The organism is Oceanibaculum nanhaiense, assembly GCF_002148795.1.
Classification (GTDB): domain Bacteria; phylum Pseudomonadota; class Alphaproteobacteria; order Oceanibaculales; family Oceanibaculaceae; genus Oceanibaculum; species Oceanibaculum nanhaiense.
Window position 1 is genome coordinate 1 of sequence record NZ_MPOB01000013.1, and the last position, 57220, is coordinate 57220.

At 63.6% G+C, this 57220-nt stretch carries 50 protein-coding genes; 30 read left to right on the plus strand and 20 right to left on the minus strand.

Annotated elements, in window-relative coordinates:
- From BKM74_RS18890 to BKM74_RS16745, 7 genes are all read left to right on the plus strand, one after another.
- Window positions 1-209: hypothetical protein (locus BKM74_RS18890; RefSeq protein WP_217895519.1), on the plus strand; the 209-nt coding region annotated here is incomplete at its 5' end.
- A gap of 202 nt (window positions 210-411) precedes the next feature.
- Window positions 412-1302 carry an ABC transporter permease gene (locus tag BKM74_RS16720; RefSeq protein ID WP_086466854.1) on the plus strand — a complete coding sequence of 297 codons (891 nt, stop codon included), beginning with the start codon at window positions 412-414 and terminating at the stop codon, window positions 1300-1302.
- Window positions 1299-2300, plus strand: coding sequence for an ABC transporter ATP-binding protein (locus tag BKM74_RS16725; protein WP_086466855.1), 1002 nt, complete (start codon window positions 1299-1301; stop codon window positions 2298-2300). The genes BKM74_RS16720 and BKM74_RS16725 overlap by 4 nt, the downstream gene beginning before the upstream one ends.
- Window positions 2297-3310 carry an ABC transporter ATP-binding protein gene (locus BKM74_RS16730; RefSeq protein WP_086466856.1) on the plus strand — a complete coding sequence of 338 codons (1014 nt, stop codon included), beginning with the start codon at window positions 2297-2299 and terminating at the stop codon, window positions 3308-3310. The genes BKM74_RS16725 and BKM74_RS16730 overlap by 4 nt, the downstream gene beginning before the upstream one ends.
- Before the next feature lie 23 nt (window positions 3311-3333).
- Window positions 3334-4824 (plus strand): amidase, encoded by a 1491-nt coding sequence (locus BKM74_RS16735; protein ID WP_086466857.1) that lies wholly within the window; start codon window positions 3334-3336, stop codon window positions 4822-4824.
- Window positions 4825-4935: 111 nt separating this feature from the next.
- A complete protein-coding gene (locus BKM74_RS16740) occupies window positions 4936-6021 on the plus strand; it encodes a D-TA family PLP-dependent enzyme (protein ID WP_086466858.1) in 1086 nt (361 codons plus the stop codon).
- A gap of 16 nt (window positions 6022-6037) precedes the next feature.
- Window positions 6038-7156, plus strand: a complete 1119-nt coding sequence (locus tag BKM74_RS16745; protein ID WP_086466859.1) for an amidohydrolase/deacetylase family metallohydrolase — start codon at window positions 6038-6040, stop codon at window positions 7154-7156.
- Between the two features lie 18 nt (window positions 7157-7174).
- Here the strand turns inward: BKM74_RS16745 and BKM74_RS16750 are convergent, their stop codons facing one another.
- On the minus strand, window positions 7175-8116 hold the full coding sequence (locus BKM74_RS16750) for an AEC family transporter (protein WP_086466860.1): 942 nt from the start codon (window positions 8114-8116) through the stop codon (window positions 7175-7177).
- Between the two features lie 92 nt (window positions 8117-8208).
- Here BKM74_RS16750 and BKM74_RS16755 point away from each other — a divergent pair, with 92 nt between their 5' ends.
- Together BKM74_RS16755 and hpxZ are read left to right on the plus strand one after the other, a co-directional pair.
- On the plus strand, window positions 8209-9384 hold the full coding sequence (locus BKM74_RS16755; RefSeq protein ID WP_086466861.1) for an amidase: 1176 nt from the start codon (window positions 8209-8211) through the stop codon (window positions 9382-9384).
- Window positions 9381-9785, plus strand: a complete 405-nt coding sequence (gene hpxZ / locus BKM74_RS16760) for an oxalurate catabolism protein HpxZ (protein ID WP_086466862.1) — start codon at window positions 9381-9383, stop codon at window positions 9783-9785. Before BKM74_RS16755 ends, hpxZ begins: the two co-directional genes overlap by 4 nt.
- Window positions 9786-9804: 19 nt before the next feature.
- On the opposite strand, the gene BKM74_RS16765 is transcribed toward hpxZ, so the two are convergent.
- The 4 genes from BKM74_RS16765 to BKM74_RS16780 all read right to left on the minus strand — a co-directional run bounded on the left by BKM74_RS16765 (window position 9805) and on the right by BKM74_RS16780 (window position 15237).
- On the minus strand, window positions 9805-11499 hold the full coding sequence (locus BKM74_RS16765) for a M48 family metallopeptidase (RefSeq protein WP_086466863.1): 1695 nt from the start codon (window positions 11497-11499) through the stop codon (window positions 9805-9807).
- 9 nt (window positions 11500-11508) lie between these two features.
- A complete protein-coding gene (locus BKM74_RS16770; protein WP_140056116.1) occupies window positions 11509-11880 on the minus strand; it encodes a hypothetical protein in 372 nt (123 codons plus the stop codon).
- Between the two features lie 9 nt (window positions 11881-11889).
- Window positions 11890-13509, minus strand: a complete 1620-nt coding sequence (locus BKM74_RS16775) for a CHASE2 domain-containing protein (protein ID WP_176342590.1) — start codon at window positions 13507-13509, stop codon at window positions 11890-11892.
- Between the two features lie 114 nt (window positions 13510-13623).
- Entirely contained in the window at window positions 13624-15237 is a 1614-nt protein-coding gene (locus BKM74_RS16780) for an alpha-glucosidase (RefSeq protein ID WP_086466866.1), read from the minus strand.
- Window positions 15238-15555: 318 nt separating this feature from the next.
- Between BKM74_RS16780 and BKM74_RS16785 the strand changes: the two genes are divergently transcribed.
- From BKM74_RS16785 to BKM74_RS16815, 7 genes are all read left to right on the plus strand, one after another.
- On the plus strand, window positions 15556-16659 hold the full coding sequence (locus BKM74_RS16785) for an NAD(P)H-dependent glycerol-3-phosphate dehydrogenase (protein ID WP_086466867.1): 1104 nt from the start codon (window positions 15556-15558) through the stop codon (window positions 16657-16659).
- Entirely contained in the window at window positions 16659-17411 is a 753-nt protein-coding gene (locus tag BKM74_RS16790) for an HAD-IIB family hydrolase (RefSeq protein WP_086466868.1), read from the plus strand. Before BKM74_RS16785 ends, BKM74_RS16790 begins: the two co-directional genes overlap by 1 nt.
- On the plus strand, window positions 17408-18925 hold the full coding sequence (gene ggpS / locus BKM74_RS16795; protein WP_086466869.1) for a glucosylglycerol-phosphate synthase: 1518 nt from the start codon (window positions 17408-17410) through the stop codon (window positions 18923-18925). The genes BKM74_RS16790 and ggpS overlap by 4 nt, the downstream gene beginning before the upstream one ends.
- 90 nt (window positions 18926-19015) lie before the next feature.
- The gene (locus tag BKM74_RS16800) at window positions 19016-20266 is read left to right on the plus strand and encodes an ABC transporter substrate-binding protein (RefSeq protein WP_086466870.1); all 1251 of its coding nucleotides are present in this window, start codon (window positions 19016-19018) and stop codon (window positions 20264-20266) included.
- Window positions 20267-20278: 12 nt separating this feature from the next.
- Complete coding sequence (locus BKM74_RS16805) at window positions 20279-21196, plus strand: carbohydrate ABC transporter permease (protein WP_086466871.1); 918 nt, start codon at window positions 20279-20281, stop codon at window positions 21194-21196.
- Window positions 21193-22020: a carbohydrate ABC transporter permease gene (locus BKM74_RS16810; protein WP_086466872.1), complete on the plus strand. Its 828-nt coding sequence runs from the start codon at window positions 21193-21195 to the stop codon at window positions 22018-22020. The genes BKM74_RS16805 and BKM74_RS16810 overlap by 4 nt, the downstream gene beginning before the upstream one ends.
- 6 nt (window positions 22021-22026) lie before the next feature.
- Entirely contained in the window at window positions 22027-23043 is a 1017-nt protein-coding gene (locus tag BKM74_RS16815; protein ID WP_086466873.1) for an ABC transporter ATP-binding protein, read from the plus strand.
- Here the strand turns inward: BKM74_RS16815 and BKM74_RS16820 are convergent.
- Entirely contained in the window at window positions 23040-23681 is a 642-nt protein-coding gene (locus tag BKM74_RS16820; protein ID WP_086466874.1) for a uracil-DNA glycosylase, read from the minus strand. The two genes, BKM74_RS16815 and BKM74_RS16820, sit on opposite strands and share 4 nt — an antisense overlap.
- Window positions 23678-24334, minus strand: coding sequence for a LabA-like NYN domain-containing protein (locus BKM74_RS16825; RefSeq protein ID WP_086466875.1), 657 nt, complete (start codon window positions 24332-24334; stop codon window positions 23678-23680). The genes BKM74_RS16820 and BKM74_RS16825 overlap by 4 nt, the downstream gene beginning before the upstream one ends.
- Before the next feature lie 188 nt (window positions 24335-24522).
- Between BKM74_RS16825 and folK the strand changes: the two genes are divergently transcribed.
- The 12 genes from folK to BKM74_RS16885 all read left to right on the plus strand — a co-directional run bounded on the left by folK (window position 24523) and on the right by BKM74_RS16885 (window position 37160).
- Entirely contained in the window at window positions 24523-25023 is a 501-nt protein-coding gene (gene folK / locus BKM74_RS16830; RefSeq protein WP_086466876.1) for a 2-amino-4-hydroxy-6-hydroxymethyldihydropteridine diphosphokinase, read from the plus strand.
- Between the two features lie 91 nt (window positions 25024-25114).
- Window positions 25115-25528 (plus strand): DNA-directed RNA polymerase subunit omega, encoded by a 414-nt coding sequence (rpoZ, locus tag BKM74_RS16835; protein ID WP_086466877.1) that lies wholly within the window; start codon window positions 25115-25117, stop codon window positions 25526-25528.
- Between the two features lie 104 nt (window positions 25529-25632).
- A complete protein-coding gene (locus tag BKM74_RS16840) occupies window positions 25633-27804 on the plus strand; it encodes a RelA/SpoT family protein (RefSeq protein WP_086466878.1) in 2172 nt (723 codons plus the stop codon).
- 138 nt (window positions 27805-27942) lie between these two features.
- Window positions 27943-28713, plus strand: a complete 771-nt coding sequence (locus tag BKM74_RS16845; protein WP_086466879.1) for a pyridoxine 5'-phosphate synthase — start codon at window positions 27943-27945, stop codon at window positions 28711-28713.
- Between the two features lie 102 nt (window positions 28714-28815).
- The gene (gene lepB / locus BKM74_RS16850; RefSeq protein ID WP_176342591.1) at window positions 28816-29577 is read left to right on the plus strand and encodes a signal peptidase I; all 762 of its coding nucleotides are present in this window, start codon (window positions 28816-28818) and stop codon (window positions 29575-29577) included.
- A gap of 15 nt (window positions 29578-29592) precedes the next feature.
- Window positions 29593-30294: a ribonuclease III gene (gene rnc / locus BKM74_RS16855; protein WP_086466880.1), complete on the plus strand. Its 702-nt coding sequence runs from the start codon at window positions 29593-29595 to the stop codon at window positions 30292-30294.
- Window positions 30291-31211 (plus strand): GTPase Era, encoded by a 921-nt coding sequence (gene era, locus BKM74_RS16860; protein WP_086466881.1) that lies wholly within the window; start codon window positions 30291-30293, stop codon window positions 31209-31211. The genes rnc and era overlap by 4 nt, the downstream gene beginning before the upstream one ends.
- A gap of 25 nt (window positions 31212-31236) precedes the next feature.
- Window positions 31237-31983, plus strand: coding sequence for a DNA repair protein RecO (gene recO, locus BKM74_RS16865; RefSeq protein ID WP_086466882.1), 747 nt, complete (start codon window positions 31237-31239; stop codon window positions 31981-31983).
- The gene (gene parC / locus BKM74_RS16870; protein ID WP_086466883.1) at window positions 31980-34223 is read left to right on the plus strand and encodes a DNA topoisomerase IV subunit A; all 2244 of its coding nucleotides are present in this window, start codon (window positions 31980-31982) and stop codon (window positions 34221-34223) included. The genes recO and parC overlap by 4 nt, the downstream gene beginning before the upstream one ends.
- A 71-nt stretch (window positions 34224-34294) precedes the next feature.
- Entirely contained in the window at window positions 34295-34888 is a 594-nt protein-coding gene (locus BKM74_RS16875) for a biotin transporter BioY (protein WP_086466884.1), read from the plus strand.
- Window positions 34889-35042: 154 nt separating this feature from the next.
- The gene (locus BKM74_RS16880; RefSeq protein WP_245825980.1) at window positions 35043-35588 is read left to right on the plus strand and encodes a TRAP transporter small permease subunit; all 546 of its coding nucleotides are present in this window, start codon (window positions 35043-35045) and stop codon (window positions 35586-35588) included.
- A 9-nt stretch (window positions 35589-35597) separates the two neighbouring features.
- Window positions 35598-37160, plus strand: coding sequence for a TRAP transporter large permease (locus tag BKM74_RS16885; protein ID WP_245825981.1), 1563 nt, complete (start codon window positions 35598-35600; stop codon window positions 37158-37160).
- A gap of 81 nt (window positions 37161-37241) precedes the next feature.
- Here the strand turns inward: BKM74_RS16885 and BKM74_RS16890 are convergent, their stop codons facing one another.
- From BKM74_RS16890 to BKM74_RS16940, 11 genes are all read right to left on the minus strand, one after another.
- The gene (locus tag BKM74_RS16890) at window positions 37242-38348 is read right to left on the minus strand and encodes a TRAP transporter substrate-binding protein (protein ID WP_086466886.1); all 1107 of its coding nucleotides are present in this window, start codon (window positions 38346-38348) and stop codon (window positions 37242-37244) included.
- A 188-nt stretch (window positions 38349-38536) separates the two neighbouring features.
- The gene (locus BKM74_RS16895) at window positions 38537-39343 is read right to left on the minus strand and encodes an arginyltransferase (RefSeq protein WP_086466887.1); all 807 of its coding nucleotides are present in this window, start codon (window positions 39341-39343) and stop codon (window positions 38537-38539) included.
- 9 nt (window positions 39344-39352) lie between these two features.
- Window positions 39353-40297, minus strand: a complete 945-nt coding sequence (locus BKM74_RS16900; RefSeq protein ID WP_086466888.1) for an alpha-E domain-containing protein — start codon at window positions 40295-40297, stop codon at window positions 39353-39355.
- A complete protein-coding gene (locus BKM74_RS16905) occupies window positions 40294-41748 on the minus strand; it encodes a circularly permuted type 2 ATP-grasp protein (RefSeq protein ID WP_086466911.1) in 1455 nt (484 codons plus the stop codon). Before BKM74_RS16905 ends, BKM74_RS16900 begins: the two co-directional genes overlap by 4 nt.
- 310 nt (window positions 41749-42058) lie before the next feature.
- Window positions 42059-43222, minus strand: a complete 1164-nt coding sequence (locus tag BKM74_RS16910; protein ID WP_086466889.1) for a flagellar motor protein MotB — start codon at window positions 43220-43222, stop codon at window positions 42059-42061.
- 44 nt (window positions 43223-43266) lie between these two features.
- Window positions 43267-44127: a flagellar motor stator protein MotA gene (motA, locus tag BKM74_RS16915; protein ID WP_086466890.1), complete on the minus strand. Its 861-nt coding sequence runs from the start codon at window positions 44125-44127 to the stop codon at window positions 43267-43269.
- 208 nt (window positions 44128-44335) lie between these two features.
- Window positions 44336-45559 (minus strand): threonine ammonia-lyase, encoded by a 1224-nt coding sequence (locus tag BKM74_RS16920; protein ID WP_086466891.1) that lies wholly within the window; start codon window positions 45557-45559, stop codon window positions 44336-44338.
- Between the two features lie 47 nt (window positions 45560-45606).
- Window positions 45607-47982 carry a penicillin acylase family protein gene (locus BKM74_RS16925; RefSeq protein ID WP_086466892.1) on the minus strand — a complete coding sequence of 792 codons (2376 nt, stop codon included), beginning with the start codon at window positions 47980-47982 and terminating at the stop codon, window positions 45607-45609.
- 70 nt (window positions 47983-48052) lie between these two features.
- The gene (locus tag BKM74_RS16930; protein ID WP_176342592.1) at window positions 48053-49573 is read right to left on the minus strand and encodes a malonate--CoA ligase; all 1521 of its coding nucleotides are present in this window, start codon (window positions 49571-49573) and stop codon (window positions 48053-48055) included.
- A 139-nt stretch (window positions 49574-49712) separates the two neighbouring features.
- Window positions 49713-51860: a TRAP transporter permease gene (locus BKM74_RS16935; protein WP_086466894.1), complete on the minus strand. Its 2148-nt coding sequence runs from the start codon at window positions 51858-51860 to the stop codon at window positions 49713-49715.
- A 159-nt stretch (window positions 51861-52019) separates the two neighbouring features.
- Window positions 52020-53018: a TAXI family TRAP transporter solute-binding subunit gene (locus tag BKM74_RS16940; RefSeq protein WP_086466895.1), complete on the minus strand. Its 999-nt coding sequence runs from the start codon at window positions 53016-53018 to the stop codon at window positions 52020-52022.
- Between the two features lie 298 nt (window positions 53019-53316).
- Between BKM74_RS16940 and BKM74_RS16945 the strand changes: the two genes are divergently transcribed.
- A complete protein-coding gene (locus tag BKM74_RS16945; protein ID WP_086466896.1) occupies window positions 53317-54255 on the plus strand; it encodes an alpha/beta fold hydrolase in 939 nt (312 codons plus the stop codon).
- Between the two features lie 31 nt (window positions 54256-54286).
- On the plus strand, window positions 54287-55279 hold the full coding sequence (locus BKM74_RS16950) for a YheT family hydrolase (protein WP_245825982.1): 993 nt from the start codon (window positions 54287-54289) through the stop codon (window positions 55277-55279).
- Here the strand turns inward: BKM74_RS16950 and hemB are convergent.
- Both hemB and BKM74_RS16960 read right to left on the minus strand, forming a co-directional pair.
- Window positions 55269-56234, minus strand: coding sequence for a porphobilinogen synthase (gene hemB / locus BKM74_RS16955; RefSeq protein WP_086466897.1), 966 nt, complete (start codon window positions 56232-56234; stop codon window positions 55269-55271). The two genes, BKM74_RS16950 and hemB, sit on opposite strands and share 11 nt — an antisense overlap.
- A gap of 251 nt (window positions 56235-56485) precedes the next feature.
- Window positions 56486-56995 carry a PAS domain-containing protein gene (locus BKM74_RS16960; protein WP_086466898.1) on the minus strand — a complete coding sequence of 170 codons (510 nt, stop codon included), beginning with the start codon at window positions 56993-56995 and terminating at the stop codon, window positions 56486-56488.
- Window positions 56996-57220: the final 225 nt, after the last annotated feature.

Below are 57220 nucleotides of genomic sequence, written 5' to 3' on the forward strand. Positions count from 1 at the left end.
ATAAAATAAAATGGCTCAACCATACGCAGGGAGAGAGAAATTATGAGAGTGTATCATTCATAATTAGAGATGATGCATTGCCAAGTCCTTTATCTGATGTGCTAAAATTTAAAAAAGGAAGTGCATATACTGACAATAAAGAAGATGTGTACGGAAAGTTCAAGTTTGTATATTCGTCTGATATTATTTTTTGTTCAAAAAACCGCTAAGCATTATTTTTGGCCGTTAGGCCGAAGTGACGACGTTCTCTCGTTGACCCCACCGAATTTTTGTCATCATACTTTACAACATAAAGCTGCCCTAAGGCGGTGCTGATGAACAGAGGCGGGGCGAAGTGGATGCAGCAACACATTGAATTCACGACGGAACCGCCTGTTTCGTGTCGCCACTCTCTCTTGAGAGGCTGAGGGCATGGCGGCGGTCACCGAGGGCGGCAATGTTACTGGCAATGCCGCCGAGGCACCCGGCCTGCTCTCGCGTGCCGGCACGGCGATCCGGCGCAACCCGACGATCTTCATCGGCGGGGCCATCCTGCTGATCCTGATCGTGCTGGCGGCCATCGCGCCGTGGATCACCGGCGACCCGCTGAAGCTCACCCCGTCGCAGCGCCTGCGCCCGCCGTCGGAGCGCTGGTGGTTCGGCACCGACCAGTATGGCCGCGACGTCTATTCGCGCACCATCTATGGCGCCCGTGTCTCGCTTGTGGTGGGGCTGGCGGTCGCCGCCTTCGCCAGTGTCATCGGGCTGACGCTGGGGCTGCTCTGCGGTTATTTCCGCAAGGTGGACGCCATCGTCATGCGGGTGATGGACGGTATCATGTCGATCCCCTCGATCCTGCTGGCGATTGCGCTGATCACGCTGACCCGGCCCGGCCTCGGCATCGTGCTGGTCGCCATCGTCATCCCGGAGGTGCCGCGCATCGTGCGGCTGACCCGTTCGGTCGTGCTGTCGATCCGCAGCCAGCCCTATATCGAGAGCGCCATATCGGGCGGCACGCGCGGGCCGAAGCTGCTGGTGAAGCACATCCTGCCCAACACCATGGCGCCGCTGATCGTGCAGGCGACCTATGTCTGCGCCTCGGCGATGCTGGTGGAGGCGGGGCTGTCCTTCCTGGGCGCCGGCGTGCCGCCGGAAATCCCGAGCTGGGGCAACATCATCTCGCAGGGCCGCACCTTCTTCCAGATCGCGCCTTGGAGCATCCTGATCCCCGGCGCCTTCCTCACCCTCACCGTGCTGGCGGTGAACATGCTGGGCGACGGCTTGCGCGACCGGCTGGACCCGAGATTGTCGAGGCGCATGTGAGCATCCTGAAGGTTCGCGACCTGAAGACCCATTTCTTCACGCAGGACGGCGTGGTGCGCGCCGTCGATGGGGTGTCCTTCGAGGTCAGCCAGGGCGAGACGCTGGCCATTGTCGGTGAATCGGGCTGCGGCAAGTCGGTCACCTCGCTGTCGATCCTGCGGCTGATCCAGGCGGAAACCGGCCGTATCGTCGAAGGCTCCATCGAGTTCGAGGGGCGCGATCTCGTGAAACTCTCCGAGGATGAGATGCGGGCGATCCGCGGCCACGAGATCTCGATGATCTTCCAGGAACCGATGACCAGCTTGAATCCGGTGCTGACCATCGGCACGCAGATCGCCGAGAATGTGGTGCGGCATATGCATGTGTCATGGAAGCAGGGGCTGGACCGCGCGCAGGAAATGCTGGAGCTGGTCGGCATCGCGGACGCCAGGCGCCGGCTGTCGGAATATCCGCATCAGCTGTCCGGCGGCATGCGCCAGCGTGTGATGATCGCCATCGCACTCTCCTGCAATCCCAAGGTACTGATTGCCGACGAGCCGACCACCGCGCTGGATGTCACCATTCAGGCGCAGATCCTCGACCTGATGATCGAGCTGAAGCAGAAGATCGACGCCGCCATCATCCTCATCACCCATGATCTCGGCGTGGTGGCGGAAACCGCGCAGCGCGTCGTCGTCATGTATGCCGGCCGCAAGGTCGAGGAGGCGACGGTCGAGGAACTGTTCGAGAATCCGCTGCATCCCTACACGCGCGGTCTGATGCGTGCGGTGCCGCGCCTCGACATCGATGCCGAGGCAGAAGGGCGTCGCGCCCGCCTGCAGGAAATTCCGGGCCTGGTGCCGGTTCTGACCCAGCCGATCCCCGGCTGCGCCTTCGCGCCGCGCTGTACCTTCGCCACCGACCGCTGCCACGCCGAACGGCCGCCATTGGTCGAGAGCCGGCCGGGCCATGTCGCCGCCTGCTGGGAAACCGCCCGCGTGCTGGAGAGTGCCGCATGAGCGCCGAACATCCGAGCCTCGAAGTCCGCAAGCTGGTGAAGCATTTCCCGATTCTGGGTGGCTTTCTGCAGCGCCAGGTCGGTGCGGTGCGCGCGGTGGATGGCGTGTCGTTCAGCCTGAAGCGCGGCGAGACACTGGGCGTAGTCGGCGAATCCGGCTGCGGCAAATCCACCGTCGGCAAGACGGTACTGAAGCTGCTGGAACCGACATCGGGCGAAATCCTGCTGGGCGGGGTGGATGTCACGCATCTCAGCCAGGGCCAGATGTGGGAACATAGGCGGCGCATCCAGACCGTGTTCCAGGACCCGTATTCCTCGATGAATCCCCGGCTGCGGGCGGGCACCATCGTTGGCGAGCCGCTGGAGAATTACAGCCTCGCGCACGGCAAGGAGAAGGACGAGCGGGTCGCGGCCCTGTTCCAGCGCGTCGGCCTGCGGCCGGAGAACATGCGCAAATACACGCATGAATTCTCCGGCGGCCAGCGCCAGCGTCTCGGCATCGCCAAGGCGCTGTCGGTCAATCCCGACGTGATCGTGGCCGACGAGCCGGTATCCGCGCTCGACGTGTCGGTGCAGGCGCAGGTGCTGAACCTGATGATCGATCTGCAGGAGGAATACCGGCTCGCCTACCTGTTCATCAGCCATGATCTGGCGGTGATGCGCCATATCAGCCACCGCATCGCAGTGATGTATCTGGGCCGGGTGGTCGAACTGACCGACAAGCGCACGCTGTTCACGCGGCCGCTGCATCCCTATACCGAGGCGCTGCTGTCGGCGGCGCCGATCCCCGACCCGAAGAAGAAGCGCGCCGACCGGCTGATTCTGCAGGGCGATGTGCCGAGCCCCGCCAAGCCGCCGAGCGGCTGCCATTTCCACACCCGCTGCCCCTATGTGCTTCCCGAATGCCGGCAGATCGATCCGGCGCTGCTGGAGGTCGCCCCCGGCCAGCAGGTTGCCTGCCTCCGTCGACCGGTCGGCGGCGATGCCGCGCCGCTTACCCCCAGCATCTAACCCCCGTAACGAAAGCCTGTCGCATGTCTGCCGAATCGCTGCTGTCCCTGTCCGCCGTCGAATTGCGCCGCCGCATCGGCACGAAGGAGGTTTCCCCGGTCGAGCTGCTGGAAGCCTGCATTGGGCGTATCGAGGCGGTGAACCCGGCGGTGAACGCGATTGCCGCCAAGGGCTACAAACGCGCACGGGAAGAAGCGAAGGCTGCCGAGGCGGCGGTGCTGAAGGGCGGCGACCTGGGGCCGCTGCACGGTCTGCCGCTCGGCGTGAAGGATCTGCAGGATACCGAGGGGTTGCTGACCACGCACGGTTCGCCGCTCTACCGCGACAATGTGCCGAAGAAGGATTCGGCGCAGATCGCGCTGGCCCGGAAGGGCGGGGCCATCGTGACCGCCAAGACCAACGTGCCGGAATTCGGCGCCGGGGCCAACTCGCGCAACCCGGTCTGGGGCGCCACCGGCAACCCGTTTAACCCCACGCTGAATGCCGGTGGCTCGTCCGGCGGTTCGGCGGCGGCGCTGGCCTGCGACATGCTGCCGATCTGCACCGGCTCCGACACTGGCGGCTCCTTGCGCATCCCCGCCGCGATCTGCGGCATCGTCGGCTTCCGCCCCTCGCCGGGGCTGGTGCCGATGGACGGGCGCGGCCTCGGCTGGACGCCGATCTCCGTGCTCGGGCCGATGGGGCGGACTGTGGCGGATACCCGCCTGCTGTTCGCCAGCCAGGTCGGGGTGGATGACCGCGATCCGCTGTCGCAGCCGGTCGATCCGCAGGAAATCGCCGCCTATCGACCGGTCGATCTGGGGACGTTGCGCGTCGCCTGGAGTGCCGATTTCGGCCTGTGCCCGGTCTCGTCCGAGATCAAGCAGCTGATGCGCGGCCGCATGAAAGCGATGGGCCATCTGTTCAGGAGCTGCGACGAACTGGATTTCGATTTCGGCGAGGCGGACCGCATGTTCGACGTGGTGCGCGGGCAGAGCTACCTCGCGCGCTATCACCATTCCTACAATAACGAGCGCGAGAAGCTGGGGCCGAACATCATCGCCAATTACGAGCTGGCGGCCTCCATGTCGCTGGCCGACGCGGCCTGGGCGCATACCGAGCAGACCAGCCTGTTCCGCCGGTTCCAGGCGCTCTACAAGGACTATGACCTGATCCTGGCGCCGACCACGCCGGTCTCGCCCTTCCCCTGGGCACAGCTCTATCTGCAGGAACTCGAAGGCCAGAAGCTGCGCAACTACTATCACTGGCTGGCGCTGACCTACTTCATCACGCTGACCACCAACCCGTCGATCTCGCTGCCCTGCGGCGTCGATGCGCAGGGCATGCCGTTCGGGCTGCAGGCCATCGGCCGCTTCCGCGGCGATCTGGAGTTGCTGAACATCGCACAGGGCATGGAGCAGGCCTTTGCCGGCATTGCGGGCCTCGGCCGCCCGAAGCCGGATCTGGCGACGCTGGCGACGCCGCGTCCGGATCTGAAATCCATCGTCACGGCCCCGCCGGCGGAGAGTGTCTGAGAGTTTACAGAATCGTCATCCTCGGGCTTGACCCGAGGATCCATAGAAGCGGCGCTGTGCGCTGGATGGTCGGATCAAGTCCGACCATGACGACAGAATAGAGAGCAGAAAATGAACATCGAAAAGCTGAAGCGGGAGATCGCCCTCAATTATTCCACCCCGGCGGTGGTCATCGACCTCGACGTGGTGGAGCGCAACATCGCCCGCGTGCAGGCGCTGTGCGACAAGGCGGGCGTGGCCAACCGGCCGCACATCAAGACCCACAAGAGCCCGGTACTGGCCGCGCTGCAGCGTAAGGCCGGCGCGTCCGGCATCACCTGCCAGAAGCTGGGCGAGGCCGAGGTGATGGCCGATGGCGGGCAGGACGACATCTTCATCAGCTACAATCTGCTGGGCGACGAGAAGATGGGGCGCCTCGCGAAGCTGATGCAGCGCGTGACCATGCGCGTCGCCGCCGACAATCCCATCGTGGTTGGCGATCTGGCCAAGGCCGCAGCTATGGCCGGAAAGTCGCTCGACGTGGTGGTGGAATGCGATACCGGGCGCAAGCGCTCCGGCGTCGAGAGCCCGGCGGGCGCGATTGCCGTCGCCCGCGCCATCAAGGAGGCCGACGGGCTGAATTTCGCCGGCTTCATGCTCTACCCGCCCGAGGATGCGATGGCGGAGACGCAGGTCTTTCTCGACACCGCAACGGCGGGCGTGCGCGACATGGGGCTGGAGGTCATGGTGGTGTCCTCCGGCGGCACGCCGAATCTCGTCAATCTCGGCAAGATCAAGGGGGCGACCGAGCATCGCGCCGGCACCTGCATCTTCAACGACCGGATGATGCTGGCCTGTGGTGCGGCCACGCTGGAGGATTGCGCGCTGACCGTCTATTCGACGGTGGTGAGCCGCGCCGCGCCGGAACGCGGCATCCTCGACGCCGGCTCCAAGACGCTGACCGTCGAGACCATGCCGGGGCTGGACGGGCACGGGCTGATCCTCGACCACCCGCAGGCGCGCATCCCGAAATTCTCGGAGGAACACGGCTTCCTCGACCTGTCGGCCTGCAATGAGCGGCCGGGCGTGGGCGAGGTGGTGCGCATCGTGCCGAACCATGTCTGCGTCGTCTGCAACATGGTGGACCGCTATGTCACCGTGCGCGGCGACGAGATAATCGGCGAACTGCCGGTGGCCGCGCGCGGCCGGCTGAGCTGAGAAGAGGGAGCGGGCAATGCACGATCTGGTGCTGAAGGGCGGCCGGGTGATCGATCCGGCGCAGGGGCTGGACAAGGTCACCGATGTCGGGTTCGCGGGCGGCAAGGTGGCCGCCCTCGGCGACGGGCTGGAAGGCAAGGAAGTCCGCGACGTTTCCGGCAAGATCGTCACGCCGGGCCTGATCGATCTGCACACCCATGTCTATTACGGCGGCACCTCGCTGGGTGTCGATCCCGATTCCTATGCGCGGCAGGCCGGCTGCACCACGCTGATCGACGCCGGATCGGCCGGGCCGGGCAACATTCTGGGCTTCCGCAAGCATGTGATCGAGCGCTCGGAAACCCGCATCGTGCCGCTGATCAATATCTCCTATCCCGGCATCTTCGCCTTCTCACTGAATGTGATGTTCGGCGAGAACGAGAATCTGCGCCTCATCTCCTCGCCGGAATGCCTGAAGGCGGCGCGCGAGCATGCCGATCTGGTGCGCGGCATCAAGGTTCGTGTTGGCCGCACCACCAGCGGCCCGATGGCGATTGCCCCGCTCGACATGGCGCTGGAGGTGGCGGACCATGCCGGGCTGCCGGTCATGGTGCATCTGGATTCGCCACCGCCCTACCGCAGCGAGGTCATGCCGCGCCTGCGCAAGGGCGATATCCTGACGCACTGCTTCCGGCCGTTCCCGAACAGCCCGGTGGCCGGCGACATGAATATCCATGACGATGTGCTGGAGGCGCGCGAACGCGGCGTGATCTTCGATATCGGCCATGGCAAGGGCAGCTTCGGCTTCGAGACCGCGCTGACGATGCTGAAACACGGCTTCCTGCCGGACGTGATCTCCAGCGACGTGCATGTGCTGTCGATCCAGGGGCCTGCCTTCGACCAGCTGTCCACCATGTCGAAATTCATGGCCATCGGCGTGCCGCTGGTGGAGGTGATCCGCGCCAGCACGATCAATGCGGCGAAGGCGGTGAACCTTGATGACCGCGGCACGCTGAAGCCCGGCCTGCTGGGCGATGCGACAGTGCTGGAGGTGGAGGAGGGCAGCTTCGATTTCCGGGATTCGACCGGAGAGACGCACAAGGGCACGCAGCATCTGCGCTGCGGCGGGATCGTGCTGAACGGCCGTTGGTGGTAGCGGGCGCTGGTGGTGAGGTCAGCGCACGCCGAGGAACGAGAGCAACAGGGTCATCGTCGCCACCGACAGGGTGGTGGACAGGATGATCGCGGTTGCCGCCTGCGCATCGCCGGCATTGTAGCGCGCGCCGAACAGATAGACGTTCACGCCGACTGGCACCGAGGACACGATCACCGCGACATGCAGCCACAGCGGCTCCAGCGCGAAGACGTAATGGCCGATCAGGAACACCATCAGCGGGTGCAGCCCGAGCTTCAGCGCCGTCATCAGCGTCGCCTCGCCCAGCACCGCACCGCCGATGCGGTAGCCGGCCAGCGACGCCCCCATGGCAAAGATGGCGCAGGGCAGGGCGGCCCGGCCCAGCGTCGCGGTCAGCTGGTCCACCACCTTCGGCAGGTCGAAGCCGCTAAAATGCCAGGTCAGCCCCAGCAGAACGGCGACGATGATCGGGTTGCGCACCAGCCCTTTGGCGATGTTGCGCGGAATCTGCCACATCTCCTGCCGGTTGCCGCGCGATCCCTCGATCAGGATGGTGATGACCGACATCAGCTGCCAGGAATGGAAGGCGATGATGAGGAACACCGGCAGCGCGCCTTCATCGCCATAGATTGTCAGGATCAGCGGAATACCCAGCAGCACCGTGTTGCCGAAGGCCCCGCCCATGCCAACGATGGAGGCGGTCGCGAAATCGCGTTTGAAGACGTATTTGCTGACCAGAAGGCCGGTCGCCCAGGCGATGTAGCCGCCGCCGAAATAGGCGATCAGGAAGCCCCACTCGACATCCTCTGGGAAATCCTGCGTCGCCATGGCGCGGAACATCAGCGCCGGGATCGCGAAATTGAACACAAAGGTGCTGAGGCCCTTGGTGGCGCCCTCCGAGAACAGGCCGAAGCGGGCGACGCCATAACCCAGGAACACGATCCCGAAGACCGGGACGATGATGTCCAGCAATATCTGCATGTCGGAACACGATCCGCTTGCGGTGAGTACGGCGCATCCTTTCGAGGACAGCCGGCTTTGTCGAGCACCAATCGCGCAAGGGAGATCAGCCTATGAAACAGGAGGTGAATGCCTTCGTTCCCGGCACATCCGTGAGGATCGCGGGGAAACCGGGCGGGCCGCTGTCGGACCTCAGCTTCGCGGCGAAGGATCTGTTCGATGTGGCGGGCCATCCGACCGGCGGCGGCAATCATGACTGGGCGAAGTATTATCGTATCCCCACGTCGCATGCCTGGACCGTTCAGGCGCTGCTCGATGCCGGTGCCACGCTGATCGGCAAGACCATCACCGACGAAATCTCGCTCGGTATCTTCGGCGAAAGCGCCTATGACGGCACGCCGCTGAACAGTGCCGCCCCGGACCGGGTGCCGGGCGGTTCCTCCTCCGGTTCCGCCGCCGCCGTGGCGGCCGGGCTGTGCGACACCGCGCTGGGCACCGATACCGGCGGCTCGGTGCGCGTGCCCTCCAGCTTCTGCGGGCTATACGGCATCCGTCCGACGCATGGCCGCGTCAGTGTCGAAGGTCTGATGCCGCAGGCACCGAGTTCCGACACGGCCGGCTGGTTCGCCCGCGATGCCGCGGTTTTCGCGCGGGTGTCGGCGGTCATGCTGCAGGAGGCGATACCAGAGGCGTTGCCTACGAAACTGCTGATCGCGACCGACGCCTTCGGTTTCGCCGATGCCGGAGTTGCAGAGGCGCTGCACCCGATGGTGGAACGGCTGGCCGCACTGCTCGGCAATTCCGATGAGGTGCTGATGGCGCCACCGGGCCTGTCGGTCTGGGGCCGGGCGCAGCGCGTGCTGCAGCCCTATGAGGCGTGGCAGACCTTCCAACCCTGGCTGGACGCCGTGAATCCGCGCCTCGCCTTTACCGTGGCGCGCGGGCTGATCGCCGGATCGCAGGTGACGCAGGAGGAGCGCAGCTGGGCCAGTCTGATGCGGCAGGAGGTGCGCGGCAGGCTGCGCCATCTGCTGCCGGCGGGCACCATCCTGTGCCTGCCGACGACGCCGTTCCCGGCACCCTTGCGCGGGCGGAGCGTCTCGGAACAGCAGGCCGACCGCGACCGCATCCTGTGCCTGTGCGGGCATGGCGGGCTGGCCGGCATGCCGCAGGTGAATTTGCCGGGATCGACGGTGGGCGGGCTGCCCATTGGCCTCTCGATCCTGGGTGGCACCGGCACCGACGCGACCCTGGTTGCAGTGGCAAAAGCGATGGAGAACAATCAATGACTGACATGACCCCGAATATCCCCGAGGTGCTGGCCGAGGTAACGGCCCTGTTCGAACGCTACGAGAAGGCGCTGGCGGAGAAGGATGTCGATGTGCTGGACGACACGTTCTGGAACAGCCCGCTGACCATCCGCTATGCCATGCACGAGAATGGCTACGGTTTCGACGAAATCCACAGTCACCGGGTGCGCCGGCCGAAGGGGCCGGGCATCAAGGAGAAGCGGCTGCGCCTGGAGATCATGACGCTGGGCCGCGACTTCGCCACCACCAACCTGGAATTCAAGATCCGCGACAAGGATCTGATCGGTCGCCAGAGTCAGACCTGGGTGCGCTTTCCCGATGTCGGCTGGAAGGTCGTCGCCGCCCATGTCTCCACCATGGACAAGGCGCCGCTCTGGTAGCCGCCTGGCCAGTCTGGGGTTAGCGCAGCGCCTGAAGCCAGTTCTGCGTCCTTGCCATGTCCGGATCGCGGCCCTCCGCCGCGGTCCGGCAGATCTTCGCCACCTCGCGGTTCTTGAAGGCGCACTCGATGGCCAGCTCCTGCGCGCGTGCCTTCTCACCCTTGCGAAGGTGGTGATGGATCAGCGGCGGGTAGAGTGCGGCCGGGCGCTGGAATTCCTCCCAGGCGTTGGCCAGAACCCGTGCGGCGCTATCCATTGAGCCGGCCTTGCGGTTCAGCTGTTCCAGATCCTTATAGACCGACAGCGGGACGTACGGATCGTTCAGCGCCAGTTCCAGATTCTGCATGGCGCGGTCCCGGTGTCCCTGTTCCAACCGCACCTTGTAGAAGGCATAGCGGGTCCATGCGTGGTTGTTGTACGGGCCGCTGACGGCGCTTCGTGCGGCTTTTTCGGCGGCGGACAGATCGCCCTTTTCGGCCAGGTCCAGCGCCGTGCTGGCATCCCTGTAAGCCTCGGCGAATTCCATGAATTCCTTCGACTTGCGGACCTGTTCGAGCGGTAGGGAGGTCATCGCCGGCGGAATCTCGTCGGCATATTCCCTGTCGAAATAATCCCTGATGGATTCGAGCCTGTCCGTGGCGCTGCGATGGTCGGCGGAGGCGCGGTCGAGCGCGGTGCTGAACTCCAGCGTCGCCGCCTGCAGCACATTGCCCAGCGCGCCGCCGATATTGCCCTGGCTGGTTTGCAGCTGGATTTCCTCCTCCAGCGCCTTCCTGACTTCCTGATAAGGGTCGGGCTTGCTGGCTTCGACGAGTTCCGCTTCCTCCATCTTCTGCATCAGCGCGAACATGCCGTCATAATTGTAGCCAGCGGCGATCAGCAGATCGAGCCCCAGCAGGTCGGCCTCATCCTCATGTTCGCGTGTCCAGCTGGGGAACAGCCCCTTCGAGGTTGCCGTCATGGCAGCCTCCGCCACGATGAGGATGCGCGCGGCCTTCGCCGCCATCTCGTTACCCTTGCCGATCTGCTGTGCCAGGCCGGAGGCGAGGCCCAGCATCAGTTCGGCTCCCGATACGAGATTGCCCTGGCGCTGCTCGAACCAGTCGAGATCGTGATGGCCGCGCAGCACATGGCTGATTTCATGCGCCAGCAGGGCTGCCAGTTCGTCTTCGCTGTCGGCCTGCAGGATGGAGGCCATCGGGATGGCGATGGTGCCGTCCGGCAGTGCCTTGGCCTCGCCATAGCGCTCGCTGGCCGTGACATAGATCATGATCGGCGCGCCGCGAATCGGTGAATGCTCCAGCAGCCGCCGCGCAATCCCGGCGAGATAGGCGTCCAGCACGGGCAGGGCGACGATGCCGCGTTCGTCCATCCGCAGCATGGTCATGCCGGAAATCTGCTCGAATTCCGGCTGGCTCACATCCTTCGCTTCGACCTTCTGTTCGGTACTGCCGGAAGCGTCACCGCCGCCACCGAAACTGAATGTGGCGGAGGAGGTCGAGGATTTTTCGGCGGCTTCCTGCATGGCCGCTTCCAGCGGCGGCTTCCACGCGCCCGGCGTCAGCGTATCGATGAATCGCCCGTCAAACTCGTCCTTGGTGTCCGTGCCGGGCAAGATGCGGTCGAGGAAAGCGTGCGCGGGGGCGGCTGGCCAGACAATGCTGGCCAGGAGAAGCGCGACAAGAGCAAGTCTGGCGGGGCGGGGGAATATCATCGCTGGCTCCTAGGGCTTGCACTTTTCCAGATTGCCACGCGTCGAGGCGTAGCTCGTCACCTGATCGCGGCAACGCACCTCGACGGTGATCTTCTCGTCGGTCTCTACCTGGTGTGGCGCCAGCCAGTAGTGCTTGCCGCCAATCTCCACCTTCAGCCGGTTGTTCGGCGCGACTTCCAGAATGGCGATCGGTGTCTCTACCGTTTCGCCAGGCAGGGAGTCCACCCGTGGCCCGTCGGCGGCGCTATAGAGGTTCAGCTTCTTCGATTTTATGGCCATGACCTGACCCGGTTCTGCCAGCGTCGGCGTGGCGAAATGCAGGGCAAGGGACAAGGCGACGAAAGCGGCCACAGCCAAGAGGGGGCGGGGTGAGAATTTCATCTTTTCCTCCTATGCAGGAAGCCGGGAGCTGCCCCTGCGCGCCAGATAGCGCAACAGGACGAGACCGCCCATGGCGGCAAGGCTTTTCGGCAGGTGAATGATGGTACGAGCCGCCGAGGCGGTGAAAATACCCCACAAATTGATGGGGGCGAGCTTCAGCTGCTCGAAGGCGAACAGCGCGATGCCGATCTTCGCCGCCCAGATCGCGGTCAGCCCGGCAAGGATCGCCAGGACGACAAAGATCAGCCATCCGCCGGTGCGAACCAGAATGTGCCAGGCCCCCGCACCGGCCGGAAAGGAGAGGTGCGTTGCGTCCAGTGTCCGGAGGAAGATCGATGTCAGGATCTGGACGATGATCAGTGCGGCGATGTTCGTCGCGAGGCTGGATGTCACCGGCCCGAACAGGGTGCCGCTGTCGTGGCGGACATAGCGGCTGCCGCCATTGCCATCGCCATAGACCAGCAGATTGTCCAGCGCCATGGCGTGCCAGAAGACACCGGGCAGGGGCTGGTGCGCCGGCAGGGCAACCAGATCGTCGGCCATCGCGAAGCTGCTGCCGATCAGGATGTATTTGTTCTCGAGATGCCGTTCCAGCACATCGCCGCCCTGTTTGTGCAGATCGCCGGCTGCCAGGGTCACATGCGGCGGACAGATCTGCCGGTACGGAGAACCGCCATTCTCTGCCCTGGGCGCGATGCCGGCGAAATCGAGACCGGCCATCCCCAGAAAGGCACCGGCAATGCGCAAGGGCCGGCTTTCCGGCAGATCGCGGCAGGCAAAGATGCCCGCCCCCTGCGTGCTGCCGCCACGCGGCGGCCAGACGATGGACATACGCTGGTTCGGATCGTCATTGGCGATGCAGGTGCCGGCTGCCACACCGCCCCGGAACAGGGCGCAGGCGGCGGACAGGCGCCCGTTCCGGGAATCGTGCAGCGGGTAATAGGCCGGATTGTAGGTGACGCTGACCTCGCCCGCTGAAGGTCCCGGCAGGTCGAAGATAACGGTCTTGTCCTGGCCTTCGGCTTTCTCCCCGCCGGACAGGAAGATCGGAACCGGCGTGTCGTGGTAGCTGTCATAGTCGGCCAGCACGGCTTGCAGCCGGTCATATCCCGGCGCATTCCGCCGGCTCAGGAAACCAACATCGATGAACACCGCCTTTGGCTGGAAATCCAGGATCACTTCCAGCATGCGGGCATAGACGGAGTAGGGCGGCGGCCAGATGCCCATCTCCGGCGATTCCTCGGCAAAGGCGGCAAGATCGTCATCGGTCATCAGAATGACCGTGATGTTGTCGCGCTGCGTGTCCGGATAGTCAGGCCGGATGATCTGGTAGAAGAAGGCATCCGACTCCAGCTGGGTCTTCTCCGTCAGATCGAACGGGTCGAGCAGGGCAACCAGCAGCGTCAGCAGGATCGCGGGCAGGGCCGTCAGTCCGGCCAGATCGGCCCAGCGGATGACCGGGGTGCCATAAGGGTACCAGCGCAGGGTGAAGACCGGGCGTGTGAAGGCCCGCTTCAGCCGCCGCCTTGCCCGCAGGGAACCGCGCAGGAGGCGTGCCCTTTGCGCTGGCCGTTCAGCGGTTTCGGGCGAAATGCCGCTATCCGAGGTTTCGCCCTGGACCACCGTCATGCTCCGTGCGGTAAGGCTGCGCGTGGCATCGCACCCGCACATCCGGGAAGATTAACCCATCTTGGGTTGTGGAATAATGAAAAATGCGCGCGATGGACGGGTTTGTGCGTACCGCTATTCGACAAGCGCGAAGAAGGCGCCGAAGGGCGGCAGCGCGATCCGGTCATCCTGGATTTCGCCGGCGTCCAGACCATGATTGTTCAGCTCTTCGCGCACCTGGTATGGCAGCGCCACGCTGCGCGGCGTGTCTTCCAGATTGAAGGCGGCGAGCAGCTTCTCCTCACCCAGGGTCCGGGTAAAGGCGACGAGATTGGATTCCGCCGTGAGGAAGTCGATACCGCCCAGAATCAGCGTCTCCTGGCCGTGCCGCCAGCGCAGGAACTTGCGGGTGAAGCTCAGCACCGAATTCGGATCAGCCTCCTGCGCGCCAACGCTGCGGCGCAGATGTTCGTTCGGGACCGGCAGCCAGCCATCGACGGTGGAAAACCCGGCATGGCGGTCATTGTCGTCCCACGGCATCGGCGTGCGGCAACCATCGCGCCCCGGGAAATCCGGGAAAAAATTCAGCCCGTACGGATCCTTGATCTGCTCATAGGGCACGTCGGCTTCCGGCAGGCCCAGCTCTTCGCCCTGATAGAGGAAGATGCTGCCGCGCAGGCAGGTCAGCAGCGCGATCAGCAGCTTGCAATAGGCATCCGGCGCATCGCGCCCGCCCCAGCGGGTGGCGACGCGCGACACGTCATGATTGCTGAAGGCCCAGCTCGGCCAGCCATGGCGGCGGCTGTCATGGAACGGAAAGAAGGTTTCCGGCAGCAGCTGGGTGTCCAGCGTTTCGCCCAGCAAAGCGAAGGAATAGGCCGTGTGCAGCGGGCCTCCCAGGCCGGCATATTCCTGCATGACCTTCAGGCTGTCGTCGGCGGCGATCTCGGCGATCAGGACGATATCGCCATACTCCTGTGCGACATTCCGCAGATACCGCAGGAAATCGAGGCTTTCCGGCTGCGTCTTGTCGTAGATATGGAGCTGGCGGTTATAGGGATTGTTGGGCTTCACGCCATCGGTCGGCGGGGCTTCCGGCGGGCGCGGCGGGTTGGAGCGCAGCAGCGGATCGTGCATCAGGAAATTGCAGGCATCGAGACGGAAACCATCGACGCCACGCTCCAGCCAGAAACGGCATTCGGTGATCAACGCTTCCTGCACCTCGTTATTGTGCAGGTTCAGGTCCGGCTGCTCCGGCAGGAAATTATGCAGGTAATATTGTTCGCGGCGCGGTTCCCAGGTCCAGGCCGGGCCGCCGAACATCGACAGCCAGTTGTTCGGCGCCGTGCCGTCGGGCCGTGGGTCGGCCCAGACATACCAGTCTTGCTTGGGATTGGCGCGCGTGCGGCGGGATTCCTGGAACCAGCGGTGCCGGATCGAGGTGTGGCTCAGCACCATGTCGATGATGACTTTCAGCCCATGCCGGTGCGCGGCGGCCAGCAGCAGGTCGAAATCCTTCAGCGTGCCAAAGATCGGATCGACTTCCCGGTAATCCTCGATGTCATAGCCGAAATCGACCATCGGCGAGCGATAGAAGGGCGATATCCAGATCGCATCGACACCAAGCTGCGCGACATAGGGAATCCGCCGCAGGATGCCGGGCAGATCGCCAATGCCATCGGCGTTGCTGTCCTGAAAGCTGCGCGGATAAATTTGATAAATAACCGCGCCGCGCCACCAATCGCTCATCAATACCTCAAGAAAAATATTGGTTTATGTGTGTGGATTAATTGGTTTATTGTTCAGTAAATACCGCTCTCATATTAATTGTTATTTCATTTTTTGGACTTTTCCATTCTAAAAAAACCTCCATGAATTTCTCGTCGGCGGGGGTGATGCCACAGGGGGTGGAATTTAATGGGGTATCCACTATAATCGGAGGGATCATCCTATCCAATTTCGACTTTCAACGATGCGCGACAAAGGAGAGCGGACGTGACCGCCAACGGTTCAGCCATGGATACACGAGCCATGGATACACGAGACGGTGGGGCCGACAACAGGCTTATGGCGGAGTCTCCCTTCGATAAGGTCGCCGTGATCGGTGCCGGCGCCTGGGGTACGGCCCTGGCGATGACCGCGCATCGTGCCGGCCGGCGCGTATCGCTATGGGCGCGCGAGGCGGAGATTGTCGAGGCGGTCGCCAGGGATCGCCGCAATCCGTTCCTGCCGGATTATCCCTTGTCGCCGGAAATCGCCGTGTCCGGCGATATGGCGGCGGTTGTGGCCGATGCCGGGCTGGTCATCCTGGTGGTGCCGTCGCAGTTTTTGCGGCCGATGACACGTGCGGTCGAGGCGGCGTTGGCGCCCGGCGTGCCGGTGGTGATCTGCGCCAAGGGCATCGAGACCGACAGCGGCAAGCTGATGTCCCAGATCGTGGCGGAGGAGATGCCGGGCAGGCCGCAGGCCGTGCTGTCCGGCCCCAGTTTCGCTGCGGAGGTGGCGGAAGGCCAGCCGACTGCCGTGACCATCGCCTCGGAGGATGCGGTTGGCGGTGCGGTGGAGGCGACAGCAAGCCTTGCCGCGAAAATCTGCCTGGCGCTTGGCAGCGATAATTTTCGCCCCTACATCTCTGACGATCCGGTCGGTGTCGAAGTTGGCGGCGCGGTGAAGAACGTACTGGCCATCGCCTGCGGCATCGCCGACGGGCTGGGGCTGGGCTCCAACCCGCGCGCGGCGCTCATCACCCGGGGGCTGGCCGAACTGAAGCGGCTGGCCGAGGCGCTGGGCGGCCGCCGCGAGACGGTGACCGGTCTGGCTGGTATCGGCGACCTGACGCTGACTTGTTCCAGCACGCAGTCGCGCAATTTTTCCTTCGGCCGTGCGCTCGGCCAGGGGCAGACGCCGCAACAGGCGCTGGCCGGCAAGAAATCCGTCGCGGAAGGTGCTGTGAACGCGCGCTCCGTCACCCAGCTCGCCCGCCGGCTTGGCGTCGAGATGCCGATCTGCGAGGCGGTGAACGCCATCCTGCATGACGGGCTGTCGATTCAGGATGCGGTGCAGGCACTGCTGACGCGTCCGATCAAGGCAGAATCCCGCGAACTGGAACCGCATGTAACCCTGCCGCATCCTTCAGCGGCAACGGAACCGCAACCTAACGACATGGTGTAATGCAAAATCTCAATCTCATTCTGGCGACCGATCTTGATGGCACGTTCCTGGGTGGCAGCGACGAACAGCGCCGCGCCCTCTATGACCAGCTGAATCAGCGCGACGACGCGCTGCTGATCTTCGTCACCGGGCGCGATCTCGATTTCATCCGCGGGCTGATCGAACAGCCGGGCATGCCGCGGCCGCACTACATCATTGGCGATGTCGGTACCACCATCGTCAATGGCCGTGATTTCGCCCCGCTGGCTGAGGTGCAGGACGAGATCGGCGCGCTGTGGGGGGATGCCGGCGACCGGGTGCGGGCGATGCTGGCGGACGAACCGGGGCTGGAATTGCAGCCCACGCCGTTTCACCGCCGGGTCAGCTATTATTATCAGCCGGACGCGTTGCGTCCCGAGACGCTGCGCAAGATCGAGCAGGCCGGCTTTGACTGGCTGCTGTCGGCGGAAACCTTCCTGGACGTGCTGCCGAAGGGCGTGGCCAAGGGGCCGACGCTGCTGCGCACGGTCGCGGCGCTTGGCCTGCCGCAGGACCGCGTGCTGGTCGCCGGCGATACGCTGAACGATCTGTCGCTGTTCGAGACGCAGCTGAAGGGGGTCGCGGTCGGCAATTCAGAACCGAAGCTGATCGACGCCATCGACGGCTATGACTGGGTCTATCGCAGCCCGTTGCCGGGCGCGGCGGGAATCGCCGATGCGTTGCGGCATTTCCGGATGCATCCAAAGGCAATCGAGGGGGAGAAAATCTCATGAGCAAATCGGATCTCGTCATCGTCTATCACCGCCAGCCCTATGAGGAGGCGATGGAGGGCGGTCGGCGGGTCTATCGGGAGAACAAGAGCCCGAACGGCATCGTGCCGACCCTGAAGAGCTTCTTCGGCCGCATTGCCGAGGGCCGCGGCGCCTGGGTCGCCTGGAAGCAGGTGGCGGCGAAGCAGCAGGAGAAGTTCGACCGCGTCATCCGGATCTCGGACAGCTATGGCGACTATGCGGTTTCCCGGCTGCCGCTGACGCCGGAACAGGTGAAGAGCTTCTACCATGTGACCTCGAAGGAGGCGCTGTGGCCGATCCTGCATTCCTTTCCCTGGCTGTTCCGTTACGAGAATGCCGACTGGAACACGTTCCGTGAGGTGAACTGGCTGTTCGCCGAGGCCGCCGCCGCGCAGGCCGAGGATGACGCGCTGGTCTGGGTGCATGACTATAATCTCTGGCTGGTGCCGAAATATCTGCGGCAGATCAAGCCGTCGCTGAAGATCGCCTTCTTCCACCACACGCCGTTTCCGGGCCCGGACGTGTTCAACGTGCTGCCCTGGCGCACCGAGATCGTGGACAGCCTGCTCGATTGCGACCTGATCGGCTTCCATATCCCGCGCTATTCCAAGAATTTTGCCGATGTCGCGCGCTCGCTGCGCAATGTCGATGTCGATACGGCCGTACCGGTCGAGGACGGTATGTCGCCGGTCGGTATGGCGCTGTCGGAGCCGGTCGCCCCGGTGCGGCTGCGGCACAATGGCCGGACCGTCAACCTCGATGCTTTCCCGGTCGGTACCAATCCGGAGGTCATTACCGAGCTGCTGAATGGCGAGCCCAGCCGGCAGATTCAGAAGACCATCCAGGAGGAGCTGGAAGGCCAGCGGCTGATCCTGGCGGTCGGCCGGACTGACTACACAAAGGGCATGAAGGAAACCTTGCAAGCCTATGAAAGGCTTCTGGAACGCCGGCCGGAACTGCATGGCAAGGTGAAGCTGCTGCTGGTCTCGGTCTCGGCCGCCAGCGGCATGAAGATCTATCGCGATACGCAACGCGAGATCGAGGGGCTGGTGGGCCGCATCAATGGCCGTTTCACCAATCTGCGCTGGTCGCCGGTCTTCCTGTTCTCCAACGCCATCCCGTTCGACCGGCTGATCGCCTATTACAAGATGGCGGATATCTGTCTGATCGCGCCGTTGCGGGACGGGCTGAACCTTGTTGCCAAGGAGTTCGTGGCGGCAAAGCAGGGCGATCTCGGCGTGTTGGTGCTGTCGGAATTCACCGGCTGCGCCGTCGAACTGCCGCAGGCCGTGTTGGCCAACCCCTATTCGGCGCGCGCCATGGATGCGGCGCTCGACCAGGCGCTCGACATGTCGGTCGAAGAACAGCAGGAGCGCATGCGCGCAATGTACCAGAATGTGCTGCATTACGACGTGTCACGCTGGGCGCACCATACGCTGGAACGTTTCGGCGAGATCGGCGAGGGCTTGCGCACCAAGCCGGAAGCGGCGGCCTGATCGCAGCTTTACGGGCAGGAGGGTACAAGGGACGGTTCCATGGGGTGTCCACCCGGCAGCATATACGGCAGGGCGTTTGGCGTTCTTGCCGTGCTTCTCATCGGCGTTTGCGGCCTTTCGGCGGCGCCCGCCGCGCAGGGCGTGCGCATCGCGATCTCCTGCGGCGCCGTCGGGGTGGAGCTGGAACTGTGCCGCGAGGGCGTCTCCGCCTGGGAGGAGTTGACCGGCAACCGGGTTGAGATCGTCTCGACACCGAATTCCTCGACCGAGCGCCTGGCGCTCTATCAGCAGATGCTGGCGGCTGGTGCCAACGATATCGACGTGTTCCAGATCGACATCGTCTGGCCCGGCATATTGGGCGGCTATTTCATCGATCTCGCCCCTTATGCGGATGATGAACCGGCACGGCATTTTCCCCAACTGATCGCGAATGACACGGTGGAGGGCAAACTGGTGGCGCTGCCCTGGTGGACCGATGCCGGTGTGCTGTTCTACCGCCGCGATTTGCTGGAAAAGCACGATTTCGACCCGCCGGAAACCTGGGCGGAGCTGACCGCCATTGCCGGCACTGTGCAGCAGGCGGAGCGCGAGGCGGGCGAGAACGACCTTTGGGGCTATGTCTGGCAGGGCCGCGCCTATGAGGGATTGACCTGCAACGGGTTGGAATGGATCGACGCGTTCGGCGGCGGCACCATCGTCGCCGATGACGGCACGATCACCGTGAACAATCCGCGTGCCGCCGAGGCGCTGGATCTGGCGGCCTCATGGATCGGCACGATCTCCCCGCGCGGTGTGCTGAACTATGACGAGGAGGCAGCGCGCGGCGTGTTCCAGAGCGGCCGTGCGGTGTTCATGCGCAACTGGCCCTATGCTTGGTCGCTGGCGCAAGGCGAGGACAGCCCGGTGCGGGGCAAAGTCGGCGTGGTGGCGCTGCCATCGGGGTCGCCGGACGGGCAGCGCAGCGCCTGCCTCGGCGGCTGGCATCTGGCGGTCTCGCGGTTTTCCGATCACCCGGCCGAGGCGGCCGATCTGGCGCTGTTCCTGACCAGCGCCGAGCGGCAGAAGGTGCGCGCCGTGCGCGGTTCCTACAACCCGACGCGCCCGGCCCTCTACGAGGATGCGGAGGTGCTGGCGGTCAGCCCGTTCTTCGAGACGCTCTATAAAACCTTCGAGAACGCCAATCCGCGCCCGGCGCGGGCGACCGGCACACGCTATAACCGCGTCTCCTACGCTTTTTCGCGCGCGGTGCATGAAATCCTGTCCGAGGGCATCGACCCGGCACCACGCCTGGCCGAGCTGGAGCGCGACCTGCTGCGCCTCAGCCGTGGCGGGCAATGGTAGGGAGGAGGGAGCATGACCAGCGACCTGACCCGTTCCCGCATCCGTTCCGCCTGGCTGTTCCTGGCGCCGATGCTGCTGGTGCTGGCGCTGGTTGCCGCCTGGCCGCTGGCCCGCACCCTGTATTTCAGCCTGACCGATGCGGAACTGTCGCGGTTTGGCGAGTACAGCTTTGTCGGCTTCGCGAACTTCCTGGCGTCGGAGCGCGGCGTTACCTACGGCATCCTGGCAGACCCGCTATGGTGGAAGGCGGTCGGGAACACGCTGTTGTTCGCCCTGGTGTCTGTGTCCTTCGAGACCGTGTTGGGCGTCATTATCGCGCTGGTGCTGAACGCGCAGTTCCCCGGCCGCGCCCTGATGCGCGCCGCCGTGCTGATCCCCTGGGCGATCCCGACCGTGGTGTCGGCCAAGATGTGGGCCTGGATGCTGCACGACCAGTTCGGCATCGTGAACGATGCGCTGCTGCGCCTCGGCGTGATCGCGGCGCCGGTGGCCTGGCTCGCTTCCAGCGATCTGGCGCTATGGTCGGTGGTGGCGGTCGATGTCTGGAAGACCACGCCCTTCGTCGCGCTGATGGTGCTGGCGGCGCTGCAGATGCTGCCGCGTGACTGCTATGAGGCGGCACGGGTGGACGGCATCCATCCGATCCGGGTGTTCTTCCATGTCACCCTGCCGCTGATCAAGCCGGCGCTGATCGTCGCGGTGATCTTCCGGCTGCTCGATGCGATGCGGGTGTTCGACATCGTGTACATCATGACCGGCAATGCCGAGGCGACGATGACCATGTCGGTCTATGCCCGCCAGCAATTCGTGGATTTCCAGGATGTCGGCTTCGGTTCCGCCGCCTCGACGCTGCTGTTTGCCGCCATCGCGCTGTTGACGGTGATCTACCTGATGGCAACGCGCGCCGATCTGGGCGGGAGGGCGCGATGATGCGGCTGCTGAAAGGGGCGGGGTTCTGGCTGCTGGTGGCGGCGATCCTGTTCTATCTGCTGTTCCCGTTCTATTACGCGGTGCTGACCTCGCTGAAGAGCGGCTCGGCGGTGTTCCAGGTGGATTACTGGCCGAAAGAACTGGATTTCTCCAACTATGTCCGGGTTTTCACCGAACAGCCTTTCGCGCGGAACATCCTGAACTCGCTGCTGGTGTCTTTCGCCGTGGTGGCGCTGTCGCTGTCACTGGGGCTTGGGGCGGCCTTCGCGCTGGGCCGCGTGCGTTTCCGCGGACGCATGACGCTGCTGCTGACCATCCTCGGAGTCTCCATGTTTCCGCAGGTGGCGGTGCTGTCCGGCATGTTCGAACTGGTGCGCGGACTCGGCCTCTACAACAATCTGCTGAGCCTCGTGCTGTCCTATCTGATCTTTACCCTGCCGTTCACGGTCTGGGTGCTGACCACCTTCATGCGCGGCCTGCCGGGCGAGATCGAGGAAGCGGCAATCCTGGAGGGCGCCACGCCTTTCGTGCTGGTCACCCGCATCTTCCTGCCGCTGTTGTGGCCGGCGATGGTGACCACCGGCCTGCTGGCCTTCATCGTTGCCTGGAACGAGTTTCTGTTCGCGCTGACCTTCACACTGACCAACACGCAGCGCACGGTGCCGGTCGCCATCGCGCTGATCACCGGCGGCAGCGAGCACGAACTGCCCTGGGGCAACATCATGGCGGCCTCCGTCACCGTCACCGTGCCGCTGATCCTGCTGGTGCTGGTGTTCCAGCGCCGTCTGGTGGCCGGGCTGACGGCCGGCGCGGTCAAGGGATAGGGAAACATGGCGTCTGTCAGACTGGAAAAACTCCGCAAATCCTTCGGCAGGACCGAGGTGATCCGCGATATCGACCTGGAGATCGCGGATGGCGAATTCGTCGTCTTCGTCGGCCCGTCGGGCTGCGGCAAATCCACGCTGCTGCGGCTGATCGCCGGGCTGGAGGATGCCACATCCGGCGACATCTGGATCGGCGAGGACCGGGTAACGCTGACCGAGCCGGCAAAGCGCGGCGTCTCCATGGTGTTCCAGTCCTATGCGCTCTATCCGCATATGACCGTCCGCAAGAACATCGGCTTCGGTCTCAGCCTGTCCGGCACCGCGAAAGGGACGGTGGAAGAACGGGTAGGCCGTGTCGCGGGCATGCTGCAGATCGGCGAGTTGCTGGACCGGCGGCCGCGCGAACTGTCGGGCGGGCAGCGCCAGCGCGTCGCCATCGCGCGCGCCATCGTGCGCGAGCCGCGCGTCTTCCTGTTCGATGAGCCGCTGTCCAATCTCGATGCCGCGCTGCGCGTGCAGACCCGCGTCGAGATCGCGAAGATGCACCATGATCTCGGTGCGACGATGATCTATGTCACGCATGATCAGGTGGAGGCGATGACGCTCGCCGACCGCATGGTGGTGCTGAATGGCGGCCGGGTGGAGCAGGTGGGCAAGCCGGCCGACCTGTATCACCGGCCGGACAATCTGTTCGTCGCGCGCTTCCTGGGCTCACCGCCGATGAATCTGCTGCCGGTGAAGGCCGGTACCAAAGGGCTGGACTTGCCCGCCGCGCGCAAGGCCGAGACGCTGGGTGTCCGCTCGGAGGATATCGCCTTGAGTGCTGACGGCCCGCTGGAAGCGAAAGTGACGCTGGTGGAGGAACTGGGCGAGACAAGGCTGGTGCATGCAACGCTGTCCGACGGTACAGGCCTTGCCTTCCGCCATCGTGAAGACCCGTCGCCGCGCCGGGGGGACAGCGTCAGGCTGGCGCTCGATCCGGCGCGCTGCCATTTGTTCGACAAGGATGGAAAGCGGCTCTAGCCAATCTTCTGGCCGATTGCCCGGAACACATCCTCGAACATCTCCGGTGTCAGCCGGCCGGTGTTCGTGTTGTAGCGCGAGCAATGATAGGAATCCGCCAGCAGCACACCGTCCGGCATTTCGTGCAGCGCGCCATGCCCGAAGGGATAGAGCACCTTGCGCACGCCATAGGCGGACAGCACGGAGGTATGCGCGATCGAGCCCAGCGCCAGGATGATGCGCAGGGAGGGCAGGGTGGCCAGCTCCGACTTCAGATAGGGCCGGCAGGCATTGATCTCCGCCGGGGTTGGCTTGTTCTGCGGCGGCACGCATTTCACCGCATTGGTGATACGGCAGCCCTGGAGGCGCAACCCGTCGGCCGGATCGCGGCCATAGTCGCCTTTCGCCCAGCCGAACTTTACCAGGGTCGGGTAGAGCAGGTCGCCGGCGTAATCGCCGGTGAAGGGGCGGCCGGTGCGGTTCGCCCCCTTCAGGCCGGGTGCAAGCCCGACGATCAGCAACTTTGCCGAGGCGTCGCCGAAAGGCGGGACGGGCGCGTTGAAGAAGCCGTCATGCTTCTGCCGGTTCTCTGCCCGGAACTCAGCCAGCCTTGGACAGATCTGGCAGTCGCGCGCGGGCTGCAGGGCGCCCGGTATCACCGCCGGCCGCCGGAGCGATCCTGGAAGATAACCTCGGCCTCGCCTTCGCCCTCGACCTCATCCTCGTCATCGAAATCGTCTGGGCCGGCGAAGCGTTCCTGGCGGTCGTCGCGGCGCGGCCCCTGATGCTTGCGCGCGATCTCACCTTCGATATCCATCAGTTCGATGAAACTGTCGGCCTGGCGGCGCAGCTCGTCGGCCACCATCGGCGGGTTGGAGCGCACGGTGCTGACCACCGACACGCGCACGCCCTTGCGCTGCACCGCCTCGACCAGCCGGCGGAAATCGCCATCGCCGGAAAACAGGATGATGTGATCGACACGCTCGGCCATTTCCATCACGTCGATGGCCAGCTCGATGTCCATATTGCCCTTCACCTTGCGGCGGCCGCTGGAGTCGGTGAACTCCTTGGTCGGCTTGGTGACCATGGTGTAGCCATTGTAATCCAGCCAGTCGATCAGCGGCCGGATCGGCGAATACTCGGCATCCTCGACCAGCGCCGTGTAGTAGAAGGCGCGGAGCAGGCGGCCGTGCTGCGAAAAGAACCCGAGAAGCTTCTTGTAATCGATGTCGAAGCCGAGGGCACGGGCGGCTGCGTAAAGATTTGATCCATCGATAAAAAGAGCAGTCTTTTCTTCACTGTAAGATATCATTTCCTGGCTTTCTCGAATATGTGCTTGGTCAAAAGAATTGAAGGTTAATTTCTCGTCATTAACTGTTCTATTATCCCATAAACAGTCGGATTTCGCTATTTATCTAAGGTGCATAATTGGTTATGGCAAGGGGCGATATCCGCCTTTGTTCGGGATGATGTGCGGCGGAGTGGAAAAGAGGCGGGGCGATGATTCTGGTGGCAATAGGCTCCAACCTGCCAGGTGCCGGGTTCGATACGCCGCGCGCGGTCTGCCTTGCCGCGCTGGAGGCGTTAGAGCGCGAACCGGACATCCGGGTCGTCGCACGCTCGCGCCTGTTCGAGAGCGCGCCGGTGCCCTTGTCCGATCAGCCCTGGTATGCAAATGGTGCCGTGCTTGTGGAAACCACGTTGCCGCCGGCGCCCTTGTTGGCGCGGCTGCATGAGATCGAGGCACGGTTCGGCCGTGTCCGGCAGGTCCGCAACGAGGCCCGCGTACTGGACCTCGATCTGCTGTGCTATAATGAGATTGTGAACGACAGGCCTGAATCGCCGCCGGTTCTGCCGCATCCGCGCCTGCGGGAGCGGGCTTTCGTGCTGCGGCCGCTGCTGGATATCGCGCGCGGCTGGCGTCACCCCGGCGATACGCTGGAGATTTCCGCCCTGCTGGCAGCGCTGCCGCCGGGACAGGCACTCAATCCGATCCGTTAAGAGCACGGATTTTGTATGCTTTCCTTGTGTTGCGGCGCAGCAGTCGCTATATGTTCTCTTTCGTGTCGATTTCCAATTTTCGGAGAGTTGTATGGCCCGCGTTACGGTCGAAGATTGCGTTGAGCGGATTCCCAACCGGTTCGAGCTGGTGATGATGGCCAGCCATCGGGCACGGCAGATCGCATCTGGCGGGTCGCTGACAATCGAACGGGACAATGACAAGAACCCGGTTGTCGCCCTGCGCGAGATCGCCGACGAGACGATCGAGCTGGACACGCTGAGCGAGGCGCTGGTGAAGCGCGAGCAGCACACCCAGGAGCCGGACGAACTGGTCGAGGACGATACGCTTGAGCTGATGGCGAGCGAGGCCGGCATTCTCGGCCCGCAGGGCAGTGACGATCAGCCGCGCGTTGCCGCCGACGAGGACGATTCCGACGGCGAAGCCGAAGAGGCTGGTGCCAAGTTCGAGGATATCGACGACGACATGCTGAGCGGCGAACGCTGATCCGGTCTTAGCCGCCCTCCCGCCGGCATCGACATGGCGGAGAGGGCGGAAAATCCTATATATTTAATGAAATGCTTTTTCATTAACTGGCTGGACGGCGCGCCATGATGCGTCAATACGAATTGGTCGAGCGTGTTCGCTCCTACGATCCGCGTGCGGATGAGGCGAAGCTCGACCGCGCCTATGTCTATGCCATGAAGATGCACGGCTCGCAGAAGCGCGCCTCGGGCGATCCCTATTTCTCCCACCCCATCGAAGTCGCCGGCATCCTGACCGACCTGAAGCTGGACGGCGATTCCATCGTCACCGCCCTGCTGCATGACACCATCGAGGATACCGACGCGACGCTGCCGGATATCGAGCAGCTGTTCGGCAAGGAGGTCGCGCGCCTCGTCGATGGCGTGACCAAGCTGACCCGCATCGAGCTGCAGTCCGACCAGTCCAAGCAGGCGGAGAATTTTCGCAAGCTGGTGCTGGCGATGTCGGAGGATATCCGCGTTCTGCTGGTGAAGCTGGCCGACCGGCTGCACAATATGCGCACGCTGCATTTTATCAAAAGCGAGGACAAGCGCCGGCGCATCGCGCTGGAAACGCTGGAAATCTATGCCCCGCTGGCGGAGCGCATCGGCATCCACACCTGGAAGGACGAACTCCAGGATCTGGCGTTCCGGCAGCTCCATCCCGATGCGCGGGAATCCATCGTCACCCGGCTGGCCTTCCTGCGCGAGCAGGGGGAGCCGCTGGTCGGCCGCGTCATCACGGCGCTGAAGAAGACCCTTGCCGAATACGGCATGCACGAGGTTGGGGTCTTCGGGCGCGAAAAATCGCCTTTCTCCATCTGGGAGAAGATGAAGCGCAAGAATGTCAGCTTCGAACAGCTCTCCGACATCATGGCGTTCCGTATCGTCGTGGACTCGGTCGAGCAGTGCTATCAGGCACTCGGCATCATCCATGCGCAGTTTCCTGTCGTGCCGGGGCGCTTCAAGGACTACATCTCGGTGCCGAAGCCGAACGGTTACCGCTCGCTGCATACCGGGGTGATCGGGCCGGAGCGCCAGCGCATCGAGATGCAGATCCGCACGCCCGACATGCACCAGACGGCAGAACTCGGTGTAGCCGCGCACTGGGACTACAAGCAGCATAGCGGTGAGCATCAGAAGGAAGGCCGAAAATACCGCTGGATACGGGAGCTTCTGGACATTCTGGAAAGCGCCGCCGGGCCGGAGGAATTCCTCGAGCACACCAAGCTCGAAATGTACCAGGACCAGGTGTTCTGCTTCACGCCGAAGGGCGACCTGATCTCGCTGCCGCGCGGCGCCACCCCCATCGATTTTGCCTATGCCGTCCATTCCGAAATCGGCGACCGCTGCGTCGGTGCGAAGCTGAACGGCCGTCTGGTGCCGCTGCGCGCGCAGCTGAAGAACGGCGACCAGGTGGACATCGTCACCTCCAAGACGCAATCGCCGTCGCCAACCTGGGAAGAATTTGTCGTCACCGGCAAGGCCAAGGCGTGCATCCGCCGCTTCATCCGCCAGCAGAAGCGCGACGAGTTCATGTCCCTCGGCCGCACGATCACGGAAAAGGCGTTCCGGCAGGAGGGGATTCCCTTCACCGAAAAGGCGCTGGAGCGTGCGCCGCAAATCTTCAAGCTGGAAAAGCTGGACGATCTGTTTGCCCAGGTCGGCGAGGGGCTGCTGACCGGCCTGCATGTCGTGCACACGCTGTTCCCGGAGACCAAGCGCAACCGGACCGATGGCAAGCCGAGCGACGGCAAGATCGTGCCGATCGCGCGGGCGCGCAACAAGGCCCGCAAGGATCGCGAGGGCGCGGTCCCGATCCGCGGCCTGATCCCCGGCATGGCGATGCATTTCGCGAAATGCTGCCATCCGCTGCCCGGCGACCGCATTGTCGGCATCGTCACCACCGGCAAGGGGGTGACCATCCACACCATCGATTGCGATGTGTTGGAACAGTTTCACGATACGCCGGAACGCTGGTTGGATGTCGCCTGGGACGAACCGGGGGAAGGCGGCGACCGTCATGTCGGCCGGCTGTCGGTCATCATCTCGAACGAGCCGGGCAGCCTCGGCAACCTGACCATGACCATCGGCAAGAATCGCGGAAATATCAACAATCTCAAGATTACCAACAGGTCACAGGATTTCTTTGATATTCTGGTTGATGTCGAGGTCGAGGATGTGAAGCACCTGACCAACATCATCGCGGCGCTGCGCGCCAGCCCGATGATCAATTCCGTGGACCGCGCGCGGGGCTGATCCAGGTAAGGGGCGATTGTCGCGATGACATCGCCGGGAGCGCACCAGCCTTGCGGCTCGCAGGATGGTCATGGGCTTTCCAACTTCTGCCCCGTCATCATATCCTTAGTCGCTGTATTCGACCTGCGGAGAACGACCATGTCGGCAAGCGCATCCTCCCGCCATCTGCGTCTCGGCGTGAACATCGATCATGTGGCGACCATCCGCAACGCGCGGGGCGGCGGCCATCCCGATCCGGTGCGCGCGGCGAAACAGGCCGCGCAGGCTGGTGCCGACGGCATCACCGCGCATCTGCGCGAGGACCGGCGCCATATCTCCGACACGGATATCGACCGGCTGGTGGGCGAGATCGACCTGCCGCTGAATCTGGAGATGGCGGCAACCGACGAGATGCTGGCCATCGCGCTGCGCCACAAGCCGCACGCGGCCTGCATCGTGCCGGAAAAGCGCACCGAGGTGACGACCGAGGGCGGGCTGGATGCGGCCCGCCTGAAGGACGAGCTGATGCGCTACACGCAGGAACTGGGGGCGGCCGGTATCCGGGTGTCGCTGTTCATCGAGCCGGAGGCGGCACAGCTGGAGGCCGCAGTGGCGCTGGGCGCGCCGGTGGTGGAGCTGCACACAGGCGCCTATTGCGAGGCCACAGGTGCGGTGCGCGACCGGCAGCTGGCGCGCATCCTCGCCGCCGCGGCAAAGGCCGAAGAACTCGGGCTGGAATGCCATGCCGGCCACGGCCTCAGCTTCGACACGGTGGGGCCGGTCGCCGCGATCCCGACCATCCACGAACTGAATATCGGCCATTTTCTGATCGGCGAGGCGATCTTCAGCGGATTGGACAGCGCGATCAAGCGCATGCGGTCGCTGATGGACAAGGCCCGTGCCGAGGCAATCGGCGAACGCTCGGCCTGATCGCAGGGAAACCGTCTTGCAAACCTTGTGATGGGGACGCTTTTCGGGCATATGCTTTGAAAGCTCGTCCTTCGCCTTCCGGCGGAGGCCATCCCCATCAGCATGGTTCTGGCCCAACAGCATGGTTCTGTCACAGTGAGTAAATCTGGAGGGATCGGCGAAACGATCCGCACGGTCGTTTATGCGATACTCATCGCGCTTGGCATCCGCACTTTCGCCTACGAACCGTTCAATATTCCCTCGGGATCGATGATCCCGACCCTGCTGGTCGGCGATTATCTGTTCGTCAGCAAATTCTCCTACGGCTACAGCCGCTATTCGCTGCCCTTCGGCCTGCCGCTGATTCCGGGACGCATCCTGTTCACCGAGCCGGAACGCGGCGATGTCGTTGTGTTCAAGCTGCCGCGCGACAACGAGACCGACTACATCAAGCGCATCATCGGCCTGCCGGGCGACCGCATCCGCATGGTGGATGGCCGGCTCTACATCAATAACGAGCTGGTGAAGCGGGAGCGCGTCGAGGATTTCGTGCCGGAGGAGGCGCCTTCGATGCGCGTTACCCAGTACATGGAGACGCTGCCCAATGGCCGCCGTCACCTTATTCTGGAACGCAGCGACAACGGCATGCTGGACAATACGCCGGAATATATCGTGCCGGCCGGGCACTATTTCGGCATGGGCGACAATCGCGACGATTCGGTGGACAGCCGCGTGCTGGCCGGCGTCGGCTATATCCCGCGCGAGAATCTGGTGGGGCGGGCGGATGTGCTGTTCTTCTCCACCAATGGCACGGCCTCGCTGTGGGAAGTCTGGAAATGGCCCTTCTCGATCCGGTACGATCGGCTGTTCGATGGAATCCGCTGACCGGATGGCTTGACCATGGCGCAGGGCGCCACCGATACCAAGATTGAGGCGCTGACAGCGCGGCTGGGGCATGTGTTCGCCCGGCCTGCGCTGCTGACCGAGGCGCTGACCCATCTGAGCGCTACAGAACGGCGCTCGGCCGCCTATGAGCGGCTGGAGTTCCTGGGCGACCGGGTGCTCGGGCTGATTGTCGCCGAGACGCTGCTGGAGCGGTTCCCGCAGGAGCGCGAGGGCGATATCGCCAAGCGTCATGTCGGGCTGGTGCGCCGCGAGGCGCTGGCCCAGGTGGCCAGGACGATCCGGCTGGGCGATTATCTGATGCTGTCGCGCAGCGAGGCGGATGCCGGCGGGCGCGACAATGACGCGCTGCTGGCCGACGCGATGGAAGCGGTGATCGCCGCGCTCTATCTCGATGGCGGGCTGGAGGCGGCACGCCGCTTCGTACTGCGCGAGTGGGAGGCCCAGATGGCGGCGTCCGACCGGCCGCCGCAGGACGCCAAGACCGGTCTGCAGGAATGGGCGCAGGGGCGGGGGCTACCGCTGCCCTCCTATCGCGAGGTGGGCCGGGAAGGGCCGGCACATCAGCCGGTCTTCACCGTCGAGGTTACGGTAACCGGCCACAAGCCGGCCGAAGGGGCCGGCACCTCGAAGCGGATGGCGGAACAAGAAGCGGCGCAGGCGCTGCTCGACAGGCTGACAAAGGGAAAACGCACATGACCGACACTGCAGGTTCGACCGGCACGCGCTGCGGCTTCGTCGCGCTGGTCGGCGCACCCAATGCCGGCAAATCGACGCTGATGAACGCGCTGATCGGCGGCAAGGTATCGATTGTCAGCCCGAAGGTGCAGACCACGCGTACGCGGGTCACCGGCATCATCGCCGAGGGCGCCAGCCAGATCATCTTTGTCGATACGCCCGGCATCTTCGTGCCGAAACGGCGGCTGGACCGCGCCATGGTGCGCGCCGCCTGGGACGGGGCGAAGGATGCCGACGAGGTCGTGCTGCTGATCGATGCCTCTCAGGGGCGCCTCGATGAGGATAGCGAGCGGATCATCGCCGGTCTGGAACAGGCCGGCCGCAAGGCCGTGCTGGTGCTGAACAAGATCGATCTGGTGAAGCAGCGCGACAAGCTGCTGGCCAGGGTCCAGGCGTTGAACGAGCGTTTTCCGTTCACCCGTACCTTCATGATCTCGGCAACCAGCGGCGACGGCATCGCCGATCTGCGCAGCTATCTGGCCGGGGAAATGTCGGAAGGGCCGTGGCTCTACCCCGAGGACGAGATGACCGATATGCCGCTGCGCCTGCTGGCGGCGGAGGTCACCCGCGAGAAGCTGTTCCTCAACTACCATCAGGAAGTCCCCTACGGCCTCACCGTCGAGACCGAGAAGTGGGAGGATTTCAAGGATGGCTCGGTGAAGATCGACCAGACCGTCTATGTCCAGCGCGACAATCACAAGGCCATCGTGCTGGGCAAGGGCGGGCAGGCGATCCGCCGGGTGCGCGAGCAGTCGCAGAGCGAGCTGGAGGCGATGATGGAACGCAAGGTCCATCTCTTCCTGTTCGTGAAGGTCCGCGAATCCTGGGACGAGGATCCGGAGCGTTTCAAGCCCTGGGGGCTGGAATGGAATGCGTGACCGGCCTGTCCTTCCTGGCTGACTGATGGACTGGACCGACGACGGCATCGTGCTGAGTGCGCGGCCGCACGGCGAAGGCTCGCTGGTCGTCTCGCTGCTGACAATCGATCACGGGCGGCATGCCGGGCTGGTGCGCGGCGGCGGGTCGGGCCGCCAGCGCGGGATGTTCCAGCCGGGCAATCTGGTCCGGGCAGGCTGGCGGGCACGGCTGTCCGAACATCTGGGCAATTACAGCTGCGAGCTGATGCAGGCCCATGCCGCCGCCTATCTGGAAGACCCGCTGAAGCTGTCGGCGCTTTCCTCGGCCTGCGCCGTCGCCGATGGCGCGCTGGCGGAGCGCGAGCCGCATCCGGCGGTCTATGAAGGTCTGCTGGCGCTGATCGGACTGCTGGACAGCGCGGTCTGGGCCGCCGCCTATGTGAAATGGGAAACCGGCTTGCTCACCGATCTGGGCTTCGGCCTTGACCTCACGCGCTGCGCCGCCACCGGCCTGAATGACGATCTTGCCTATGTCAGCCCGCGCACCGGCCGCGCGGTGTCGCTGTCGGCGGGCGAACCCTATCGCGACCGGCTGTTGCGCCTGCCGGGGTTCCTGATCGGCCGCGGCGCCGACACGCCGGAGGAAGTAATGCACGGGCTGGACCTGACCGGCTTCTTCCTGGATCGGAATGTGTTCGGCCTGAATAACAAGCCGCTACCGGCAGCGCGCATACGATTCATTGACCGGCTGCGGCAGTCGGCTACTATATCTGGTGGAGGTGTGACCGAATGACCAAAAGCCAGACGACCGGCGAAATCCGCGATACAGGCCTCGCGGAAGCGCTGAGCGAGCGGTATCTGTCCTATGCGCTCTCGACCATCATGTCGCGTTCGCTGCCCGATGTGCGCGATGGGCTGAAGCCGGTGCACCGCCGGCTGCTGTTCGCCATGCGGCAGCTTGGGCTGGTCTCCAGCCAGGGCCACAAGAAATCGGCCCGCGTGGTCGGCGATGTCATCGGTAAATATCACCCGCATGGCGATTCGGCGATCTATGACGCGCTGGTGCGGCTGGCGCAGGATTTCGCGCAACGCTATCCGCTGATCGACGGGCAGGGCAATTTCGGCAATATCGACGGCGATAATGCGGCTGCCATGCGGTACACCGAGGCGCGGCTGACGCCGGTGGCCGAGCTGCTGCTGGAGGGCATCGACGAGGATGCTGTCAATTTCCGCCAGACTTACGACGGCGAGTCGGAAGAGCCGGTGGTGCTGCCGGCGGCCTTCCCGAACCTGCTGGCCAATGGCAGCCAGGGCATCGCCGTCGGCATGGCGACCAGCATTCCGCCGCACAATGTGGCGGAGCTGTGCGGCGCGCTTGGCCATATCGTGAAGGAAGAGATGCTGGGCGGGGCTGGCCCGGTGTCCACGGCGGCGCTGCTGGCCCATGTGAAGGGGCCGGACCTGCCGACCGGCGGCACGATTGCCGAGGCGCAGGAGGCCATCCTGCAGGCTTACGAGACCGGGCGTGGCAGCTTCCGGGTGCGGGCGCGCTGGCAGGTGGAAAAGCTGAATCACGGGCTGTTCCAGATCGTCGTCACGGAAATTCCCTATCAGGTGCAGAAATCCCGCCTGGTCGAGAAGATCGCCGAGCTGATGCAGGCCAAGAAGCTGGCCATGCTGGGCGATGTGCGCGACGAATCGACCGAGGATGTGCGCCTGGTGCTGGAGCCGAAGTCGCGCAATGTCGATCCCGCGGTTCTGATGGAAAGCCTGTTCCGGCAGACCGAGCTGGAGAACCGCATCTCGCTGAACATGAACCTGCTGGACCGCGAGGGCGTGCCGCGCGTGATGACGCTGCGCGAGGTTCTGATCGACTATCTGCTGCATCGCGAGGAGGTGCTGCGCCGGCGTACCACGCACCGGCTCGACCATATCGCCCGGCGGCTGGAGATTCTCGGCGGCTACCTGATCGCCTATCTGAACCTGGACGAGGTGATCCGCATCATCCGCGAGGAGGATGAGCCGAAGCAGGAGCTGATGACCCGCTTCGAACTGTCCGATTTGCAGGCCGAATCGATCCTCAACATGCGGCTGCGCTCCCTGCGCAAGCTGGAGGAGATCGAAATCCGCAAGGAATTCGATGCGCTGACGGAAGAGCAGACAGACCTCACCGACCTGATGGCGAAGGAACATCGGCGCTGGAAAATCGTCGGCCATCAGGTCGCGGATCTGCAAAAGCGCTTCGGCCAGGACACGGTGCTGGGCAAGCGCCGCACCGATATCGAGGGGCCGCCCTCGGAGACGGTGGTGCCGCTGGAAGCCATGGTCGAGCGCGAGCCGGTGACCGTGCTGTGTTCCGCCAAGGGCTGGGTGCGTGCGCTGCGCGGCCACAATGTCGATGTGGCGGAAACCAAGTACAAGGAAGGCGACGAGGCGCGGTTCGTCATCCCCTGCGAGACGACGGACAAGCTGCTGATGTTCACCGCCGACGGCAAGTTCTTCACCATCGGCGTGGACAAGCTGCCGCGCGGCCGCGGCTTCGGCGAGCCGATCCGGCTGATGATCGATCTGGCGCAGGACAAGGACATCGTCGCCCTGATGGTGCACAAGCCCGGTCGGCGGCTGCTGGTTGCCTCCGATGACGGGCGCGGTTTCCTGGTGAAGGAGGAGGATGTGCTGGCGCACACCCGCGGCGGCCGGCAGGTTGTCAATCCGGGCGAGGGGGCGTCGGCCACCATCTGCATCCCGGCCGAGGGTGACAGTGTCGCCGTGGTCGGCAGCAACCGCAAGCTGCTGGTCTTCGCGCTGGACGAAATCCCGGAGATGCAGCGCGGCCGCGGCGTGATCCTGCAGAAATATGCCGGCGGCAAGATGACCGACGTAAAGGTGTTCAACCTGGCGGATGGCATCAGCTGGACACTGAATGGCGGGCGGGTACGCACCGAACCGGATTTGCTGACCTGGCGCATGAAGCGCGCCGGGGCCGGCCGTCTGGTGCCGCGCGGCTTCCCGCTGAACAACCGCTTCACCTGAGGCTGATCGAAGGCTATAAGCCGGCCTTTCCCCGGCGGGTTTGCCGGGCGTACCATGGGAGACACTGAAACATGACGAGCATCAACGGATCGCAGGCGCTGGTGCAGCGCTATTGGCCCTCGCGCGAACAGGCCGGGCTGGGCCAGGGTGCCGTTCGTGCCCTGGCGCTGATCGCCTTCGGCAGCCTGTTCCTGGCCGTCATGGCGCAGATCAAGGTGCCGATGTGGCCGGTGCCGATCACGCTGCAGACCTTCGCCATTCTGTTGCTGGGTCTGACGTACGGCTTCCGCCTCGGCACGGCGACGATCCTGGCGCATGTCGCGCAAGGCGCCCTGGGGCTGCCGGTGTTCGCCGGCGGTGCTGGCGGGGTTGCCGTGCTGATGGGCCCGACCGGCGGCTATATTGCCGGCTTCGTGCTGGCGGTCATGCTGACCGGCTGGCTTGCTGACCGCGGCTGGTCGCGGCGGATCCTGCCGGCGATTGCGGCACTGGTGATCGGCAATCTGGCGATCTATGCCCTGGGTGCCGGCTATCTGAACACGGTTTTCCTCGGCGACTGGCAGAAGACGCTCGCGGTTGGCGTGCTGCCCTTTCTGCTGGGCGATGCGCTGAAGATCGGTCTCGCGGTTTCCGTCTTGCAGCTGGGATGGCGCCGTCGGAACTGAGGCGAAAGAAGGGCCCCTGCATAAGCCGGGGCCTTTCTTATATGGCTTTTTTGGCGGCACTTCGCTAAATAGCTGCGCATTGTAGGTCGCTGTATCCGCCGGCAAGAGTGGACATGCGAGACATAGGGTTGGTGAGTAGCGAGCGGGAGGCTTTGTGAGCGCCCTTGAGTTTTTTGTCCGTCTGGTTGACTCGTTGAACGAGTATATCGGGCGTTTCGTGTCCTGGTTCACCCTGGCCACGGTCATCATCTGTTTCGTCGTCGTGGTCCTGCGCTATGCCCTCGGCATCGGCATACTGTGGCTGCAGGAACTCTATGTCTGGTCGCACGCCATCGTGTTCATGGTCGGTGCCGGGTACACCATGCTCCATGGCGGGCATGTCCGGGTCGATATCTTCTACGACCGGCAGAGCGTGCGGAAGAAGGCCTGGACCGACATCTTCGGCACAATCGTGTTTCTGCTGCCCTGGCTGGCGGTGGTCGCCTATTTCGCCCTGGCCTTCTTCCAGGCGTCCTACAGGGTCGGCGAATCCTCCCCGCAAGGCGGCGGCATGCCAGCGCTTTACGTGCTGAAGGGCCTGATCCTGGTGTTCTGCTTCCTGGTCGGCTTGCAGGGCCTGGCGATGATCGGCCGCTCTATCCTTATCCTCAAGGGTCATACCGGCTTCCTGCCGGCGCCCGAAGAATTCACCAAGCGCTAGGACAGCCCGATGGATAAGGCGCTTCTCGGCGAACTGGTCGCCATGCTGATGTTCGTCGTCACGATCTTCATCGTGCTGGTGGGCTATCCGGTTGCTTTCACCCTGGCCGGAACGGCACTGCTCTTCAGCGTTCTGGGCCATCTTCTCGGCGTTTTCGACTATGCCTTCCTGACCAGCCTGCCGGCCCGCTATTTCGGCACCATGGTCAATGAAGTGCTGGTGGCGGTGCCACTGTTCGTCTTCATGGGCGTGATGCTGGAACGGTCCCGCATCGCCGAGGCGCTGCTGGAGACGATGGGCCAGCTGTTCGGCACGATGCGCGGCGGCCTTGGCATTTCCGTGATCCTGGTCGGTACGCTGCTGGCGGCCTCGACCGGCATCGTCGGCGCCACCGTCGTGACGATGGGCCTGCTCAGCCTGCCAGCGATGATGCGCGCCGGCTACGATCCGAAGCTGGCCAGTGGCATCATCTGCGCGTCCGGCACGTTGGGGCAGATCATCCCGCCCTCGACGGTGCTGATCTTCATCGGTGACATGCTGCAGGGCGCCAATCAGGCCGCCCAGCTCGCCAAGGGCAATCTGGCGCCCGATCCGGTATCGGTCGGCGATCTGTTCGTCGGCGCGCTACTGCCCGGTCTCCTGCTTGTCGGGCTCTATATTACCTGGATCCTGATCCGCTCCGTCGTCAGCCCGCAAAGCTGTCCGGCGATCGAGATGACGTCGGCGCAGCGCCGCGGCCTGCCGCTGCGCGTGGTGAAGGTGATGATACCGCCGCTGCTGCTTATCATCGCCGTGCTGGGATCGATCCTGGGCGGGTTTGCCACGCCGACCGAGTCGGCGTCGGTCGGCGCCGTCGGCGCGACCCTGCTGGCGGCGATGAACCGTCAGTTCAATCTGGTCATATTGAAGCAGGTGATGCGCTCCACCATGACCATCACCTCGATGGTCTTCATCCTGCTGCTGGGCGCGTCCGTCTTCTCCGTCGTGTTCCGTGGCCTGGGTGGCGAGAAGGTGGTGGAGGACGTGCTGTCCAGCCTGCCGGGCGGGCAGTTCACCGCGGTTCTGGCGGTCATGGCCCTGATGTTCCTGCTGGGCTTCTTCCTCGATACCTTCGAGATCATCTTCATCGTGGTGCCGATTACCGCCCCGGTGCTGCTGATGATGGGGGTCGATCCGGTCTGGCTGGGCGTCATGATCGGCGTGAATCTGCAGACCAGCTTCCTGACGCCACCCTTCGGCTTCGCGCTGTTCTATCTGCGTGGCGTGGCGGCGCGGCTGGTGTCGACCGGGGCGATCTATCGCGGTGCGGTGCCGTTCGTGGCTATCCAGGTCATCGCCATCGGCCTGCTTTGGTCCTTCCCCGACCTGGCGACCTGGCTGCCGAAGATGGTGTTCGGCAGTGACATGCCGGCGGCGGCCTCCACGCCGGGCGCGCCGGTCCAGTCGCTGGACGATCTGATTCGCGGCAGCACCGGCGGCAAGGACGATCTGATCCCGATGGACGACAGCACCCGCCAGGGCGGCTCCCAGGGTGGCCCGGACCCGATGGACCCGACGCAGCAATTCAAGTAAGCGGCGGCGGCTTCGCGACCGGCATGAAAAAACCCGCCCCGGTCATCCGGGGCGGGTTTGTCGTTTTCAGCCTTACGCCGGTCAGCCCGGATATTTGAACGGCAGCAGGCGGGCGTTGGTCAGGCTCTGGTCGGTGATGCGGGTATAGGCCATCGCCAGCTTGCGGGCGGCCAGGAAGGCCTCGGCGACCTTCTTCACCATCGGATCGGAGCTGGCCAGGATTTCCTCCATCAGCTCGCCCGACTTGTTGCCGTAAGCCTCCAGCACGTCGCGCGGGAACTGCTTCAGCTGCACGCCGTGATCGCGGATCAGCGACTGCAGCGCCGGGCCGGAACGGGCGTTGAACTCCGCCAGGATATAGTCGTTCTCGGCCGAGCAGGCGGCCTTCACGATTTCCTTCAGATCGTTCGGGAGCTTTTCGTAGATGCCCTTGTTCACGGTGCACTGGAGCATCGGCCCCGGCTCCTGCACGCCCGGATAATAGTAATTCTTGGCGACCTGATGGAAGCCGAGCGCCAGGTCGTTATAAGGGCCGACCCATTCCGCGGCGTCGACCGCGCCGGATTGCAGCGCCGGGAAGATTTCGCCGCCCGGCAGCAGAACCACGGTCATGCCCAGCTTCTGCCAGACCTGGCCGCCCTGGCCGGCGGTGCGGAACTTCATCCCCTTGATGTCTTCCAGGCTGTTGATTTCCTTGCGGAACCAGCCGGCCATCTGGGTGCCGGTATTACCGGCGGCGAAGGGCTTAAGATTGTAATTGGCGTAGACTTCGTCCCAGAGCTGCTGACCGCCGCCCCAGTGGATCCAGGCATTCATCTCGAAGGAGGTCATGCCGAACGGCACCGCGCAGAAGAACGGCGCGGCGACGGTCTTGCCCAGATGGTAATAGGCGGCGTCATGACCGATCTCGGCGGTGCCGGCGGACACGGCGTCCCACACCTGAAGGGCGGGGACCAACTCGCCACCGGCGAAGACCTTGATGCTCAGGCGGCCGTCGGTCATATCGGTGATGCGCTTGGCAAGGCGCTCGGCGCCGGTGCCCAGGCCCGGCAGGCCCTTCGGCCAGCTGGTGACCATGCGCCATTCGATCTTGCCCTGGCTGATCGCGGGGGTGGGGAAGGCGGCGGCGGTCGCCGCGGCGCCCACGCCGCCGATTGCCGCGCCCTTTAGAAATTTCCGGCGTTCCATACGTTTGCTCCCTGTTGTTGTCGGGTCTTTTGACCCGTGATTTTGCTTACTTGCCGTGCGGTTTTTTGAGTCCGCAGAATCAAATATGCGCACGGATTATATTCGGTCCGAAGGCCGCCGCAACCGGCTACCACGTCCGCGGCTGAAGTTTGCGGGAAACTTCTTTCGGTGTCACGGATATAGCAGTGTCACGGATAGAGGCCGGGATTGGCAAACATGGTGGGAGCCGGCCTGTCTGTGCCGCAGTTCGATACCGCGGGGTTGTCCGGGTCCAGGCTTTCCCAGCCATTGCTTCCCAGACCTTCCAGCGGGGTGAACCGGGTCTTGTAGGCCATCTTCTGGCTGCCCTTGATCCAGTAGCCGAGATAGAGATAGTCAAGCCCGGCCTGGCGCGTGCGGTTGACCGCGTCCAGGATCATGAAGGTGCCAAGGCCGTGCCGGGGCGCCGCCGGATTGTAGAAGCTATAGACCGCCGACAGCCCGTCGCTCTGCCGGTCCGCCAGCATGACAGCGAGCAGCTTTTGTTCGGGATCGCGATATTCCACCAGCCAGGTGTCGATCGGCGAGACCTCCACCATGTCGCGATAATCCTCATAGGTCATGAAGGACATCTCGCCGCCGAGGTGCCGTCCGGCCTGATAGGCCGTGAACAGCCGATATTGTTCCCAGCTGGCCACGGCGGGAACCGCTTCTCCGTGCAGATGCGCATTGGCGCGCATGATCCGGCGCTGGCTGCGGCTGAGACGGAAATCCTGGACGCGTAGGCGGACCGGTACGCAGGCCTGGCAGCCGGGACAGGCCGGCCGATAGACCAGATTCTGGCTGCGCCGGAAACCGGCAATGGCAAGCTGGTCGTAATGGGCCTGGGTGACCGACTTGCCGAGATCGGCGACCAGGCGCCGCTCCACACGGTTGTTCAGATAGGGGCAGGGCATCGGCGCGGTCCGGAAGAAATAGACCGGCGCGGTCAGAATATTGCGATCCCCCAGGAACATGATCGTGTCCTATACGAAAAATTCGCGCTGAATATCGCCAGCGATATCCGTGGCCTGGTGTTGAATCCAGTCCGCGAACTCGTGCAGCCCTTCCTTGATGACGCTGTCGATTTTCTGTTCGTCCAGCGCCGCCCGAACCTCGTCCAGCCGTTCCAGCGCCGCCGCTCCGCCGCGCAGACCATAGCGGCTGCGCATCCGGTGCAGCAAATCATCCACCATATGAAAGCACATGGTGACCGACCGAGGGAAGCTGCTGTCGAACAGCAGGAAGTCGGCCACCAGAGTCGGGCTGAATCCGCGCGAATGAGCCCGGCGGAACGCGTGGTAGCCGGCGACGCAGCGCAGCAGCGCGTTCCATTGGCTGGTGTCGATGGCCGCCCCCAAAGCCTGATTGGAGGGCGCCAGCAGATGGTATTTGATGTCCAGGATACGGGAAGTCTGGTCGGCGCGTTCCAGATATTTCCCAAGCAGGTAGAAATACCAGCTGGCATCCCGGTAGAAAGTGCCCTCGGTGATGCCGAAATGGGTCTGGCAGGTTTCCTTGATCTGCGCGCAGGTCTGTGACACGCCAGCCATGGCGATGTCGGCCGGGGTCATCGAATTAAGATTGTTGTAGAACACGTTGATATGCGTCCACATCTCGGTGCTGATCAACGGCCGAAGGGTTCGCGCATTCTCCCGCGCGGCACGGACCGAAGACAGGATCGAGCTGGGGTTGTTCCGGTCCAGCAGATAGAAATCCAGCACAGCCTTGGCCGTTGCCTGGGTGTGGCGTTCGTAGAAGCGGGCATCGTCGGAATAGATCGAGACCACGGAACTCCAGTTCACGCTGCCGCTGCGATCGCGTGTGAAGGTCTCATGCACATCGAGGATGCGGGCCAGGTTTTCCGCCCGCTCCACATAGCGGGCCATCCAGAACACAGATTCGGCGTAGCGTGACAGCAGGACACTCATGATTCCAGCACCCAGGTGTCCTTTGAGCCGCCGCCCTGCGAGGAATTCACGACAAGCGACCCGCGCTTCATGGCGACCCGGCTGAGGCCGCCGGGCAGCACCCAGGTCTTGCTGCCGGTCACGGCAAACGGCCTGAGATCGACATGACGCGGTTCCAGCGCCTGCTCGATGAGGGTCGGGCAGACCGACAGCTTCACCATCGGCTGGCTGATGAAATTAGCGGGATCATCCAGCAGTTTCGCACGGATATCCGCCAGTTCCTCAAGGGTTGCACGTGGACCGATGATCACGCCGTAACCGCCCGATTCGCCGACCGGCTTCACAACCAGCTTGGACAGATTCTCCAGCGTATAGCGCAGCCCCTCCGGTTCCCGGCAGATATGGGTCTCGACATTGTTCAGGATGGGGTCTTCGTCGAGATAATATTTGATGATGCGCGGCATGTAGGCATAGACGGCCTTGTCATCGGCGACGCCGGTGCCGACCGCGTTCGCCAGGCCGACATTGCCGGCGCGGTAGGCGCGCATCAGCCCCGGCACACCCAGTATGCTGTCCGGACGAAACACCTCGGGGTCGAGGAAATCATCGTCGATTCGCCGGTAGATGGTATGCACCGGCTGCAGGCCGGAAATGGTGCGCATATAGACCCGGTCATTCTCGACAATCAGGTCGCGGCCTTCGACCAGCGGCACGCCCATTTCGCGGGCCAGGAAGATGTGCTCGAAATAGGCCGAATTATAGGTGCCGGGAGAGAGCAGGACGACCGACGGGTCCTGGATGTCAGCCGGCGCGATGTCGGCGCAGGCTTCCAGCAGCATCTGGCCGTAATTGCCGACCGGACGGATGCCCACACCGCTCATCAGGTCGGCGAAGGTGCGCTGCATCATGTGGCGGTTCTCCACCACATAGGACACGCCGGAAGGGCAGCGGCCATTATCCTCCAGCACCAGAAACTCACCGGCCTCGTCGCGTACCAGATCGACGCCGCAGACATGGACATAGGTGTCGTGCGCGACCTTCACGCCGACCATCTGCTGACGGAAATTCTTGTTGCCGAAGATCAGTTCGGCCGGAACGACCCCGTCCTTCAGGATTTTCTGGTCGCCATAGATATCCTTCAGGAACAGGTTGAGCGCCGTGACCCGCTGGACGACGCCACGCTCCAGATGGTCCCAGTCGGCTGCCGACAGCACCCGCGGAATCACGTCGAAGGGCAGGATGCGGTCGATTGCGTCACTTTCGGAATAGACGGTGAAGGTGATGCCAAGGTTGAATAGCTCACGTTCGGCGGCGCGCGCGCGGCGCACCAGCTCTTCCGTGCTCATGCCCTGAAGCCGCTCGATCAGGCCGGCATTATGTTCCGCTGGCCGGTTGGACGTACCGAAAAGCTCGCAATAATAACCTGATGCGTCGTAGTCGGAGAGCAGGGGCTGCGGTTCCGTTCCGTCCATCATTACCTTCATTATTCTGCGGGCATTATTCTGCGGGCATCATTTTCCGGGCTGGACCGGATCGCTTTCATGTCGTCCCTGCCGCGAGCAGGATTTCCGGTTATTGAATCATATTTGAAAGGGTTGGCTGAAACCGCCCGACAATCAAGCGCTTTCGGCCAAGCGCTTTCGGCCAAGCGCTTTCGGCCAAGCGCTTTCGGCCAAGCGCTTTCGGCCAAGCGCTTTCGGCCAAGCGCTTTCGGCCAAGCGCTTTCGGCCAAGCGCTTTCGGCCAAGCGCTTTCGCCCAACCACTTTTCCGGTGCGGACTTATTAGCGCGGCGCAGGCGCCAGGGCCTGCTGCGGCCGTGCAGATGTCTCGGCGGCGGTATTGCCGGTGCGCTCGCGATAAACCTGATCGCGCAACAATACGATGCTGATGCGGCGGTTTTGTGCCGAACGCGGGTCTTCGGGAACGAAGGGATCCTTATCGGCTTTGCCGACGACCCAGCCGATGCGGTCTTCCGGCAAACCGGCAGCGACGAGGGCGCGCCGGCTGGCGTTGGCACGGTCGGCCGACAGCTCCCAGTTCGTATAGCCATTGCTGGCGCGGTAGGGCAGGGCGTCGGTATGGCCGGTGATGGTGATCTTGTTCGGCAGCCGGCCGATGACCTGGCTGACCTTGTCCATCAGCTGCTGGGTGTAATCGTACATGTTGCTGCCGCCCAGCGGGAACATCGCGCGCTCTTCCTGATCGACAATCTGGATGCGCAACCCGTCCGGTGTCTGCTCGACCACGATGTTCTCGTTCAGGCCGGACAGCGAGGGATCGGACTCGATGGCGGTGCGCAGCTGTTCCTCGGCGATCTCGAACTGCTGGCGCTCACGCTGGGCCATGGCCTCGGCAAGCTGTTGCTCGTTAAGCTGCGCCTGTCGGGTCTTGCCACTCCCGGATTCCGATTCCGGGCCCTGGCCGACATTCGGCTCCTGGCCCTGGCCACGGTTGGTCAAATCGCCATCGGCATCCTGATTGCTGTTACCGCGGCCTTTTTCCGGGCCGGAGCCAATCTCGGAATAGCGGCTGCCGCTCTCCAGCTCCTGGCTACCGAACTTGGATTCGATATGATCGGGATCGTCGGAATCGGGTTCGTTCGCCTCGGTCCGCTCAGCCTGTGGCCGGGTCTGCGCCGGGGTGGAAATCATCGGCGGTGAAGAGGCCGATTTCAGCGCGCCGGGCACGGTGACGGAGGTGCCGCCAAGCACGCCGCCAGAGCCGGATCGGCTGGAGCGCGAAATGGCGCTTGGATCGAAATAGTTGGAGATGCCCATCTTCTGCTCCTCCGTGGTTGCGTTCAGCAGCCACAGGAGCAGAAAGAACGCCATCATCGCGGTCACGAAGTCGGCATAGGCAACCTTCCAGGCGCCGCCATGATGGCCGCCATGGCCACCCTTCTTGACCTTCTTGATGATAACTTCTGGATGGTTGTCGCCAGCCATTCCGGTTCTGCTTTCCTATCGTTCCATTATGTCTGTTCGGTGCGTCAGACGGGCGGTAGGGCGGCGACCGCCTCTTCGACCTCATAGAAGGTCGGGCGGACATGGCTCCACAGCGCCTTGCGCGCGAATTCCACCGAGACTGCCGGGGCATAGCCCGACAGATGCGCTAGCAGACCAGCCTTGATGACTGCCAGATACTTGGCATCCGCCTCGTTGGTGTTCTTGATAGCGCCAGCCAGCGGTCCGACGAACCCATAGCATAGCAGAATGCCGAGGAAGGTGCCGACCAGCGCCGCGCCGATAAGGCCACCCAGCACTTCCGGCGGTTCGGTGATCGACGCCATGGTCTTGATGATGCCCAGCACGGCGGCCACGATTCCCAGTGCGGGCAGGCCGTCCGCCATGGTCTGCACCGCGCCGCCGACGGTTTCGGCTTCGTGATGGTGGGTTTCCAGCTCCTCGTCGATCAGGGATTCCATCTCGTGCGGATTATCTGTGCCTAGCGTCATCATGCGCAGATAGTCGCACAGGAATTCCATCGCATGGTGATCGGCGGCGAATTTCGGGAAGGACTGAAAGAGGGAGCTTTCCTCCGGGCGCTCGACATGACTTTCGATCGCCAGCATGCCCTTGGTCTTGGCGAGCTTGAAGATGGCGTAGAGCAGGCTGAGAAGCTCCAGATAGTCGTCCTTCTTGTATTTCGGGCCCTTGAAGGCGATGCCGAAGGCCTTGCCGGTCTTGCCCAGAATATGCTTCGGGTTGGCGACGACATAGGCGCAGCAGGCGCTGCCGAAAATGAGCGTGAACTCGAAGGGCTGCCAGAGCAGGCTCATCTTGCCGCCCATGGCCATATAGCTGCCGAAGCAGCAGATCAGCACGCCAATCCAGCCTAGAATGATGAACATGCCGTTCGTTCCTCTGTCTTAACGCCGACCCGGCCGTCTTCTCGAAAGACGATCCTGACGCGCCATGCGGGCCTTCTGAATAAGGAGTCTTCGTTAATATTTCTTTTAGCACAAGAAACGACAGACGTCTTTTGTTCACAAACAGGCGACTGGCGGCACTTGATCGCAGGGGATTCTAGCAAGCGCCGTGCCATATTCGCCATGTGTTCTATTCTTCCGGCGTTGCCCCGCCCAGAAGCCGCGTCGGATATCCCGCCTGATTCAGCCGTTCCACGATTTCGCGCACATGATCGGGGGTGCGCGTCTCTATGACCGCATCCAGCTCCGCCAGCTTCACCGGTACGTTGTAGAACAGGCGCTGGTGATAGATTTCCACGATATTGCCGCCGCAATCGCCGATCAGCCCGGCAATTTTTGCCAGCACACCGGGGCTGTCGCTGATTTCGCTGCGGATACGCACCAGCTTGCCGTCGCGCGCCAGCCCGCGCAGCAGCACGGATGACAGCATCCGCGTGTCGATATTGCCGCCGCAGATCACGACACCGGTACGGCGGCCGCGAAACCGTTCCGGATATGCCAGCAGCGCCGCGATGCCGGCCGCGCCCGCACCCTCGGCGACGATCTTCTGGATTTCGGTCAGATGCTGGACGGCGCGCTCAATGGCGCTTTCGTCAACCAGCAGAATATCGTCCACCTTCTGCCGGATGATCTCCAGCGGCAACACGCCGGGCGTTTTCACGGCGATACCCTCGGCCAGGGTCTGGCCGCCCGATGTCGGCTCCTGGCCATGCAGCGCCTGGTACATCGAGGGATACAGTGCGACCTCGACGCCGATAACCTCGATATCGGGTTTCAGCGTCTTGGCGGCGGTCGCGATACCGGCGATCAGCCCGCCGCCGCCAATCGGAACAACGAGGACCTCCAGCGCCGGATCGTCGGCCAGCATTTCCAGCGCCAGCGTGCCCTGGCCGGCAATGATGTCCGGATCGTCATAAGGATGCACAAAGGTGAGGTTTTCTGCCTCCGCCAGTTGCCGCGCGAAGGTCGCGGACTCGCTCAGCGTTTCGCCCTTGAGGACGACGCGCGCGCCATAGCGGCGGGTACGCTCGACCTTCATGAAAGGCGTGTGTTCCGGCATTACGATGGTCGCGGGAATACCCAGTTCGCGGGCGACATAGGCGACGCCCTGGGCATGATTGCCGGCCGACATGGCGATCACGCCATTGGCGGTGGCCGAAGCGGGCAGGCGGCTCATCCGCACATAGGCGCCGCGCGACTTGAAGGAACCGGCGCGTTGCAGATTCTCCAGCTTCAGATGCAGGTCGAGCCCAAGCTCCTCGCTCAGACCGACAGCCGGCACCAGCGGGGTGCGGACAAGCTTGCCGGCGAGTAGGGCGGCGGCTTCTTCGATATCGTGCAGCGTGACGGTCATGCCTGGCCTGAAAGGATCATCGGAAAGAAGCGCGTAGCATAGTCCGATCAGGGGGCGGGTGTCAGGCGCAGTTCCCGCATGCCGGTCGCCTGCGGTGGGGTGATGCGCAGATAACGCCCCTTGCTCCAGTCTTCGGCCAGATCGTCATAATGCGGCGAGAACGGATTTGCGGATTGCCCCGGCGCCTGGATGAACAGCGAGCCATCGAGGTCGGCGAGGTCGAACACCGCCCGCAACCCCGCCCCATGCACATGGCGGTAAGGCGCTTCATCGTTGCTGAGGATGCTGGTGCCGCGATTGACTGTGCTGTTGCTGCCGTCGGTTTCCACCACCACGTCCAGCAGCGGGCCGAGCAGCGGGATGCGGCCCAGCACCATGCCGGAGAAGCGCGCACGGTGAACATCTCCCCAGCGCCATGCCGTCATGTCGGCGCCATGATCCGCCGACAGTTCCGCCACCGCATCGTCCAGTGCCGCGCGCGCGATGTCGGTGCAGCTTTCCTGCCGGTCCGCCGTCGAAATATCGTCGCACCAGCCACCGTCGCCGCGCAGTATGCCCGCAAGCTGATGATTTTTCAGGAAAGGCACTTCCTGCCCGGTCGGGGCGAAGTCGTCCGCCAGTAACCGCCGGGGCAGGTGACGCAGCCAGCCATGATAGAGCAGCGGTTCCGGGCGGTCGCGGTCCATCAGCCCGTCCCAGCCAGACAGCAGGCGCCTGGCCGGCCCGTCCGGCACCATCGGCAGGATCACCTCCAGCAGTTCCGGCGCGGCGAGATCGAGCGCGTCATGCTGCAGCGCCGTCATCGCTGGCGTACTGGGCTTGTCCTGCGCATTGAGCTGTCCTGCGATGCGGCGGGCGCGGTGAGGCGTGTCGAAGTCACGCCCCAGAAAATGCGGATAGTCCGGTCCGGCGACGGCGTTGTTGGCATTCAGCACACGGCCGGAGGGCGGGTTGAAATGCTGCGGCAATGCCTCGAACGGCAGGAAGCCGGTCCAGTCATTTTCTCCGGTCCAGCCAGGGACAGGCAGGAAACCGTCGCCGGACAGGCGGATTGGCACCTTGCCGGCGGTCACCATGCCGATGGAGCCCTCGATATCGGCAAAAGTGATATTCTGCTGCGGTGCATGGAAATCGCGCAGCGCTTCGTGGAAATCCGCCGCGCTTTGCGCCCGGTTCATGCGAAACAGCGCCTCCGCCGAGCGGTCCTCGGGGGCGAGCAGGGTCGCCGACAGGGAAAGTGCGAATTCCTCCGGCTTCCCATAGGTGGCCAGCGCCTGCCGGCTGCCGCCATGCGTGTCGGAGATAATCGGACCATGACGGCTGGCGCGGATGGTCACGGTTACGTCCTCGCCGCCACGTACCGCAATGACCTCCTCGCGTGTCTCGAACGGAAGGCTGCCCTCGGGCGACAGGTAGCGGGTCGGGTCGGCAGGATCGATCTTCTCGATGAAGATGTCCGAGGTGTCGCCATGGGTGGTGGTGAAGCCCCAGGCGACACGGCCATTATGGCCGATCAGCAGCATCGGCACGCCCGGTACGGTCGCACCCGCCTGTAACAGGCCGGGGACTACGATCCGCGCCAGATACCAGAGAGACGGGTTGCTCAGCCCGAGATGCGGATCATTGGCCAGCAGCGGCTTGCCGCTGGCGGTATGGCGGCCATCCAGCGCCCAGATATTGGAGGCAAGCCGGGGCGTCAGGGCAGGGGGCAATGCTGCCAGCGCGCGCGCCGCAAGCTCAGGCGGCAGCGGCGCCATCGCCGCCGGCACGCGCCGCGCATCGGGATCGGCGTGCCAGAACTGATCGATCTGTTGCGGCGTGAAATGCGGGGCGAGCTGGGCGCGTTTCAGTTCGGCATGCCAGTTGCCGGTCAGCTGCATCGCCATCAGCTTGCCCCAGACCAGGCTGTCGGCGGGCCGCCAGGGTTCCGGCTTGTGGCGCAACAGCACGAATTCCGGCGGCAGTGCGCCGCCGTGCGTCTCCAGCCAGGCATTCACCCCCTCGGCATATGATTCCAGCGCCAGGCGCAGGCCGGGCGAGGCCTGCTCCACCCCACGCTCCGCCAGGCGATACACACCCAGCGTACGCATCAGTCGGTCATACTCCAGCGTGGCCGATCCGGTCAGCTCCGACAGCCGCCCGGCGCCCAGCCGCCGCATCTGTTCCATCTGCCACAGCCGGTCCTGGGCATGGACGTAGCCGAGCGCCCGGTAGGCATCGGCCTCGCTGGCGGCGCGAATGGTGGGGATGCCATGTTCATCGCGGATCACCGAGACATCGGCGGCAAGGCCGGGCAGGGGGGCCGTGCCCTCGGTCTGCGGCAATGAGGTGCGCAGCCAGAGCAGACCGCCGGCACTGGCAAGGACCAGTAGCAGGAGCAGTACGCCAGCCGCTATTCCGATTCGTTTCAGCCAGCGCCGCATACCTGTCGCTCCCTTTTCCGCATACCCGGAAGATATGGGAGGAAAATCTGAAACGTCAGGGGGTTAACGGCTATTTCGCGAACAGCGCCTTGTACTGGTCGCGCAGCAGGTTCTTCTGCACCTTGCCCATGCTGTTGCGCGGCAATTCGGCGACGACAAACATCTGCTTCGGCACCTTGTAGCCGGCGAGGCGCGCTTTCAGGTCGACGATGACGGCCTCGGGTGCTGGCGGGGTCTGTCCGGCGCGGGCGGTTGCCACGGCCACCACGGCCTCGCCGAAATCCGGGTGCGGCACGCCGATGACAGCTGATTCCTCGACACCCGGCATCTGGTCGATCTCTTCCTCGACCTCCTTCGGATAGACGTTGAAGCCGCCGGAGATGATGAGATCCTTGGCGCGCCCGGAAATCCAGACATAGCCGCGCTCATCCACACGGCCGACATCGCCGGTGATGAAGAAGCCGTCTTCGCGGATTTCCGCCTTGGTCTTTTCCGGCATGCGCCAATAGCCCTTGAACACATTCGGGCCGCGCACTTCGATCACGCCGGTCTCGCCGACCGGCAGCGCCGTGCCATTCTCGTCGGCGATGCGAACCTCGACATCGGGCAGGGCCATGCCGCAGCTGCCGGCCAGCCGATCGCCCTCATAGGGGTTGGAGGTCAGCATGCCGGTCTCGGTCATGCCATAGCGCTCCAGGATGGCCTGGCCGGTGCGCTCGCGGAACTGGTTGAAAGTGTCGGCCAGCAGCGGCGCGGAGCCGGCGACGAACAGTCGCATATGCTTGGTCAGGTCGCGGGTGAAGCCGGCATGCGCCAGCAACCGGACATAGAAGGTCGGGACGCCCATCATCACGGTGGCGCGCGGCATCAAGGCCACGATCTCGTCGGCATCGAACTTGGGCAGGAAGATCATCGAACTGCCGTTCAACAGGATGCAGTTGGTGGCGACGAACAGCCCGTGGGTATGAAAGATCGGCAGCGCGTGCAGCAGCACGTCGCCCGGCTGGAAATGCCAGACCTTGTGCAGCGTCAGTGCATTGGAGGCAAGGTTCCAGTGCGTCAGCATGGCGCCCTTGGAGCGGCCGGTGGTGCCGGAGGTGTAAAGGATGGCGGCCAGGTCGTCGCGGTCGCGCGCCACGGTGGCGAAATCGGGGGACAGCCCCTTCGCCTGCTCGATCAGCGTGCCGTCCTGTGCGCCGCCCAGCGTCAGTACATGCGGCGTGCCGGCCTTCTGCGCACAGGCGCCAACCCAATCCTCGGTGCCGGGACGGCAGACCGCGATGCGGGGTTCGGCGTCGGTCAGGAAATACTCGATCTCGGCCTGCCGGTAGGCGGTGTTCAGCGGCAGATAGGCGGCGCCGACGCGCAGGCAGGCGAGATAGAGGAAGATGGCCTCCGGCGACTTATCCACCTGCACGGCGATGCGGTCGCCGGGCGTCACGCCCAGTGCAACCAGCAGGTTGGCGATCCGGCCGCTCCAGCTCTCCAGATCCGCGTAGCTGTAGCGCTTGCCGTCGCCGGTCTCGATGAACAGTTCCGCGCGGTCGGCGGGAAAACGGCTTTCGAACAGCTCGTAGAGATTATCGCTCATGGCGGCATCCACCCGGTGGGATCGTTTATTGCTAGCGATGGTCTATAGCGAAAAGAAGAGGGGCGGCACAAGCGAAGCCTTGGCTCCGTCCATGCCGCCCCTTCGGGTCAGTATCCGGTTCTCCGGTCAGGCTTCCCGATCAGGCTTCAACATCAGCCTTGAGCGGCGCCTTTTCCGCCGGGTTGCGCATCTTCTGCCAGAAGAACAGCGCGATGCCCATGATGATGCCGATGATGTCGGTTATGAAACCACCCGAAATCAGCATCAGTGCCGCGACAAACAACACGACACGCAGCAGCATCGGCAGACGGCCATGGAACCAGTTCTGCACCGCGCCGGACAGCATGTAGACGCCGAAGCAGGCCGTGACCGCATTGCGCAGGATCACGTGCCATTCGCCTTCCATCAGCAGCCCGTGGCTGTAGAAGAACATGTACGGCACGATGAAGGCTGCCAGGCCAAGCTTGAAGGCGGTGACCGAGGTCTTCATCGGGTCCGCGCCGGCAATGGCACCGCCGGCATAGGCCGCCAGCGCCACGGGCGGCGTGATGGCCGACATGACGGCGTAGTAGAACACGAAGAAATGCGCCACCAGCGGCGGAATGCCGAGCTGGATGAGGCCCGGCGCCACCACCGAGGCCGCCACCGCGTAGGCGGCCGTGGTCGGCATGCCCATGCCCAGCACGATGGAGATCACCATGGCAAAGAACAGTGCTGCAAGCTGGCTCTTGTCAGCGATGTCGAGCAGGACCGATGAGAAGCGCAGCCCGACGCCGGTCAGGCCGATGACGCCGACGATGATGCCGGCGCAGGCACACACCGCGATGAGCTGGATCGACATCTTCGTCGTCGCCTCCAGCGCCAGCAGAACGCCGCGCGGTCCCATCTTGCTTGGACTGAGCCAGCTGACGACCAGCGCGCTCATCAGACCCAGCGTGCCGGCGCGGATGACCGAATAGCCCATATAGAGCGCGCCGATCAGGATGAGGATTGGCAGGAACAGATAGATCTGCTTCAGCAGCTTGGAGAGGACCGGCAGTTCATCCTGGCGCAGGCCGCGCATGCCCATCTTGGCGGCTTCGAAATCCACCATGAAGAAGATCGACAGGAAATACAGGCAGGCCGGGATCAGCGCGGCGACAATCAACTCGGTATAGGGGATGCCGGTGATCTCCGCCATGATGAAGGCGCCGGCGCCCATCACCGGCGGCATGATCTGGCCGCCAGTGGACGCCGCTGCCTCAATAGCGCCTGCCGATTGCGGGCGGTAGCCCACCTTCTTCATCAGCGGAATGGTCAGCGAGCCGGTCGCCACGACGTTGCCGGCCGAGGTGCCGTTGATCATCCCCATCAGGCCGCTGGCGAACACCGCCACCTTGGCGGGGCCACCCCGTGCGCGGCCGGCGAGAGCGAAGGCAAAGTTCACGAAATAATCGCCGACCTTGGAGACCTGAAGGAACGCGCCAAAGGCGATGAACAGGATGATGTAGGTGGAGGAAACCGCCGTCGTCGGGCCGAGGATACCGCTATCCGTGTAAATGTAGCTGAAGAAGCGGTCCATCTTGTACCCGTCATGGTTCAAGATGCCCGGCAGATAGGGGCCGGCGAAAGTGTAGAGGATGAAGATGCCGGCAATCACCAGAAGTGCCAGGCCGGCCACCCGGCGCGTCAGTTCCAGGATCAGCAGGACGCCAGCCAGCGCAAAGAGGAAATCGCCCTGGGTCGGCATGACGCCGGCGCGGAACTGTAGCGCGGCCAGGTTGAACAACAGATAGCCGGCGACCGACAGGCTGTTGACGGCCAGAATCCAGTCATACCAGGAGATGCGGTGGTCGCGGGGCTTGAACAGCCAGCCGGCGCCGATGGCGACAAGGCTCGACATCACCAGCGGCCAGCCGGAGGTGCCGAACACCCAGGCGGCAGGCATCGCATCGCCAGCGACGAAGGCATAGACGATGCAGAAGAAGGTATAGCCGCCGAGGCCGAGGGCGATCAGGAACGGCACATATTCGATGGGTTGGATCCAGGTGGCATCGCCATCGAGTCCATCCGTCGTCCAGGCCGCGACCATCAGGTAGCCGATGGCCAGGCCGCCGGCGACATGCATGATGCGGAAGCTCCACGTCTCGATGGGAAAGACGTTCAGCACCATCAGATGGAAGGTCGCATAACCGATACACAGCACGGTCAGCAGAAGCTTCTGCCAGCCTTTCAGCTGCCGTTCGTTGCTGGGGGGCGGCTCGTCCGCGACTTGCACGGATACGCCCGAATCCTTTTGGTCCTGCATCTTCCCCGTACTCTTTTTTGTTGTATCGAACCTGGTCGGTTGCCGCACCTGCATCGCGCCCGAACGGCAATCGGTATCACAGGCCTTCTATAAAATAACGGCTCCCCCTCGGATTGGCGAGGAGGAGCCGTATCATACGCCTATATGCAGGCTAGGACGTTAGCCTTTGTACTCCGGCGGCAGCAGCTTCTTGTCCACCGGCAGGTTCTTTTCCTTGTAGTAGCGGATCGCACCCGGGTGGAACCACATGAAGCTGTTGTTCACGTAGTTCTTCGGCAGGGTGTCCTTCGCCGACTTGTGGATCTGCATCATGCGGTCATTGTTGTCGAGAACGACCTTCATGACCTCATAGACCAGGCTTTCCGGCATATCCTTGTTGGCAATGCCGAAATTCCACATGGCTACCGTGTGCTGCTCTTCCGTCTGGCTCTTGTAGGTATTGGCCGGAATGGTGAAGGCCGACACCGACGGGAAGGCTTCCAGGATTTTCTTCTGCTCATCCTTGGTGAAGGCGAACAGGCTGACCGGAACCTGCGCCTCGATCTGCGCGAAAGCCGCGATCGGCAGGCCGGCGCCGAAGGCGAAGCCGTCGATCAGGCCGTCCTGCACCTGGCCGGAAAGATCGTTCGCGCCGCCGAACTGCGGCTTCACATTGACGCCCAGTTCCTTGAACCACAACGGGAAGTAAGTGCCCGGCGTACCGCCACGCGGGCCGACGCCGACGGTCTTGCCGTCAAGGTCCTTGATGCCCTTGATGCCGGACTTTTCCAGCGCGACGATCTGGAACGGGGTCATGTACATCGGGAAGGTGGCGCGGACGTTCTTCATCTCCACGCCCGGCGCGATCGGGCTCTTGCCGATCCAGCCATCATAGCCTGGCCCCATTGTGGCCATGGAGAACTGCACATCGCCCGACTGCACCAGCGCCATGTTCTGCACCGGGCCGCCGGTCACCTCGGAACTGGTGTTAACGCCCAGCATCTCCTGGACCAGGTTCGCCCAGCCGGCGCCATAGACGAAGTAGGTGCCGCCCTGCGAGGCGGTGCCGACCTTGATCGAGCTGGGCCAGCCGGTTTTGTCCTGTGCGTCGGCCGCTGCCGGTACAAACAGCGCAGCCGCGACGGCAATAGTACTAATACGCAATAGATTGAGCTTCATTGGGGCCTCCCTAAAGCCAACTTTGGATATCCGATGTGCGCCTTGCCACATGTATTGCGGTTCTGTCATGGCGCTTGGCACACCATCGGCACGCATCATTTAGTTAAACGAGTTATGGAATTCTGCAACTGCTTTTGCCTGATGCGGGGGAAGGAACTGCGGCAATTCGATTGCGAAACCGGCTGTCCGGACAGCATCGCGGATGCGATCCAGCTGCGATATGGTATTGATATAAAAACATCATTAGAGTGGCTTTGCCGGTCCGGTCAGTGCATTGCGTTACTTAAAGGAGAAATCCATGAAACCCAGCCAGGGAAGCTTCGCAAGCACGGCGACGGGGGAAACCGTCTGGCTTGGTTTTACGGAATGGGGGGAGAGGCGCGCCGATCGGGTCGCCATCTGCGCCCATGGCCTGACGCGGCAGGGGCGGGATTTCGACCAGCTCGCCCAGGCGCTGCTCGCCGACTACCGGGTGATCTGTCCGGATGTGGCGGGGCGCGGTCGGAGCGGCTGGCTGTCGCACAAGGAAGATTACCATTACGGCACCTATCTGAAGCACGCGAAGGATTTGCTGACCTATCGCGGGCTTGGTGCTGTCGATTGGGTTGGCACCTCGATGGGCGGGCTGATCGGCATGCTGCTGGCGGCCGAGGATGACTCGCCAATCCGCCGGCTGGTGCTTAACGATGTTGGCCCGTTCATTCCGAAGCAGGCGCTGGAGCGGATCGGCCAGTATGTTGGCGAGGAACTGGTGTTCCCGAACCTGCAGGCGGTAGATGAGCATTTCCGCAAGATCTACGCCAGCTATGGCGACCTCAGCGATGCGGAGTGGAGCGCCATGGTGCTGCACAGCGTCGAGCGCCAGCCCAACCACACCTATACGCTGCATCTCGATCCGGCCATCGGCGATGCCTTCCGCAAGACCCCGCTGCAGGACATCGATATGTGGAGCATCTGGGACAAGATCGAATGCCCGGTGCTGGTCCTGCGCGGCGAGAAATCGGATGTGCTGCTGCGCGAGACGGCACAGGAGATGACGCGCCGCGGCCCCAAGGCGGAACTGATCGAGATTCCGGATTGCGGGCATGCCCCCTCGCTGATGATCGAGGATCAGATCGCCATTGTCCGCGACTGGCTGCATTCCTGGGTCGAGCGCGACAAGGCGGAAATAGAGGAGGCGCGTGCCCGCGCGGAAGCCGAAGCCGCGGCTGCATCTGAGGGAGGGCAGGGCAGTTAGCCCGCCGCTTGGCGGCACAGCGGGCGACGGCATGGCGGGGTTTCCGCCCTTCCGCCCCCGGCCACCCTGGTGGGGCGGCGATCTGCAGACCCTGCGCAACATGCTGGTCGGGCGCCATCCGAACCTGAGTCCCTATCCGGCGCTCGATATACGCCTGCCGATGCGCGACGGTAGCGGCGACGTGTTGGCCGCGGCTCTGCATGCGCCAGTACCGGCATCGCAGGTGCCGGCATCGCGGCCGCTGGCTGTACTCATCCACGGGCTGACCGGTTGCCAGGACAGCCTGTACATGTTGCGCAGCGCCGCTGCCTTCCTGGCGGCAGGCTACCCGGTGCTGCGGCTCAGCCTGCGTGGCGCCGGCCCGTCGCGGCCGCTGTGCCGGTTCCAGTACCATGCCGGGCGCAGCGACGATCTTCGCGATGCGCTGCTCGGTCTGCCTGCGGAACTCACGGCGAATGGCCTGATGCTCGTCGGCTATTCGCTGGGCGGCAACATGCTGCTGAAGTTCCTCGCCGACTATGGAAGGGATTTTCCTGTTCTGGCGGCGGGATCGGTATCGGCGCCCATCGACCTGGCCGAATCGTCGCGCCGTTTCCTGGACCACCGGAACTGGCTCTATCACCGCTGGCTGCTGGCGCGGATGAAGGAAGAAACGCTGGCAGGCCCGGCGGATGCCCTGACAGCGGAGGAACGCAGACGCGTTATGCAAGCGGCGACAGTGCTCGAATTCGACGACATGCATGTCGCACCGCGCAACGGCTTCGCTGGGGCCGCCGATTATTATGCAAAATGCAGTGCGCTAGGTTTCCTGCCCGCGATAGAGGTGCCGGCGCTGCTGATCCATGCCGAGGACGATCCCTGGATTCCATCGAACGCTTATAACAGGGCACTGCGCGCCGGGAATGACCGGCTGACCTGCCTGCTGGCGCCGGGCGGCGGCCATGTCGGATTCCATGACGGCACGCCGGTCGCCTGGCATGACCGGTGTCTCTTGCAGTTTTTCGAGGAAAACCTCAGCGGTTGAGCAGCTTTGCCGCCTCGACCGCAAAATAGGTCAGTACACCGTCAGCGCCGGCCCGCTTGAAAGCCATCAGGCTTTCCAGCACCACGCGGTCATTGTCGAGCCAGCCATTTTCGATGGCGCCCTTCAGCATCGCGTATTCGCCGCTGACCTGATAGGCGAAGGTCGGCACGCCGAAGCTGTGTTTCACCCGATGCACGATATCGAGATAGGGCATGCCCGGCTTCACCATCACCATGTCCGCACCCTCGGCGATATCGAGGGCGACCTCGCGGATCGCCTCGTCGGTGTTGGCGGAGTCCATCTGGTAGGTCGATTTGCTGGCCTTGCCCAGCGTCTTGGCGGAGCCGACGGCATCGCGGAACGGGCCATAGAAGGCCGAGGCGTATTTCGCCGCATAGGCCATGATCTGGATGTCCTGGTGGCCGGCGCCGTCAAGGGCACGGCGGATCGCGCCGATGCGGCCATCCATCATGTCCGATGGCGCGATGATGTCGCAGCCAGCCTCAACCTGAACCAGCGCCTGGGCGCAGAGGATTTCCACCGTCTCGTCATTCAGGATGCGGTCGTCCTGCAGCACGCCGTCATGGCCGTGGTCGGTGAAGGGGTCGAGCGCCACATCGCACAGCACGCCGATATCGGGCACCGCATCCTTGATCGCCTTGATGGCGCGGCAGACCAGATTGTCGGGATTGCTTGATTCGCTGCCGGTCAGGTTCTTCAGGGAAGCGTCGATCTGCGGAAACAGCGCAATGGCCGGTATGCCGAGTGCCGCGGCCTCCCGCGCTGCCATTGCCAGGCGATCCACGGAGTGGCGCATGACGCCCGGCATCGAGGCAACAGGCTCGCTGACGTTGCGCCCTTCCGTCACGAAGACCGGCCAGATCAGGTCGTCAACGGTGAGGGTATTCTCTCGCACCATGCGCCGCGACCAGTCGCTGCGCCGGTTGCGGCGCATCCGGACCTGTGGGAAGGCGGGAGCCCCCACGGGTGCGAGTGCTGCGGGCGCCAATGATGCCGGGGCCGCCGACCCGCCTTTATGCTTTGAAACGGGATTGTCGCCACGTGCGAAAAGTTCGTTCATTGGCTGATTCCAGGCTGACCATGCTGTGCAATGGCACGACTATAGCCATCGCGGGCAGGCGCGCGCAAGAAAGCCCTGATCGTTGTAGCCACGGCGGACCGGCTATGAGCCCCCCTAGGAGGCCCCTAAGAGGAGAGTGGAATTTCGATCGTTTCGCAGGGCTGCGGCATCTCTCGCCCCTGATTGCCGGCCCCGAAATGCGAGACCGTGGCCCCCAGGATAATGGAAGCGTTCTCGCCAGCATCCGACAATGGCAGCAACAGCCGCTCGCCGCGCAAATGGGGGTGCGTCGCCGCATGTATGGCGCCGCGAACATACACGATGGACGGCCCCTCGATGGCGCGGCGGTACTTCGGGATGATCTTCTCGGACTGCGTGTCCGTCAGTGTTTCGTCCAGATAAGTGCCAACGAGGTTACGATGGTGGAATATGTTCATTTCTTCGCCGGCCAGGCGATAACGGAACCGCCCGCTTTCGGCGATATAATCGCACATCCAAACGAACGGCAGGACCGTCCAGATTGCAACCGGATCGATATCCCGCCGGTTAGGAATCAGTGCCCCTTTACGAACCCTGAACCAATGGTCGTAGAGCGACTGCAACCTGGGATCGATGTCATTGGATAAGATACCCATCAATCGCGCCAAACGTGCCGTTTTGATTTGTTGTTGTTCTAATAGTAGAATTTTTACGAATGTTAGTTAACTTAAAGTTACCTGTCTAGAAAATATTTTAACGCAAGGCAATGAATGTCGAGTGTGACGAAAAATTTTCATATCTAAGCTAAATCCTCTTTAGATAGATTGAATAAAGCATCTGGATTTATTCAAGATACGTTTTGAGGTGCCATTCGGTAACGA

Bases quoted from the DNA above. Each gene is read 5' to 3' on its own strand.
- BKM74_RS16740 (WP_086466858.1), top strand. From the start codon at position 4,936: ATGAACATCGAAAAGCTGAAGCGGGAGATCGCCCTCAATTATTCCACC.
- BKM74_RS16890 (WP_086466886.1), bottom strand. From the start codon at position 38,348: ATGGAACGCCGGAAATTTCTAAAGGGCGCGGCAATCGGCGGCGTGGGC.
- hpxZ (WP_086466862.1), top strand. From the start codon at position 9,381: ATGACTGACATGACCCCGAATATCCCCGAGGTGCTGGCCGAGGTAACG.
- BKM74_RS16950 (WP_245825982.1), top strand. From the start codon at position 54,287: ATGGCGGGGTTTCCGCCCTTCCGCCCCCGGCCACCCTGGTGGGGCGGC.
- BKM74_RS16960 (WP_086466898.1), bottom strand. From the start codon at position 56,995: ATGGGTATCTTATCCAATGACATCGATCCCAGGTTGCAGTCGCTCTAC.
- ggpS (WP_086466869.1), top strand. From the start codon at position 17,408: ATGAGCAAATCGGATCTCGTCATCGTCTATCACCGCCAGCCCTATGAG.
- BKM74_RS16910 (WP_086466889.1), bottom strand. From the start codon at position 43,222: ATGGCTGGCGACAACCATCCAGAAGTTATCATCAAGAAGGTCAAGAAG.
- BKM74_RS16885 (WP_245825981.1), top strand. From the start codon at position 35,598: ATGGATAAGGCGCTTCTCGGCGAACTGGTCGCCATGCTGATGTTCGTC.
- BKM74_RS16930 (WP_176342592.1), bottom strand. From the start codon at position 49,573: ATGAGCGATAATCTCTACGAGCTGTTCGAAAGCCGTTTTCCCGCCGAC.
- BKM74_RS16765 (WP_086466863.1), bottom strand. From the start codon at position 11,499: ATGATATTCCCCCGCCCCGCCAGACTTGCTCTTGTCGCGCTTCTCCTG.
- BKM74_RS16875 (WP_086466884.1), top strand. From the start codon at position 34,295: ATGACGAGCATCAACGGATCGCAGGCGCTGGTGCAGCGCTATTGGCCC.
- BKM74_RS16720 (WP_086466854.1), top strand. From the start codon at position 412: ATGGCGGCGGTCACCGAGGGCGGCAATGTTACTGGCAATGCCGCCGAG.
- BKM74_RS16770 (WP_140056116.1), bottom strand. From the start codon at position 11,880: ATGAAATTCTCACCCCGCCCCCTCTTGGCTGTGGCCGCTTTCGTCGCC.
- BKM74_RS16775 (WP_176342590.1), bottom strand. From the start codon at position 13,509: ATGACGGTGGTCCAGGGCGAAACCTCGGATAGCGGCATTTCGCCCGAA.
- BKM74_RS16780 (WP_086466866.1), bottom strand. From the start codon at position 15,237: ATGAGCGATTGGTGGCGCGGCGCGGTTATTTATCAAATTTATCCGCGC.
- BKM74_RS16815 (WP_086466873.1), top strand. From the start codon at position 22,027: ATGGCGTCTGTCAGACTGGAAAAACTCCGCAAATCCTTCGGCAGGACC.
- BKM74_RS16735 (WP_086466857.1), top strand. From the start codon at position 3,334: ATGTCTGCCGAATCGCTGCTGTCCCTGTCCGCCGTCGAATTGCGCCGC.
- BKM74_RS16925 (WP_086466892.1), bottom strand. From the start codon at position 47,982: ATGCGGCGCTGGCTGAAACGAATCGGAATAGCGGCTGGCGTACTGCTC.
- BKM74_RS16840 (WP_086466878.1), top strand. From the start codon at position 25,633: ATGATGCGTCAATACGAATTGGTCGAGCGTGTTCGCTCCTACGATCCG.
- BKM74_RS16935 (WP_086466894.1), bottom strand. From the start codon at position 51,860: ATGCAGGACCAAAAGGATTCGGGCGTATCCGTGCAAGTCGCGGACGAG.
- rnc (WP_086466880.1), top strand. From the start codon at position 29,593: ATGGCGCAGGGCGCCACCGATACCAAGATTGAGGCGCTGACAGCGCGG.
- BKM74_RS16900 (WP_086466888.1), bottom strand. From the start codon at position 40,297: ATGAGTGTCCTGCTGTCACGCTACGCCGAATCTGTGTTCTGGATGGCC.
- BKM74_RS16825 (WP_086466875.1), bottom strand. From the start codon at position 24,334: ATGATATCTTACAGTGAAGAAAAGACTGCTCTTTTTATCGATGGATCA.
- lepB (WP_176342591.1), top strand. From the start codon at position 28,816: ATGGTTCTGGCCCAACAGCATGGTTCTGTCACAGTGAGTAAATCTGGA.
- parC (WP_086466883.1), top strand. From the start codon at position 31,980: ATGACCAAAAGCCAGACGACCGGCGAAATCCGCGATACAGGCCTCGCG.
- recO (WP_086466882.1), top strand. From the start codon at position 31,237: ATGGACTGGACCGACGACGGCATCGTGCTGAGTGCGCGGCCGCACGGC.
- motA (WP_086466890.1), bottom strand. From the start codon at position 44,127: ATGTTCATCATTCTAGGCTGGATTGGCGTGCTGATCTGCTGCTTCGGC.
- BKM74_RS16905 (WP_086466911.1), bottom strand. From the start codon at position 41,748: ATGGACGGAACGGAACCGCAGCCCCTGCTCTCCGACTACGACGCATCA.
- BKM74_RS16945 (WP_086466896.1), top strand. From the start codon at position 53,317: ATGAAACCCAGCCAGGGAAGCTTCGCAAGCACGGCGACGGGGGAAACC.
- BKM74_RS16790 (WP_086466868.1), top strand. From the start codon at position 16,659: ATGCAAAATCTCAATCTCATTCTGGCGACCGATCTTGATGGCACGTTC.
- era (WP_086466881.1), top strand. From the start codon at position 30,291: ATGACCGACACTGCAGGTTCGACCGGCACGCGCTGCGGCTTCGTCGCG.
- BKM74_RS16895 (WP_086466887.1), bottom strand. From the start codon at position 39,343: ATGTTCCTGGGGGATCGCAATATTCTGACCGCGCCGGTCTATTTCTTC.
- BKM74_RS16745 (WP_086466859.1), top strand. From the start codon at position 6,038: ATGCACGATCTGGTGCTGAAGGGCGGCCGGGTGATCGATCCGGCGCAG.
- BKM74_RS16755 (WP_086466861.1), top strand. From the start codon at position 8,209: ATGAAACAGGAGGTGAATGCCTTCGTTCCCGGCACATCCGTGAGGATC.
- rpoZ (WP_086466877.1), top strand. From the start codon at position 25,115: ATGGCCCGCGTTACGGTCGAAGATTGCGTTGAGCGGATTCCCAACCGG.
- hemB (WP_086466897.1), bottom strand. From the start codon at position 56,234: ATGCGCCGCAACCGGCGCAGCGACTGGTCGCGGCGCATGGTGCGAGAG.
- BKM74_RS16730 (WP_086466856.1), top strand. From the start codon at position 2,297: ATGAGCGCCGAACATCCGAGCCTCGAAGTCCGCAAGCTGGTGAAGCAT.
- folK (WP_086466876.1), top strand. From the start codon at position 24,523: ATGATTCTGGTGGCAATAGGCTCCAACCTGCCAGGTGCCGGGTTCGAT.
- BKM74_RS16940 (WP_086466895.1), bottom strand. From the start codon at position 53,018: ATGAAGCTCAATCTATTGCGTATTAGTACTATTGCCGTCGCGGCTGCG.
- BKM74_RS16845 (WP_086466879.1), top strand. From the start codon at position 27,943: ATGTCGGCAAGCGCATCCTCCCGCCATCTGCGTCTCGGCGTGAACATC.
- BKM74_RS16920 (WP_086466891.1), bottom strand. From the start codon at position 45,559: ATGACCGTCACGCTGCACGATATCGAAGAAGCCGCCGCCCTACTCGCC.
- BKM74_RS16785 (WP_086466867.1), top strand. From the start codon at position 15,556: ATGGCGGAGTCTCCCTTCGATAAGGTCGCCGTGATCGGTGCCGGCGCC.
- BKM74_RS16810 (WP_086466872.1), top strand. From the start codon at position 21,193: ATGATGCGGCTGCTGAAAGGGGCGGGGTTCTGGCTGCTGGTGGCGGCG.
- BKM74_RS16805 (WP_086466871.1), top strand. From the start codon at position 20,279: ATGACCAGCGACCTGACCCGTTCCCGCATCCGTTCCGCCTGGCTGTTC.
- BKM74_RS16750 (WP_086466860.1), bottom strand. From the start codon at position 8,116: ATGCAGATATTGCTGGACATCATCGTCCCGGTCTTCGGGATCGTGTTC.